The organism is Nocardioides speluncae (assembly GCF_003121585.1).
Taxonomy (GTDB): domain Bacteria; phylum Actinomycetota; class Actinomycetes; order Propionibacteriales; family Nocardioidaceae; genus Nocardioides; species Nocardioides speluncae.
Window position 1 is genome coordinate 56,131 of sequence record NZ_QEOO01000015.1, and the last position, 53,598, is coordinate 109,728.

Annotated in this window: 62 protein-coding genes and 4 tRNA genes (2 of these 66 cut by a window edge); 21 read left to right on the forward strand and 45 right to left on the reverse strand. The window is 69.4% G+C overall.

The features are described from left to right. From DDV73_RS06950 to DDV73_RS06965, 4 genes are all read right to left on the reverse strand, one after another. Positions 1-653: the 5' portion of a hypothetical protein gene (locus tag DDV73_RS06950; protein WP_109506523.1), read on the reverse strand. Its footprint begins 106 nt before the window's first position; 653 of the gene's 759 nt are visible here — the first part of the coding sequence; the start codon lies at positions 651-653; the stop codon falls past the left edge of the window. Between the two features lie 178 nt (positions 654-831). Beyond that, positions 832-2,124, reverse strand: coding sequence for an ATP-dependent Clp protease ATP-binding subunit ClpX (clpX, locus tag DDV73_RS06955; protein ID WP_109506524.1), 1,293 nt, complete (start codon positions 2,122-2,124; stop codon positions 832-834). A 116-nt stretch (positions 2,125-2,240) separates the two neighbouring features. Beyond that, positions 2,241-2,849, reverse strand: a complete 609-nt coding sequence (locus DDV73_RS06960) for an ATP-dependent Clp protease proteolytic subunit (RefSeq protein WP_109506525.1) — start codon at positions 2,847-2,849, stop codon at positions 2,241-2,243. A gap of 17 nt (positions 2,850-2,866) precedes the next feature. Next, the gene (locus DDV73_RS06965) at positions 2,867-3,469 is read right to left on the reverse strand and encodes an ATP-dependent Clp protease proteolytic subunit (RefSeq protein WP_109506526.1); all 603 of its coding nucleotides are present in this window, start codon (positions 3,467-3,469) and stop codon (positions 2,867-2,869) included. A gap of 471 nt (positions 3,470-3,940) precedes the next feature. On the opposite strand from DDV73_RS06965, the gene DDV73_RS06970 reads away from it, so the two are divergent. Continuing rightward, entirely contained in the window at positions 3,941-4,243 is a 303-nt protein-coding gene (locus DDV73_RS06970; RefSeq protein ID WP_109506527.1) for a hypothetical protein, read from the forward strand. Here the strand turns inward: DDV73_RS06970 and DDV73_RS06975 are convergent. Together DDV73_RS06975 and DDV73_RS06980 are read right to left on the reverse strand one after the other, a co-directional pair. Beyond that, a complete protein-coding gene (locus DDV73_RS06975) occupies positions 4,240-4,731 on the reverse strand; it encodes an SRPBCC family protein (RefSeq protein ID WP_109506528.1) in 492 nt (163 codons plus the stop codon). The two genes, DDV73_RS06970 and DDV73_RS06975, sit on opposite strands and share 4 nt — an antisense overlap. Positions 4,732-4,763: 32 nt before the next feature. Beyond that, positions 4,764-5,147 carry a MerR family transcriptional regulator gene (locus DDV73_RS06980; protein ID WP_240617162.1) on the reverse strand — a complete coding sequence of 128 codons (384 nt, stop codon included), beginning with the start codon at positions 5,145-5,147 and terminating at the stop codon, positions 4,764-4,766. 27 nt (positions 5,148-5,174) lie between these two features. Between DDV73_RS06980 and DDV73_RS06985 the strand changes: the two genes are divergently transcribed. Then, positions 5,175-6,068, forward strand: coding sequence for an NAD(P)-dependent oxidoreductase (locus DDV73_RS06985; RefSeq protein ID WP_206050755.1), 894 nt, complete (start codon positions 5,175-5,177; stop codon positions 6,066-6,068). A gap of 49 nt (positions 6,069-6,117) precedes the next feature. Here the strand turns inward: DDV73_RS06985 and tig are convergent, their stop codons facing one another. The 6 genes from tig to DDV73_RS07015 form a co-directional block, all read right to left on the reverse strand. Continuing rightward, positions 6,118-7,515 carry a trigger factor gene (tig, locus tag DDV73_RS06990; protein ID WP_161962308.1) on the reverse strand — a complete coding sequence of 466 codons (1,398 nt, stop codon included), beginning with the start codon at positions 7,513-7,515 and terminating at the stop codon, positions 6,118-6,120. Between the two features lie 70 nt (positions 7,516-7,585). Beyond that, positions 7,586-7,658: transfer RNA gene (locus DDV73_RS06995), tRNA-Pro, on the reverse strand. Positions 7,659-7,693: 35 nt separating this feature from the next. Beyond that, positions 7,694-7,767, reverse strand: a tRNA-Gly gene (locus DDV73_RS07000). A gap of 88 nt (positions 7,768-7,855) precedes the next feature. Next, positions 7,856-9,178 (reverse strand): O-antigen ligase family protein, encoded by a 1,323-nt coding sequence (locus tag DDV73_RS07005; RefSeq protein ID WP_154402642.1) that lies wholly within the window; start codon positions 9,176-9,178, stop codon positions 7,856-7,858. 133 nt (positions 9,179-9,311) lie between these two features. Then, entirely contained in the window at positions 9,312-9,779 is a 468-nt protein-coding gene (locus tag DDV73_RS07010) for an NUDIX hydrolase (RefSeq protein WP_109506606.1), read from the reverse strand. A 20-nt stretch (positions 9,780-9,799) separates the two neighbouring features. Beyond that, positions 9,800-10,573, reverse strand: a complete 774-nt coding sequence (locus DDV73_RS07015) for a helix-turn-helix domain-containing protein (RefSeq protein ID WP_109506531.1) — start codon at positions 10,571-10,573, stop codon at positions 9,800-9,802. A gap of 199 nt (positions 10,574-10,772) precedes the next feature. On the opposite strand from DDV73_RS07015, the gene DDV73_RS07020 reads away from it, so the two are divergent. Beyond that, positions 10,773-11,048: a hypothetical protein gene (locus tag DDV73_RS07020; RefSeq protein ID WP_240617171.1), complete on the forward strand. Its 276-nt coding sequence runs from the start codon at positions 10,773-10,775 to the stop codon at positions 11,046-11,048. A gap of 482 nt (positions 11,049-11,530) precedes the next feature. Here DDV73_RS07020 and DDV73_RS07030 read toward each other — a convergent pair whose 3' ends face one another. The 4 genes from DDV73_RS07030 to DDV73_RS07045 all read right to left on the reverse strand — a co-directional run bounded on the left by DDV73_RS07030 (position 11,531) and on the right by DDV73_RS07045 (position 14,969). Then, complete coding sequence (locus DDV73_RS07030; RefSeq protein WP_109506533.1) at positions 11,531-12,607, reverse strand: PP2C family protein-serine/threonine phosphatase; 1,077 nt, start codon at positions 12,605-12,607, stop codon at positions 11,531-11,533. A gap of 31 nt (positions 12,608-12,638) precedes the next feature. Beyond that, positions 12,639-13,478 carry an Fpg/Nei family DNA glycosylase gene (locus DDV73_RS07035; RefSeq protein ID WP_109506534.1) on the reverse strand — a complete coding sequence of 280 codons (840 nt, stop codon included), beginning with the start codon at positions 13,476-13,478 and terminating at the stop codon, positions 12,639-12,641. Beyond that, on the reverse strand, positions 13,471-13,983 hold the full coding sequence (locus DDV73_RS07040; RefSeq protein WP_109506608.1) for a ribose-5-phosphate isomerase: 513 nt from the start codon (positions 13,981-13,983) through the stop codon (positions 13,471-13,473). The genes DDV73_RS07035 and DDV73_RS07040 overlap by 8 nt, the downstream gene beginning before the upstream one ends. Before the next feature lie 77 nt (positions 13,984-14,060). Next, a complete protein-coding gene (locus DDV73_RS07045) occupies positions 14,061-14,969 on the reverse strand; it encodes an alpha/beta hydrolase (protein WP_109506535.1) in 909 nt (302 codons plus the stop codon). Between the two features lie 74 nt (positions 14,970-15,043). Here DDV73_RS07045 and DDV73_RS07050 point away from each other — a divergent pair, with 74 nt between their 5' ends. Then, the gene (locus tag DDV73_RS07050; protein WP_109506536.1) at positions 15,044-15,463 is read left to right on the forward strand and encodes a VOC family protein; all 420 of its coding nucleotides are present in this window, start codon (positions 15,044-15,046) and stop codon (positions 15,461-15,463) included. 3 nt (positions 15,464-15,466) lie between these two features. On the opposite strand, the gene DDV73_RS28375 is transcribed toward DDV73_RS07050, so the two are convergent. Further along, the gene (locus tag DDV73_RS28375; protein ID WP_154402643.1) at positions 15,467-15,613 is read right to left on the reverse strand and encodes a hypothetical protein; all 147 of its coding nucleotides are present in this window, start codon (positions 15,611-15,613) and stop codon (positions 15,467-15,469) included. A 230-nt stretch (positions 15,614-15,843) separates the two neighbouring features. Here DDV73_RS28375 and DDV73_RS07055 point away from each other — a divergent pair, with 230 nt between their 5' ends. Next, positions 15,844-16,224, forward strand: a complete 381-nt coding sequence (locus tag DDV73_RS07055; RefSeq protein ID WP_109506537.1) for a YrdB family protein — start codon at positions 15,844-15,846, stop codon at positions 16,222-16,224. Positions 16,225-16,315: 91 nt separating this feature from the next. After that, complete coding sequence (locus DDV73_RS07060; protein WP_109506538.1) at positions 16,316-16,606, forward strand: putative quinol monooxygenase; 291 nt, start codon at positions 16,316-16,318, stop codon at positions 16,604-16,606. A gap of 21 nt (positions 16,607-16,627) precedes the next feature. On the opposite strand, the gene DDV73_RS07065 is transcribed toward DDV73_RS07060, so the two are convergent. From DDV73_RS07065 to metG, 4 genes are read right to left on the reverse strand one after another with little or no spacing between them, the layout of a single operon-like run. Then, positions 16,628-17,479, reverse strand: a complete 852-nt coding sequence (locus DDV73_RS07065; RefSeq protein WP_109506539.1) for a hypothetical protein — start codon at positions 17,477-17,479, stop codon at positions 16,628-16,630. Positions 17,480-17,488: 9 nt separating this feature from the next. Beyond that, on the reverse strand, positions 17,489-18,163 hold the full coding sequence (locus DDV73_RS07070; protein WP_109506540.1) for a glutamine amidotransferase-related protein: 675 nt from the start codon (positions 18,161-18,163) through the stop codon (positions 17,489-17,491). Continuing rightward, entirely contained in the window at positions 18,160-18,912 is a 753-nt protein-coding gene (locus DDV73_RS07075) for a DUF3626 domain-containing protein (protein ID WP_109506541.1), read from the reverse strand. Before DDV73_RS07075 ends, DDV73_RS07070 begins: the two co-directional genes overlap by 4 nt. A 30-nt stretch (positions 18,913-18,942) precedes the next feature. Beyond that, the gene (metG, locus tag DDV73_RS07080) at positions 18,943-20,739 is read right to left on the reverse strand and encodes a methionine--tRNA ligase (protein WP_109506542.1); all 1,797 of its coding nucleotides are present in this window, start codon (positions 20,737-20,739) and stop codon (positions 18,943-18,945) included. A 56-nt stretch (positions 20,740-20,795) separates the two neighbouring features. Between metG and DDV73_RS07085 the strand changes: the two genes are divergently transcribed. Then, complete coding sequence (locus tag DDV73_RS07085) at positions 20,796-21,944, forward strand: serpin family protein (protein WP_206050756.1); 1,149 nt, start codon at positions 20,796-20,798, stop codon at positions 21,942-21,944. Here DDV73_RS07085 and DDV73_RS07090 read toward each other — a convergent pair. Then, entirely contained in the window at positions 21,937-22,536 is a 600-nt protein-coding gene (locus DDV73_RS07090; RefSeq protein WP_476703542.1) for a mycothiol-dependent nitroreductase Rv2466c family protein, read from the reverse strand. The two genes, DDV73_RS07085 and DDV73_RS07090, sit on opposite strands and share 8 nt — an antisense overlap. Further along, positions 22,533-23,702, reverse strand: coding sequence for a chromate efflux transporter (gene chrA, locus DDV73_RS07095; protein WP_240617163.1), 1,170 nt, complete (start codon positions 23,700-23,702; stop codon positions 22,533-22,535). The genes DDV73_RS07090 and chrA overlap by 4 nt, the downstream gene beginning before the upstream one ends. A 99-nt stretch (positions 23,703-23,801) precedes the next feature. Between chrA and pepN the strand changes: the two genes are divergently transcribed. Continuing rightward, on the forward strand, positions 23,802-26,348 hold the full coding sequence (pepN, locus tag DDV73_RS07100) for an aminopeptidase N (RefSeq protein ID WP_109506611.1): 2,547 nt from the start codon (positions 23,802-23,804) through the stop codon (positions 26,346-26,348). 122 nt (positions 26,349-26,470) lie between these two features. Here pepN and DDV73_RS07105 read toward each other — a convergent pair whose 3' ends face one another. Then, entirely contained in the window at positions 26,471-26,857 is a 387-nt protein-coding gene (locus tag DDV73_RS07105) for a DUF5130 family protein (RefSeq protein ID WP_206050757.1), read from the reverse strand. Next, a complete protein-coding gene (locus DDV73_RS28185; RefSeq protein WP_161962310.1) occupies positions 26,844-27,209 on the reverse strand; it encodes a hypothetical protein in 366 nt (121 codons plus the stop codon). Before DDV73_RS28185 ends, DDV73_RS07105 begins: the two co-directional genes overlap by 14 nt. Before the next feature lie 72 nt (positions 27,210-27,281). Here DDV73_RS28185 and DDV73_RS07115 point away from each other — a divergent pair, with 72 nt between their 5' ends. After that, the gene (locus DDV73_RS07115; RefSeq protein ID WP_240617164.1) at positions 27,282-28,319 is read left to right on the forward strand and encodes a mechanosensitive ion channel family protein; all 1,038 of its coding nucleotides are present in this window, start codon (positions 27,282-27,284) and stop codon (positions 28,317-28,319) included. A 1-nt stretch (position 28,320) separates the two neighbouring features. On the opposite strand, the gene DDV73_RS07120 is transcribed toward DDV73_RS07115, so the two are convergent. Beyond that, positions 28,321-28,755: an OsmC family protein gene (locus DDV73_RS07120; RefSeq protein ID WP_109506546.1), complete on the reverse strand. Its 435-nt coding sequence runs from the start codon at positions 28,753-28,755 to the stop codon at positions 28,321-28,323. Positions 28,756-28,844: 89 nt separating this feature from the next. Here DDV73_RS07120 and DDV73_RS07125 point away from each other — a divergent pair, with 89 nt between their 5' ends. Then, a complete protein-coding gene (locus DDV73_RS07125) occupies positions 28,845-29,228 on the forward strand; it encodes a globin (protein WP_109506613.1) in 384 nt (127 codons plus the stop codon). Positions 29,229-29,238: 10 nt separating this feature from the next. On the opposite strand, the gene DDV73_RS07130 is transcribed toward DDV73_RS07125, so the two are convergent. Beyond that, positions 29,239-30,105 (reverse strand): acyl-CoA thioesterase, encoded by an 867-nt coding sequence (locus DDV73_RS07130; protein ID WP_109506547.1) that lies wholly within the window; start codon positions 30,103-30,105, stop codon positions 29,239-29,241. Between the two features lie 54 nt (positions 30,106-30,159). Continuing rightward, positions 30,160-30,336: a hypothetical protein gene (locus DDV73_RS27790; RefSeq protein WP_154402644.1), complete on the reverse strand. Its 177-nt coding sequence runs from the start codon at positions 30,334-30,336 to the stop codon at positions 30,160-30,162. Between the two features lie 96 nt (positions 30,337-30,432). On the opposite strand from DDV73_RS27790, the gene DDV73_RS07135 reads away from it, so the two are divergent. Continuing rightward, complete coding sequence (locus tag DDV73_RS07135) at positions 30,433-31,035, forward strand: TetR/AcrR family transcriptional regulator (protein WP_154402645.1); 603 nt, start codon at positions 30,433-30,435, stop codon at positions 31,033-31,035. On the opposite strand, the gene DDV73_RS07140 is transcribed toward DDV73_RS07135, so the two are convergent. Then, positions 31,032-32,324, reverse strand: coding sequence for an MFS transporter (locus DDV73_RS07140; protein WP_109506549.1), 1,293 nt, complete (start codon positions 32,322-32,324; stop codon positions 31,032-31,034). The two genes, DDV73_RS07135 and DDV73_RS07140, sit on opposite strands and share 4 nt — an antisense overlap. Before the next feature lie 84 nt (positions 32,325-32,408). Between DDV73_RS07140 and DDV73_RS07145 the strand changes: the two genes are divergently transcribed. Beyond that, positions 32,409-33,623 (forward strand): acetyl-CoA C-acetyltransferase, encoded by a 1,215-nt coding sequence (locus DDV73_RS07145; protein WP_109506550.1) that lies wholly within the window; start codon positions 32,409-32,411, stop codon positions 33,621-33,623. 69 nt (positions 33,624-33,692) lie between these two features. Here the strand turns inward: DDV73_RS07145 and DDV73_RS07150 are convergent, their stop codons facing one another. Further along, positions 33,693-34,235 carry a YceI family protein gene (locus DDV73_RS07150; protein WP_109506551.1) on the reverse strand — a complete coding sequence of 181 codons (543 nt, stop codon included), beginning with the start codon at positions 34,233-34,235 and terminating at the stop codon, positions 33,693-33,695. 101 nt (positions 34,236-34,336) lie between these two features. Here DDV73_RS07150 and DDV73_RS07155 point away from each other — a divergent pair, with 101 nt between their 5' ends. Beyond that, positions 34,337-34,825 carry a MarR family winged helix-turn-helix transcriptional regulator gene (locus tag DDV73_RS07155; RefSeq protein ID WP_109506552.1) on the forward strand — a complete coding sequence of 163 codons (489 nt, stop codon included), beginning with the start codon at positions 34,337-34,339 and terminating at the stop codon, positions 34,823-34,825. 143 nt (positions 34,826-34,968) lie between these two features. Here DDV73_RS07155 and ettA read toward each other — a convergent pair whose 3' ends face one another. Further along, positions 34,969-36,651, reverse strand: a complete 1,683-nt coding sequence (gene ettA, locus DDV73_RS07160) for an energy-dependent translational throttle protein EttA (RefSeq protein ID WP_109506553.1) — start codon at positions 36,649-36,651, stop codon at positions 34,969-34,971. A 168-nt stretch (positions 36,652-36,819) separates the two neighbouring features. On the opposite strand from ettA, the gene DDV73_RS07165 reads away from it, so the two are divergent. Both DDV73_RS07165 and DDV73_RS07170 read left to right on the forward strand, forming a co-directional pair. Continuing rightward, positions 36,820-37,338 carry a SigE family RNA polymerase sigma factor gene (locus DDV73_RS07165; RefSeq protein WP_109506554.1) on the forward strand — a complete coding sequence of 173 codons (519 nt, stop codon included), beginning with the start codon at positions 36,820-36,822 and terminating at the stop codon, positions 37,336-37,338. Further along, positions 37,335-38,171: a hypothetical protein gene (locus tag DDV73_RS07170; protein WP_109506555.1), complete on the forward strand. Its 837-nt coding sequence runs from the start codon at positions 37,335-37,337 to the stop codon at positions 38,169-38,171. The genes DDV73_RS07165 and DDV73_RS07170 overlap by 4 nt, the downstream gene beginning before the upstream one ends. Positions 38,172-38,224: 53 nt before the next feature. Here DDV73_RS07170 and DDV73_RS07175 read toward each other — a convergent pair whose 3' ends face one another. The 4 genes from DDV73_RS07175 to DDV73_RS07190 all read right to left on the reverse strand — a co-directional run bounded on the left by DDV73_RS07175 (position 38,225) and on the right by DDV73_RS07190 (position 43,723). Then, positions 38,225-38,686 carry a single-stranded DNA-binding protein gene (locus DDV73_RS07175; protein ID WP_109506556.1) on the reverse strand — a complete coding sequence of 154 codons (462 nt, stop codon included), beginning with the start codon at positions 38,684-38,686 and terminating at the stop codon, positions 38,225-38,227. Between the two features lie 155 nt (positions 38,687-38,841). Then, positions 38,842-40,494 (reverse strand): GTPase, encoded by a 1,653-nt coding sequence (locus DDV73_RS07180; protein WP_240617165.1) that lies wholly within the window; start codon positions 40,492-40,494, stop codon positions 38,842-38,844. A 62-nt stretch (positions 40,495-40,556) separates the two neighbouring features. Further along, entirely contained in the window at positions 40,557-42,605 is a 2,049-nt protein-coding gene (locus DDV73_RS07185; protein WP_240617166.1) for a dynamin family protein, read from the reverse strand. Then, positions 42,602-43,723: a PrsW family intramembrane metalloprotease gene (locus DDV73_RS07190; RefSeq protein WP_109506558.1), complete on the reverse strand. Its 1,122-nt coding sequence runs from the start codon at positions 43,721-43,723 to the stop codon at positions 42,602-42,604. The genes DDV73_RS07185 and DDV73_RS07190 overlap by 4 nt, the downstream gene beginning before the upstream one ends. A gap of 61 nt (positions 43,724-43,784) precedes the next feature. Here DDV73_RS07190 and DDV73_RS07195 point away from each other — a divergent pair, with 61 nt between their 5' ends. Then, the gene (locus DDV73_RS07195; RefSeq protein WP_240617167.1) at positions 43,785-45,221 is read left to right on the forward strand and encodes an aminopeptidase P family protein; all 1,437 of its coding nucleotides are present in this window, start codon (positions 43,785-43,787) and stop codon (positions 45,219-45,221) included. Here DDV73_RS07195 and DDV73_RS07200 read toward each other — a convergent pair. Further along, positions 45,218-45,889 (reverse strand): SGNH/GDSL hydrolase family protein, encoded by a 672-nt coding sequence (locus DDV73_RS07200; protein WP_109506559.1) that lies wholly within the window; start codon positions 45,887-45,889, stop codon positions 45,218-45,220. The genes DDV73_RS07195 and DDV73_RS07200 overlap by 4 nt on opposite strands. A 120-nt stretch (positions 45,890-46,009) precedes the next feature. Here DDV73_RS07200 and DDV73_RS07205 point away from each other — a divergent pair. Beyond that, positions 46,010-46,083 (forward strand) — tRNA-Arg (locus tag DDV73_RS07205). Position 46,084: 1 nt separating this feature from the next. Here DDV73_RS07205 and DDV73_RS07210 read toward each other — a convergent pair. From DDV73_RS07210 to DDV73_RS07240, 7 genes are all read right to left on the reverse strand, one after another. Continuing rightward, positions 46,085-46,486, reverse strand: coding sequence for a RidA family protein (locus tag DDV73_RS07210; RefSeq protein ID WP_109506560.1), 402 nt, complete (start codon positions 46,484-46,486; stop codon positions 46,085-46,087). A gap of 37 nt (positions 46,487-46,523) precedes the next feature. Beyond that, complete coding sequence (locus DDV73_RS07215; RefSeq protein ID WP_109506561.1) at positions 46,524-47,093, reverse strand: Uma2 family endonuclease; 570 nt, start codon at positions 47,091-47,093, stop codon at positions 46,524-46,526. Between the two features lie 192 nt (positions 47,094-47,285). After that, positions 47,286-48,305, reverse strand: coding sequence for an adenosine deaminase (locus DDV73_RS07220; RefSeq protein WP_109506562.1), 1,020 nt, complete (start codon positions 48,303-48,305; stop codon positions 47,286-47,288). Between the two features lie 54 nt (positions 48,306-48,359). Next, positions 48,360-49,379, reverse strand: coding sequence for an L-glyceraldehyde 3-phosphate reductase (gene mgrA / locus DDV73_RS07225; protein ID WP_109506563.1), 1,020 nt, complete (start codon positions 49,377-49,379; stop codon positions 48,360-48,362). A gap of 183 nt (positions 49,380-49,562) precedes the next feature. Then, entirely contained in the window at positions 49,563-49,826 is a 264-nt protein-coding gene (locus DDV73_RS07230) for a hypothetical protein (RefSeq protein WP_109506564.1), read from the reverse strand. A 183-nt stretch (positions 49,827-50,009) separates the two neighbouring features. Beyond that, entirely contained in the window at positions 50,010-50,825 is an 816-nt protein-coding gene (locus DDV73_RS07235; RefSeq protein WP_109506565.1) for a DsbA family protein, read from the reverse strand. Then, complete coding sequence (locus DDV73_RS07240) at positions 50,806-51,309, reverse strand: DoxX family protein (protein ID WP_109506616.1); 504 nt, start codon at positions 51,307-51,309, stop codon at positions 50,806-50,808. Before DDV73_RS07240 ends, DDV73_RS07235 begins: the two co-directional genes overlap by 20 nt. Before the next feature lie 77 nt (positions 51,310-51,386). Between DDV73_RS07240 and orn the strand changes: the two genes are divergently transcribed. From orn to DDV73_RS07255, 4 genes are all read left to right on the forward strand, one after another. Beyond that, a complete protein-coding gene (gene orn / locus DDV73_RS07245) occupies positions 51,387-52,049 on the forward strand; it encodes an oligoribonuclease (RefSeq protein WP_109506566.1) in 663 nt (220 codons plus the stop codon). A gap of 45 nt (positions 52,050-52,094) precedes the next feature. Continuing rightward, a tRNA-His gene (locus tag DDV73_RS07250) sits at positions 52,095-52,170 on the forward strand. Between the two features lie 88 nt (positions 52,171-52,258). Continuing rightward, the gene (locus DDV73_RS27795) at positions 52,259-52,432 is read left to right on the forward strand and encodes a hypothetical protein (protein WP_154402646.1); all 174 of its coding nucleotides are present in this window, start codon (positions 52,259-52,261) and stop codon (positions 52,430-52,432) included. Between the two features lie 32 nt (positions 52,433-52,464). Continuing rightward, entirely contained in the window at positions 52,465-53,085 is a 621-nt protein-coding gene (locus DDV73_RS07255) for an endonuclease/exonuclease/phosphatase family protein (RefSeq protein WP_109506567.1), read from the forward strand. On the opposite strand, the gene DDV73_RS07260 is transcribed toward DDV73_RS07255, so the two are convergent. After that, positions 53,082-53,555 (reverse strand): SRPBCC family protein, encoded by a 474-nt coding sequence (locus DDV73_RS07260; protein ID WP_109506568.1) that lies wholly within the window; start codon positions 53,553-53,555, stop codon positions 53,082-53,084. The genes DDV73_RS07255 and DDV73_RS07260 overlap by 4 nt on opposite strands. Further along, a protein-coding gene (locus tag DDV73_RS07265; protein WP_109506569.1) for an RNA polymerase sigma factor crosses the window boundary here: on the reverse strand, positions 53,552-53,598 show its final stretch. Its footprint extends 475 nt past the window's final position; the window shows 47 of its 522 coding nt (coding positions 476-522); its start codon lies beyond the right edge, outside the window; it ends in the stop codon at positions 53,552-53,554. The genes DDV73_RS07260 and DDV73_RS07265 overlap by 4 nt, the downstream gene beginning before the upstream one ends.

The following is a 53,598-nucleotide window of genomic DNA, read 5'->3' on the forward strand; positions in this document are numbered from 1 at the left end:
GGGAAGCTCGGGTCGTCGCTCGGGCACGGGTCCTCGGTAGGCGTCGGGCTGGAGCTGTAGTCCGGGTCAGACGGTCGCTGCGCGTGCGGCTCATCGACGTCGGTCGTGTCGTCGGTGGACGGCGTCGGGCCGTCGGTCTCGGTCTCGCAGTCGCCCGGACGCCCGGGAGTCGGCCGGCCGGGACCCGCCGAGCCAGTGTCGCTCGGGTCGGTCGACGGCGAGCCGGAGTCGCTGCCGGGATCGCTCGGGTCGTCGCTCGGGTCGTCGCTCGGGTCGTCGCCGGGCCCGTCGCCGGGGTCGTCGGAGGACGGCGAGTCGGACGGGTCGTCGGAGGAGTCGTCATCCGGCGAGTTCGACTCGCCGGGGAAGCTCGGGTCATTGGGGCTGGGGTCCTGGGAGTTCGGCATCCCGTCCCCGTCGTTGTCCCCCGGCTTGCCGACGGGCAATCCGTCGGACGATTCGTCGTCCGACTCGCTACCGCCGCCGCTGGGATCCGGTACCGCCCCTGGGTTGGGGTTGACCACCTGGCCGTTGTTGGCCATCGACGTCTGGTCGTTGCCGGATCGGCCGAAGCCCGAGTTGCTGATGATCAGCCCACAAATGAGCGCGACCAGCAGGAACGCATAGAGCGGCCGCTTGTGGTCGGCAGACACGAAACTACTCCTCCGAGACAGTCAGGCACATGACATGAACACTGAAGTATTCTCCTGAGTCGATCATTCTGCCTCGGTGCCGCACATCAAATGGCCCGAACGAACTATCCCGTCGTGGTCCGTTCACGCAGAAGTCGGACAGATGGGCATCAAAGCCCTAGGCCTTCTCAGGCACCCTTCAGGCGGACTTCTTCTTCTTGGCCTCGGTCTCGCGCGGGATCAGCGTCGGCGCCACGTTGTCGGCGACGACCTCGCCGGTGACCACGACCTTGCCGATGTCGCCGCGGGACGGGACGTCGTACATCACGTGGAGGAGCACCTCCTCGATGATCGCCCGCAGCCCGCGGGCGCCGGTGCCCCGCTCCATCGCCTTGTCGGCGATCGCCTGCACGGCGTCCTTGGAGAACTCCAGCTCGACCCCGTCGAGCTCGAAGAGCTTCTGGTACTGCTTCACCAGCGCGTTGCGCGGCTCGGTGAGGATCTGCACCAGGCTGTCGTTGTCGAGCTTGTTCACGCTGGCGATCAGCGGCAGCCGGCCGATGAACTCCGGGATCAGGCCGAACTTGGTGAGGTCCTCGGGACGGACCTGGGCCAGCAGGTCCTCGGCCTCGCGCTCGGCGGCGCCGCGCACCTCGGCGGTGAAGCCCAGGGTCTTCTTGCCGACCCGCTGCTCCACGATGTGCTCGAGGCCGGCGAACGCGCCACCGACGATGAACAGGATGTTGGTGGTGTCGATCTGGATGAACTCCTGGTGCGGGTGCTTGCGGCCACCCTGCGGCGGGACCGAGGCGCTGGTCCCCTCCAGGATCTTCAGCAGCGCCTGCTGCACGCCCTCACCGGAGACATCGCGGGTGATCGACGGGTTCTCGGCCTTGCGGGCCACCTTGTCGATCTCGTCGATGTAGATGATGCCGGTCTCGGCCTTCTTGACGTCGTAGTCGGCCGCCTGGATCAGCTTGAGCAGGATGTTCTCGACGTCCTCGCCGACGTACCCGGCCTCGGTCAGCGCGGTGGCGTCGGCAATCGCGAACGGCACGTTCAGCATCCGGGCCAGCGTCTGCGCCAGGTAGGTCTTGCCGCAGCCGGTCGGGCCGATCACCAGGATGTTGGACTTGGCCACCTCGACCGCGTCCTCCTTGGCGTGCTTGCCGCTGCCACCGACGGTGGACTGCAGCCCGGCCTGGACCCGCTTGTAGTGGTTGTAGACCGCGACCGCGAGCGACTTCTTCGCCTGTTCCTGGCCGATCACGTACGAGTTGAGGAACTCGAAGATCTCCTTCGGCTTGGGCAGCTCGTCGAGGCTGACCTCGCTGCCTTCGCTGAGCTCCTCCTCGATGATCTCGTTGCAGAGATCGATGCACTCGTCGCAGATGTAGACACCGGGCCCGGCGATCAGCTTCTTGACCTGCTTCTGGCTCTTTCCACAGAAGGAGCACTTCAACAGGTCGCCTCCGTCACCAATGCGTGCCACGGGCGCCTCAGTCCTCTAGTCCGGCCGACGTCAGTTCGTCAGCGTACGTGCGTTGAAACCCTTCGACGGTACCCCGAGCCGGCCCCAAGTGGAGCCGGGACACGGGAACCGACATGTCAGACACCGGCCGGAACACCCTTGCGGGACTCCAGAACGGCGTCGATCAGGCCATACTCGACCGCCTGCTCGGCGGTCAGGATCTTGTCGCGCTCGATGTCGCGGCTGACTTCCTCGATGCCCTTGCCGCTGTGCTCGGAGATCATCTTCTCCAGCAACTCGCGCATCCGCAGGATCTCGTTCGCCTGGATCTCGATGTCCGAGGTCTGGCCGAAGGTGCCCTCGGTGTAGGGCTGGTGGATCAGGATCCGGCTGTTGGGCAGCGCCAGCCGCTTGCCGGAGGTACCGGCCGCCAGCAGGATCGCCGCGGCGGACGCCGCCTGGCCCAGGCACACGGTCTGCACGTCGGGCTTGATGAAGCGCATCGTGTCGTAGATCGCGGTCAGCGCGGTGAAGGAGCCGCCCGGCGAGTTGATGTAGATGTTGATGTCGCGGTCCGGGTCCATCGACTCCAGGCAGAGCAGCTGGGCCATGATCGCGTTGGCGACGTCGTCGCTGATCGGCGTACCGAGGAAGATGATGCGGTCCTCGAAGAGCTTGGCGTAGGGGTCGATCCGGCGGAAGCCGTACGACGTACGCTCCTCCCACTGCGGGATGTAGTAGTTCATCGTCAGTCCTTTTCGGATCAGTCGGAGGAGTGGGCCGGCCGGCCCTCGTCGGCGGCCTCGCGGGCGCTCTTGATCACCTGGTCGACCAGGCCGTACTCGAGCGCCTGGTCTGCGGTGAACCAGCGGTCGCGGTCGGCGTCGGCGATGATCTGCTCGAGGTCCTGGCCGGTGTGCTCGGCGATCAGCTGGAGCAGGACCTGCTTGATGTGCAGCGACTGCTGAGCCTGGATCTTGATGTCGGAAGCCGAGCCGCCCATGCCGGAGGACGGCTGGTGCATCATGATCCGCGCGTGCGGCAGCGCGTACCGCTTGCCCTTGGTGCCGGCGCAGAGCAGGAACTGACCCATCGACGCGGCCAGGCCCATGCCCACGGTCGCGACGTCGTTGGGGATGTAGTTCATCGTGTCGTAGATCGCCATCCCGGCGTCGACCGAGCCGCCCGGGGAGTTGATGTGCAGGAAGATGTCCGCCTCGGGGTCCTCCGCAGACAGCAGCAACAGCTGGGCGCAGATCGCGTTCGCGTTCTGGTCGCGGACCTCGGAACCGAGGAACACGATGCGCTCTTTGAGCAGCCGTTGGTAGATGTGGTCGTCGAGGCCGTACGACGGACCACCGTTCATTTGCGGGCCTGGTGGCGCAGACAGTGGCTCAGACAGGAGTGGGGTCACGAGGCGACCCTAGCCCGACCTGGGGGTAGTTCCACGAGCATTCGGCCGGTGTTCGCCAAGAGCAGATTTCGGGCGGCTGGCCACTACGCTCACCGCGTGAACTCAGCAGGTGCCTTGGTAGCCGCACTTCTCTCCGCCGCCTTGGCAGGGTGCGCGACGACGTCACCTGCGGGTCCGCCCGCCTCTTCCGGCTTGCCCGGTTCGTCGTCGATCGAGTCGTCGCCACACATGCCGCCCGCGGAGCTAACCCCCGCCCGGCTTCAGTCGCTGTGGTGGACCTGGGCGAGCTCATCACCTAGCGGGGAAGGGCCGGTCGAGGACACCACCGGAGCGCGATGCGCGGATCACCAGCCCGCAGAGGTGTGGCTGGTCGCAGGCACGTACGGCGGCTCTGTTCGTAGGCGTTGCCAGGTCCCGGCGGGAGTGCCACTGGCCGGGCCGGCCATCAACCTGGTCGCGCCGTCGGCCGACGACTGCGCGACGTTCATGGAGGAGGCCAAGGGAGCCGCCAGCATCGATGGCGAGCCTGTGCAGCTGGAGCGGTTGCCCGCGACCGACATCGACTTCGAGGACCGAGGTCGGACGACGACCGGGTTCGCCTGCGGTTTGTGGGCCCGGATCGAGCCGCTTTCTCCCGGCAAGCACGTGCTGATCCTGCACGGTGTCCGCGGGACCTTCGCGGTCGACGCGAGGTACGAGCTGACCGTCTCGCAAGCCTCAAGCTAGCTCTCGACGGCGGTCTTCAGCCGGTCGAGGGTGAGGTGCATGTGGCCCTCGAGCTCGTCGGCGTGGTGGTCGACGCCCCCGAGGAATGCCCCGGCGAACAGCCGCGCGGTGACCGGCACCCGCGACATCGGCCGCCGGAGTACGACGCGGGTGCTGGCGTCGGTGCTGCCGTCGGCCTCGGAGAGCTCGTAGACCCAGCTGGCGCCGCTGGTCTTGGTGTCCCAGGCGACCGCGCTGCCCGTCTCGACCGTGGTCACCACGTTGCGCGAGGGCCAGAACACCCACCGGTTCCGGTTCAGCCCGAGGTACCACTGCCCGTTCCGCAGCCCGCCCGGCTTGAGCGGCACCATCCGCAGCAGCTCGGGGCTCCAGTCGGGCATCTTGGAGAAGTCGGTCAGGACCTCCCACACCCGCTGCCGCGGGGCGTCGATCGTGATCTCGGCCCGCAGCTCGCTCATCGATCTGCTCGTCGGTGTGGTCTCACTCATGCGCCCATCCTTGGGCGAGTGGTACGGCGCGGTCAATCGGGTACGGCGCGCCGCTCGGTCAGCTCGATGTAGTCGGTCAGCGCCCTGCGCGAGACCTCCAGCGCCCGGATCCGCCGCTCCAGGTCGGAGCGCCGGCTGCGCAGGGTGTCCAGCAGCGGCCGGCACGGCTCCAGCTCGGGCGCCGGCCCGGTCAGGCACGGCTGGAGGTAGGCGATCTCCTCGGTCGACAGCCCCGCATCCAGCAGTCCCCTGATCTGGGCCACGGCGACCACCGTCTCGGCCGGGTATTGGCGGTAGCCGTTCGCCGTCCGCTCCGGGGTCAGCAGACCCTGGCTCTCGTAGTAGCGGAGCTGGTGGGGCGCGACGCCGGTCCGTCTGCTGAGCTCGCCGATCTGCATCGTGGGCTTGACCTTCATATCGGTGTGAACGTTGAGGCTGTCCACATGAGCATGCCTGACAACGCAAGGGCCGATGTGGCCGTACTGGGACTGGGAACGATGGGAGTCGCGATCGCGCGAGCCTTGCTCGCCGACAACCACCGCGCGGCGGTGTGGAACCGGACGCCGACCCGCGCCGACGAGCTGGCCGAGGCCGGCGCGCAGGCCGCCGACTCCGCGAGCGATGCGGTCGGCGCCAGCGAGCTGGTGCTGATCTGCGTCACCGACTACGACGCCGCCCGCGCCGTACTCGGGTCGGCCGAAGGCCGCCTCGCCGGCCGGGTGGTCGTCAACCTCACCTCCGGGTCGTCGGCGGAGGCACGCAGCCTGGCGGCATGGGTCGAGGACCGCGGCGCCCGCTACCTCGACGGCGCGATCCTGGCCGGGCCCGCCGACCTCGGCACGGCCGACAGCCTGATCCTGTTCAGCGGCTCGCAGGCGGCGTACGACGAGCACCGGCCGGTCCTGCAGGCCGTCGCCGGGCGCGCGACGCACCTCGGCACCGACGCCGGCCTCGCCTCGATCCACGACGTGGCCGTCCTGGCGATCATGTGGTCGCTGCTCAACGGCTTTCTGCACGGCGCGGCACTGCTGAAGCGTGCGGGCGTGCGGGCCGAGGCGTTCCTGCCGATCGCCCGCAGCGGCATCGGCACCACGGCCGGCTGGCTGGACGAGTACGCCGTGCAGGTCGACGCCGGCCGCCACCCCGGCGAGGACGCCACGCTGGCGACGCACGTCGCGGCCATGCAGCACCTGCTCGACGAGACCCACAGTGCTGGCGTCGACCCGGCCCTGCCGAGCGCGTTCAAGGCTCTCGGCGACCGCGCGCTGGAGGCCGGACTGGCCGACAGCGGCTACACCGCGATCGTGGACCTGCTCCTGGAGAAGCAAGAGCGCTGAGGACACGACAGCGCCCCGCACCCGGACGGGTGCGGGGCGCTGGAGGTGCTCAGGCCTTCGCGGGCTCCTCGGCGGGCTCCTCGGCCGCTGCCTCGGTCTCGCCCTCCGCGGCGGGCTCGCCGATGGTGCCGTCCGGGAGCAGGTTCTTCAGCTCAACGACGTTGCCGGACGCGTCCTTGACCACGGCCGACTCCACGATGGTGGCCAGCGCCTTGCCTCGCAGGATCTCCTGTACCAGCTCGGGCACGTGGTTGTGCTCGAACATGTGGTTGGCGAACTCCTGCGGGTCCTGCCCGGCCTGCTGCGCACGGCGTACCAGGTGCTGGGAGAGCTCGTTCTGGTCGACGCCGAACTGCTCCTTCTTCGCCACCTCGTCCAGCACGAACTGCGCGGCGATCGCGTCACGCACCCGGCGCTCGAGGTCGGCCTCGAACTCCTCGATGGTCTGGCTCTCGTTCTCGAGGTACTGCTCCATCGTCAGGCCGGCGTAGACCAGCTGCTGCTCGATGTTCTCGCGGCGGGCGTTGAGCTCCTCGGTGACCAGCGTCTCCGGCAGCGGGATCTCGACCTTGTCCAGCAGCCGCTCGAGGACCACGTCGCGGGCGGCGGACGCCTGCTCCAGCCGCTTGCCCCGGCCGAGCCGCTCGCGTACGTCGGCGGTCAGCTCCTCGGCGGTGTCGAACTCCGAGGCCATCTGGGCGAACTCGTCGTCGAACTCGGGGAGCTCCTGCTCCTGCACCTGGCTGACGGTGACCTGGACCTCGACGTCCTCGCCGACCAGGTCGCCACCGACCAGCTGGGAGGTGAACGTCTTGTCCTCGCCGGCGCTCATCCCGGTCAGCGCCTCGTCGAGCCCGTCGAGCATGCCGCCGCGGCCGACCTGGTACGACATGCCGGCGACCTCGGCGCCCTCGACCGGCTCGCCGCCCTGGGTGGCCCTGAGGTCGAGTACGACGAAGTCGCCGTCGGCGGCCGGGCGGTCGACGTCGCTGAGCGAGGCGAACCGCTCACGCAGCGCCTGCGACTGCTCCTCGACGTCGGCGTCGGTGACCGCGATGTCCTCGACCTCGGCCTCGATGCCGTCGTACGCCGGGAGCGTGATCTCGGGCTTCACGTCGACCTCGGCGGTGAACTCGAGCGCCTCGTTGTCGTCGAACTTGGTCACCTCGATCTCGGGCTGCGCGAGCGGCTCGAGGTTGTTCTCCTGCAGCGCCTCGACGTACTTCTTCGGCAGCACCTCGTTGATCGCCTCGTCGAGCACGGCACCGCGGCCGACCTGGCGGTCGATCACGGCCGGCGGAACCTTGCCCCGGCGGAAGCCCGGCACGTTGATCTGCTGGGCGATCTTCTTGTACGCCGCGTCGAGGCTCGGCTTGAGCTCATCGAAGGGCACCTCGACACTGAGCTTGGCCCGGGTCGGGCTCAAGGACTCGACGGCGCTCTTCACAGGTGTTCTCCTCGCGATCAAATGCTGCATGTAGGTGGGTATGGAGGGTGCACGCACGCAGCGTGCAGCGTCGGGGCGACAGGACTCGAACCTGCGATCTCCTGCTCCCAAAGCAGGCGCGCTAGCCACTACGCTACGCCCCGCCAAGCCACTCCTGAACGGGGTCCGGGAGCGGGCTTGGAGCGGATGACGGGAATCGAACCCGCGTAATCAGTTTGGAAGACTGAGGCTCTACCATTGAGCTACATCCGCACATCCGGGCGTGACCCGGACGAGCACGTTCGTGCGTGCACATGGTGCCATATCGGCCAGATCCGCTCCCAATCGGTTCAGGAGCGGTTCAGGAGCGCCGCACGCGAGTCCGACGAGCGGCCCGTCGGCCCTTGTGCCGGATCGCCGCCGGCAGCGGCGACGGCTCCCAGGACGTCTCGGCGAGGCCGAGCATCAGCCACATGACCAGCGAAATCGCCATCGAGTTGGCGGGGTGGTCGACCATGCTCACCACCGCGAACGACGCCAGACCACCGGCCAGCGCGGCCGCCATCTTCGACCCGGCCAGCGCGGCCCGGCCGACCCGGATCCCGACCAGGACCGTGATCACCACCACCGCCACGCCGCCGACCACACCGGTCTCGACCAGCCAGTTCAGCCACAGGTTGTGGACGTGCACGAACGCCTCGGTGCCGGGCACCCGCCCGGCGACCAGGTGGCCGCTCAGGCCGAGGCCGGTGCCGAGCGGGTTCTCCGCCGCGACCCGCAGCGCGGCCGACCAGACCTCGGTGCGCACGCCGACACCGCCGCGGACGACCATCAGGAACACCAGCAGCAGACCGCCCACCCCGGCGGCAACGCCGGCGACCGTCAGCCGCCGCCTGGTCGGCTTCAGGAGTACGACGAGGACCACGGCGCCGACGAACGCGGCCGCCATGCCGCCCCGGGAGAACGTCGCCAGGATCGCGATGTAGGAGCCCCCGATCACGGTGAACGCCAGCGCTCGCAGGGACCGGTCGGCGACGCCGAGCGCCCCGACCACCGCGAGCGGGACGAACATGACCAGGAAGGCCGCGAGCAGGTTCGGGTTGTAGAAGGTGCCGACCACCCGCACCATCGCGTCGTCGTTGCACACGTTGCTGAGCTCGCCGCCGAGACCGGAGCGGCAGAACCCGGTGCTGGTCTGGTTGGACGCCTGCCCGAGCGCGACGCCGGCCGGGACCGCGACGAACACCAGGGCGATCGTGGCCAGGGTGCCGAACGAGAGGGCGCCGCCGCGGCGGGCACCCACCGCGAGGTAGTAGGCCGCCACGCCGGCGAGCAGACCGCGCCACGCCGAGAACGACTGCGAGTGCACCAGGGTGGCGAAGCCTGCCGCCGCCAGCAGCACGAGGATCGGGACGTCGAGCCGGGTGCGCAGCGAGCGCACCATCACGCCGGCGAAGCAGATGCCGACCAGACCGAGGATGATCGCCAGCCGGACCGGCGTGACGTTGAACCGGATCGGGTCGTCAGGAAGGGCGTCGGCGACCGCCTCGGACAGGACCAGCACGATCGCGATCGTCGCGACGGCGGCGCCGACGGTACGGCGTACCGGAGGCTGCTCGGGGACCGCGGGGCCTGGTGCGTGCCGCATCGGGCGGTCGAGCACGCCGGCGTGACCACTAGCCATATCTCTGTTGTCCCGTAGGCGGGTGACCGATCGGTGATCGGCAGGGGCCTGGCAGGAGGCTAGATGAGCTACTCCAAGGGGTCGCGCATGTGAGCGGTGCGCAGCGCGCGAGCCCTTGGAGTAGCTCATCTGGTCAGCGGATCGCCGGAGTATCTCCGCTCAGGAAGTCCACGACGCGCAGCCGGATGGAGTCCACCATGGGCAGCTGCTCGATCTCGGCCGGGGTGCAGAAGGTGACGTCGTACGACTCGTCGCTGATGCTCAGCTCGCCGCCGGTCACGTGGGCCGCGAAGCAGACGGAGAACTCCTGGCGGACCTCGCCGTCGTCGTACGCGTAGACATGGAGGGGGTCGGAGTAGACGCCGACGATGCCGGTCACCTCGATGTCGAGGCCGGTCTCCTCTTTGACCTCGCGGACCGCGCACCCGGAGAGCGACTCTCCCAGCTCGAGTACGCCGCCGGGCAGGGCCCACAGGCCGTTGTCACGCCGGCGGTGCACCAGGATCCGGTCGCTGTCGTCGACCACGACGACAGAGGCCGCGGGCACTACGGAGTTCGGGGGCGGCGCGTCCGCGTCGTCGTAGAAGTCGCGTCGAACCATGCCGCCTCTCGTCTCTCGATTCAGCCGGCCGCCGGTGCCGGCCTTCGGCTTCGGGTCTGGGTGGCCGGGGTGGTGTCCGCCCATATTCCCTCGAAGTGGCTGGCGAACCGAGCGAACATGCCGTTGGGCCCGACCCGTCGCAGATGGAGCAGCGGCGCGGAGTGACCAGGAGTCGCGTACAGGTGTGGCGTCACGAACATCTCCTCGTCGAATCGGAATACCGAGTTGTAGAGGGGTGCGGCCTGAAAGCGCAACTCCGCGTTCGGGCTGACCAGTAGCGGCTCGTAGGCGCGCAGGCTGGTTTCGATCCGGGCGACGAGCGTGATCGGCTCCTGCTCCTCGTCGTCTCGCAGCCGGACCTGCTCGCACTCCGGGTCGGCGATGACCAGCCGGACCTGGCATCCCGCCTCACACTTCTCCAACAGTATGTCCACGAACTCCGGTACCAGTTGCGGGAGAAAGTATGCGGTGTACCCCAGGAGGTCGATCTGCTGCTTGCCCTGGTCGATCAGCCGCCGCCATTTGAGTGCGTCCACGCTGGCCCGGCGCGGGAACGCGGCGACGATCTCCGCGATGTCACCGGCGCGGTCGGCGGCGTTGCGCCGCGCGTTGGGCCAGAGGAACTCCTCGTGTTCGTCGACCAGCTGGGAGACGGCCCAGCGGTGTCGTGGGTGCGGTACTCGCCCGGCCAGCCACTTCTGGACCGTCTTCGGGTCGACACCGACCTGACGAGCAACTTGCTCGTTCGTCAGTGCCGCTCGGCCGAGCGCCGCTCTTAGCCTGTCGTTCGCCATCTGTCCCCCGGGACGTCTAGACGTGTATACGAAACGTTTTAAACGTCCCGCGTGCGTGGTTAAGAGGCCGCTGCTCCCGTGTCCAAATGCATGAACAGGACAAAACAGAACACCTCACTCTGGAAGGAAAATACGAAGTGCCCAACGACGCTGGGACGAAGAAGATCCGCCTCCATGACGGAGCGGGGTCGAGAGAGTCGTGATCGGAACTGCGGGGGCGGCGGTACGAGAAGTTCGCCACCAACCCGAGGAGGACGACTATCTCGGGCATCTAGATGTAATCAAGAGGCGCCGGGTCCGCGTGTGGTTCGGCGAGCACGTTGTCGAGGAGTACCAAGCAGAGGCCGCGACCGCCGATCGCTACGCCGACGCGATGGCACAGAGGTTCCGCGGCCTGCGGGTGACCGTCGACGATGTGACACCGGATGGTCTGCAGCCGTTGTCCCCCGAGCGGCTGTGGACCATCCGTCCATGAGCGCCCGCCGATTCGTTTTGATTCGGCACCGTGATCCCAGTGGAGTCAGTGGCACCGGCCAAATAGCGGAGGGGGTCGTCTGGAGTGACGGCGAGATCGCCCTCCGCTGGCGAGGCCCGTTGTTCACGACGACCATCTGGCCGCACAGCATCGATGCCTTGCTCGCTGTGCACGGACACGGAGGCGCAACTACTATCCGCTGGCTCGACCCTGAGCCAGTCTCTACTGGAGCACCGCCCAAGCACCTGGCCTCTGCGGCCGCGCGCTGACTGCAACGGGCGAATGGGCGGGTCTGCCAGCCCGCCCCTCGCACCGTATTCAGCGCGCCGAGCAGGCATTTCTCGTTGTCGAGCCAGACGAGAAGTGCCCGCTCGGCGCGAATGGACGCGGAACGCGATCGAAGCGAGCCTGTTACGCGTAACGGCTGATGAGCTCGCCGAAGGCGGCCCGAGCCGTTGTACGCCGAAGGCGTGTTTACGTGTTTAGTGCCGGTGGATCAGCAGCAGCGCACAGTCGTCGTTGGTGGAGCCCAGCTGGGCCACCAGCTTCTTCGCGGCGCCCTGGTGGAAGCCACCGCCACGGAGCAGCCGCTCACCGAGACCGAGCAGCTTGTCGATGCCGAGCGTGATGTCACGCGACGGGGTCTCGACCAGGCCGTCTGTGTAGAGGAGCACGGCGTCGCCGCTGCGGACGATGCCGTAGATCGGCACGAACTCCGCACCCTCGATCAGGCCGAGCAGTGGCCCCTCCGTCTCGTGGACCAGCCACCGGCCCGACCCCGAGAGCAGCTGTACGGCGGGCGGGTGGCCCGCCGTACGCAGCTCGAACTGGCCGGTGTCCAGGTCAAGGGAGAGATGTACGGCGGTCGCGAAGCCCTCGTCCCAGTCCTGCCGGATCAGGTACTCGTTGGCCGCGGGCAGGAACTCCTGCGGCTGCTGGGCGCTGAGCAAGCCGCTCAGGGCGCCGGAAAGCAGCAGTGCGCGGGTGCCGGCCATCTCGCCCTTGCCGGACACGTCGACGACCGCGACATCGAGGCGCTTGCCGTCGTCGGTGCGGGCAGCGACCACGAAGTCGCCGGCGAACAGGGTGCCGCCCGCGGACTTCAGCTCCCACTCGGCTTGCCACTCGCCCGACAGCCTCGGCAGCGACCCCTGGCTCAGGATCCGGTCGCGGAGGTCGATCAGCATCGACTCGCCGCGCGCGCCGGCCACACCGAGCCTGGTCCGCCGGAACGAGGTCAGCATGATGATGAAGCCGACCACGAACTGGACCGCTACCGAGATCACCACGCTCCCGCTCATGAGCGTCTCCTGGAACGGCAGGGTGGCCGCGAGCATCGCAAGCACGAACACCACGAACCACGGCAGCCGGCTCGGGCCGAGCAACAGGCTGCCCACCACCAGCGGGATCACGAACAGCGACGGCGGCCACAGCTCCGGCTCCACGCTGACCACCACCGCGACCACGAGCGTGAGCACGACGAGCCAGACCATGGTGGCTGGCTCGTCGGCGCCACCCCTGCGACGCAGGGTGAGCCAGAGAAGACGGAACCGTCTCATGAGACTGCATCCTGTGCGGCGATGTTGTTTCTCACTGTAGTGCTCGCGGGCGGTAGGGACGCTGACATCGCGAACACCAGAAGATATTGCGTTCCTTGAGTACGGCGGTGCGCACCGCAGTCCGACAGACCAGGCAGGGCTGGCCGGTCCGCCGGTAGACGTAGACCTCGCCGCCGTGGTCGTCCTTGCGCGGTGGCCGGCCCATCGCATCCGGGGTGTGCTCGGGCCGGACGGTGTCGATCCGGCCGGTTCGCACACCCTCGGCCATCAGCTCGACCAGGTCATCCCAGATCGCGCGCCACTGACCGGCCCGGAGGGTGCGGCCGGGACGAAGGGGGTGTAAACGTCCCCGAAAGAGCACTTCGGCGCGGTAGACGTTCCCAACGCCCGCTAACACACCCTGGTCCAGCAACAGGTCGCCGATCGGCCGGTGGCTGCGCGAGATCCGGCGCCAGGCGAGGTCCGGGTCGGCCTCCTTCCGCAGCGGGTCCGGACCGAGGCCGGCCAGCACGGTGTCGCGCCGGGCCAGCGTGACCAGGTCGCACTGGGTGGCGCCGCGCAGGTCGGCGTACGCGGGTGCCGGCCCGTTCGCCTCCAGCCGGAGCCGGACCACGCCGACCGGCGCCGGCGCCGGTCCGGGGAGCACGTCGAACTTGCCGATCAGGCCGAGATGGATGTGCAGGAACCGGTCGGCCGGGAACTCCACGAACAGGTGCTTCCCGGCCGAGTCCGCGCCGACCAGCCGCTGCCCGTCGAGGGTCGCGGCATCGGCGGCGAACCGTCCGGTCGGGCTGGACACCCGCACCGCACGGCCACCGAACGCCTGCCCGATCTCGTCAGCAAGCCGACGAAGGGTGTGGCCTTCAGGCATCGCCTGCCGAGCCTCGGAGAGCGGACTCCGGCAGTGGCGGGAGCTCGCGGGTGGTCTCGTAGTCGGCCAGCTGGCCGATCCGGCGGACGTGCCGCTCGTCGCCGCTGAACGGCTCGCCGAGGAAGACCTCGACGTACCGGGTCATCTCCTCCACGGTGTGCATCCGGCCGCCGACCGAGACCACGTTGGCGTCGTTGTGCTCGCGGGCCAGCGCCGCGGTCTGCTCCGACCAGGCCAGCGCACAGCGGATGCCCTGGACCTTGTTGGCCGCGATCTGCTCGCCGTTGCCGGAGCCGCCGATCACGACGCCGAGGCTGTCCTGGCCGTCGGCCCGCTCGTCCGCGACCGCCTCGGCGGCACGCAGGCAGAAGACCGGGTAGTCGTCGAGGGCGTCGTACACGAACGGGCCGTGGTCGACCGCCTCGAAGCCGTTGTCCGCCAGCCAGTCGAGCAGGTGCTCCTTGAGCTCGAGGCCGGCATGGTCGGATCCGAGGTGAACGCGCATGGGCAGCAGTGTGACAGAGCGCGCGGCCCGTGCTGCGGCGTTCCGCACAGTGTTATCTCGCCGTGTCCACTGTGACCTCAACCGTGCAGGTGGAGGCTGTGCAAGTGGAAGAAGGCGACAACCTGCCGCAGCAACGGCTCGGCCGCGTCGAAGACGGTGTCGTGCCGCCAGAAGCCGTGGATCAGCCCGAGGTAGCGGGTCGCGACCACCTCGACGCCGAGCTCGGCCAGCCGCGCCGCGAGGTCCTCGCCCTCGTCGCGCAGCGGGTCGTGCTCGGCGGTCACCACCAGCGTCGGCGGCAGCGTGTGCAGCTTCGTGGAGCGCAGTGGCGCGAGGTCGGGGTGCTCCAGGTCGGCCGGGCCGGCGGCGTACTGCTGCCAGTACCAGGCCGCCTCGCGGGCGTTGAAGCCCTCGGCGGCGGTCTCGTACGACGAGTACCCCGCGGCGGGGTCCAGGAACGGGTAGATCAGGGCCACGGCGGCGAACCGGCCCGGGTTCCGCAGCGCGGCCACCAGCGCGAGGTTGCCGCCGGCGCTGTCGCCGTGGACGTACGCCGGGCCCTCGATGCCGAGCGCCGCGCTCTCGCGGTCGAGCCAGCCGAGCACCGTGTCGACGTCGTCGGGCGCCGCCGGGAACCGGTGCTCCGGCGGCCGCCGGTAGTCGACGCTGAGCACCACCATGCCGGACCGGTTGGCCAGCCGCCGGGCGGCCGCGTCGTGGACGTCGATGTCGTTGAACACGAAGCCACCGCCGTGCAAGTGGACGATCACGCCACCCTCGGGACCGTCGTCCAGGATCGGCCGGTAGAGCCGGCACGGCACCCCGTCGGCGTCGAGGTCGCGAGCCTCCACGACCTGCTCGCGGGCCACGGCGGCGGCGATCTTGCGACCGTCGGCCCGGGCGGCCTCGATGTCGAAGCCCGGGTCGTAGACCTTCGGCTCGGCGTCGTACGCCGCGACGGCCTCGCGGGACTGCGGGTTCAGCATGGCGCCATTGCTACCAGACACCGCTCATCAGAAGGGCTTGACCCTCCGGTTACCGGATATCTCAGGCTGGCGTCATGATCACCGATATCTTCACCGTCGTTTGCAGTGACAACGTCGCAGCCAGCCGCGACTTCTACGTCGACCTGTTCGGCTTCGAGGTCATCTTCGAGGCCGACTGGTACGTCCAGCTTCAAGGTCAGGACCCGCACCGTCGCCAGCTCGGCATCGTCGCCCGCGAGCACGACAGCGTGCCCGAGCGGTTCCGCGAGCGGCCGGCCGGCTTCCTGGTCTCGGTCGAGGTGGACGACGTGGACGCCGTCCACGACCGCGCGGTCGCGGCCGGCCACCGGATGGAACTCACCCTGCGTGACGAGGATTGGGGCCAGCGCCACTTCATCACCGCCGATCCCGACGGAGCCGCCGTGGACGTGATTACGCGGATCGCGCCGAGCCCGGAGTTCGCCGCCCTGTACAGCGAGGGTGCCTCAGCCTGAGCCTCAGCGTGACATCAGGGCGTCGAGCGCCACCGCCATCGCGGCCGCGAAGCGGAAGTCGACGCTGGGGTTCGCGACGTCGACGGTGTACTTGTCGCGTCGCTGAACCGGCGCAGGATGGCGCGGCCACCGTCCTCCGATAGGGCTCACGGTGGGGGCGGTCCGACCTCAGCCGTCCGCGGGCGCTGCGGCGGCGCGTCGCGCGCACAGCCACCGCCGTTGGTTGCGCACCGCTAGCGCGCGCCGCGGCCAAGCCGCTTGACGCCGCCCGCGGACGCCCGAGGTCGAACCTCCGGCATCGTCGGCGAACCTCCCTGTCGCGCGGAGAAGCTGGACGTTTCCGGAAGAGCCGATGCTGTCGCCGGGCGATACTTCTCCCTGTGAAGACCTTCGGCTGGACCGTGCTGACCTTGGTATTCGTCGACGAGCTGCTGGCGATGGCGGCGTTCGGGGTGTGGGGGTACTCGCTCGGCGGGCCGGTCAGGCTGCTGCTCGCCGTCGTGCTGCCGATCGCGGTGATGGCGATCTGGTGGGCGTTCGCCTCGCCGAAGGCGCCGTACGGCGGGCCGGTGCTGCGTTACCTGGTGATCGGCTCGGTCTTCTGCCTGGCGTCGCTCGCGCTCTGGCACGCGGGGCACCCCGGCTGGGCGCTGGCGTTCTTCACGTTTTCGGCGGTGATCAACTGCCTGGCGCTGATCCCGCCCGTGCGCGCGCTCAACCCGACTCGGAGAGAGAATGGAGCTGTCGACGCGTCGAAGTAGGTCAATTCGTGACAACAGCACCAGACTCGGGCATCTTTAGCACCACTGGCAACAGTTGGTTGCCAGACCTGGAACGAGCCTAGGACAGGCCATGGTCATCGTCGCCGGACACATCGAGGTCTCCCCCATCGAGCGCGAGGCCTATCTGCTGGGCTGCACCGAGATCGTCGACCAGGCGCGCAACGCACCCGGCTGCCTTGACTTCTCGCTCGCCGCGGACCTGGTCGACCCGTCCCGGATCAACATCTACGAGCGCTGGGACAGCCAGGAGGCGGTCGAGGACTTCCGCGGCGGCGGGCCGTCGGCCGAGCAGACCGCGGCCATCGTGTCGGCCTCGGTCGCGGAGTACCGGGTCACCGACGCCCGGCTGATCACGTCCTGATCACCTTCTGATCACGCCTGATCACGTCTTGATCGGGCGACGCTCGAGCTTGTAGTGCAGCCGGACCGCGGTCGCGTTCCACATTCGCAGCTCGTGGTCGGTGCGCAGCACGCCCTCGGCGTCGACGTACAGCCGGAACGTCTCGCGCACCGGCGCCCGCGCGGCGTACGCCGCGCCGTCGTCCTCGACCACGACGTACGCGCCGTGACCGCCGAACCGCTCGCCGGGCGACTCCAGCCGCAGTGAGCCGTCCGCCTCGACGAACGGCTGCAGGAAGACCTGGACGTTGCCGTGCTCCAGCGGGAACGCGACGTGCACGCTCGGCCGGTCGGCGCCAGGCAACAGCCGGTGGCTGTAGCAGCCGCTGTAGACGTACTCCCCCGTCGAGCGCAGCGTGCGCAGCCAGCCGGCCGCGAGCTGGTGGCCCTCGCCGTCGCGGATCACCGAGACCCGGCTGTCCATGCCGCGCGCGACGTCCAGCGGGCGCATCGGCAGCGTGAGCTGCTTCACCCGGCGGCCGAAGAGCCGGGACACCAGCTCGCCGCCCGGCCAGAACATCGGCGACCACTCGGTCCAGACCTCCATCCGCCAGCGCGCGGTGTGCTCGTAGAAGTCGCGGATCTCCGGCGCCACGTCAGTGGCCGCGAAACCGGGCCCGTCGAGGATGGTGAGGTCGGGGATCAGCCCGCCGTCGGCGGCGTCGGGCTCGAGCGTGCCACCGAGCAGCCTCGCCTCCGCGGCCAGCCAGTCGTCGGCCACCCGGGAGCGGGTGCTTGTCGGTGCCCGCAGCCAGGCGTGCTCGCCGGCCAGGTCCACGGGCCGGCCGACCCGGCGCCAGAACCTCCGGGTCCCGAGATCGAGGAGGTGGGACATATCGCCGGCTCAGACCCGGGCCTGCACGGCGGCGACGAACGCTGCTACCAGCGGATGCACGGGTGCACCGGTGGACGCACCGATGTGCGGCTGGAACATCGAGACCATGAAGAACCTGTTGGCCGGCCACTCGAGCACCTCGACACCGGCGTCCTCGGCGGTCGCGCCCACGACCGCGCCGGCGGCCACCAGCTTCTCGACGACGTCCGGCGCCGCCAGGAAGCTGCAGTAGTGCATGCCGACGAACGGCTCGGCGACCAGCTCCGCGAAGCGCGATCCCGGTACCGGCGTGACCAGCCGCTCCTCGCCGTACAGGCTGCACGCCGCGGGGACCACGACGTTGCTGTCCGACTCGCCGTCGGACTCCGCGTGGTCGGCGCCGGTCAGGCCGAGGACCGTGCGGGCCAGCTCGATCACGGCGTACTGCATGCCGCCGCAGGTGCCGAGGAACGGGATGTCCCGCTGTCTGGCCAGGCCGATGGCCCGGTAGACCGCGGCGTCGTCGGCGTACGGCGAGCCCGGCACCAGCCAGATCCCGTCGTACGCCGTCAGGTCCGCGCCCGCGTCGGTCGGCACCCACTCCGACTCGACGCCCAGCTCGACCCGCAGACGCGGCCGCAGCGCGTTCAGCTCACGATGACTGATGTGACCGCTCTCGTCGCCGAGCAGCGCGATGACGCTCATTCGGATCCTTCCTTCGGTAGCCGGCCGAAGCGGGCCAGCAGATGCCAGACGCGCTTGACCGCCTGTGGGTCGTGGCGACCGGACCGGGCAGCAGCGGCGACCACGTCCGGAGTGAGGACCGCGCCCAGCGAGCGGGCGAGCTCGACGTACTCCGCACCTCGGTACGCCGGGTCCAGGTCCGCGGTCCTGACCTGGAAGCCGGGATGGAGCTCGACCGGGCAGCCGAGCCGGGCCGCCGCCTCCGCCACCGGACCGTCGGCGTGGCACGGGTCCAGCACCAGCGCCTCGACGTCGAACCGGACGCCGTCATGAACGTGCGCCTCGATGTAGTCGTCGAGCAGGTCGTGGCCGGCCGCCTCGCACAGCCCGACCAGCTCCTCCAGCAGCTCCGGCCCGCCGATCGCGTCGGGCTCGAAGACCGAGTCCGGGAAGCAGAACGTGGTGCGCTCCCGCACTCCGGGCTTGAGCCGTAGGTGGGCCGAGCCGAACCGGAACGAGCCGCCGTGAGGCCGGCCGCGGTGGTTCCACGAGCCGTAGACCGGTCGCGCGGCGGCGGCACCGTCGTCGTACCGACCCGCGAAGATCCGGCTCTCCCACCGCCAGCGGTCCCCGCCCGGGTGCGCGGTCAGGCCGCCGTTGGAGGTGCCGGTCTCGAACTGGGAGCGGTAGCTGCCGTCCCCCGCCATCGCCTCGATCACCAGCCCGTCCGCGAACGGCCAGTCCGGATGGAAGTGCAGCGTGACCGACACCCCCGATGTCACCTCAGCCCGGATCCGGGCTCAGCCCTCGAGCCGGGCGAGCTCTTCCTCGATGATCGCCGGGTCGAGCTTGGTGAAGACCGGCGTCGGCTTGGCGACAGGAGTACCGACCTTGATCGGCGCCCGCTGCCAGGCCGGAACCGCCCTGTAGTCGCCAGTGATGATCGGGTACGGCGCTCCCTCGTCGAGGTCGTCGACCTCCTCGATGCGTGGCATCGGCGCGATCTCACCCGCACCGCCGAGCGCCTTGTCGACCTCGTTGGCCGAGAACGGCAGGAACGGCGACAGGATCAGGTTGAGGTCGGCGACGCACTGGGCGACCACAAACAAAATGGTCCCGAGCCGCTCCCGGTCGGCTGGGTCCTTGGCGATCTTCCACGGCTCGGAGTCGCTGACGTACTTGTTGACCTCGGCGACCGCGCGCATCGCCTCGCCGATCGCGAGCTTCATCCGGTTGCGGCCGATCAGGTCGCCGACCGTGCCGAACGCGGCATCGACGGCGTCGAGCAGCGCCTGGTCCTCGGCTGTCAGCGGACCGGCAGCCGGGATCTCGCCGAAGTTCTTCGCGATCAGGTTGGCCGTGCGATTGACCAGGTTGCCCCAGCCGGCAACCAGCTCGTCATTGGTACGCCGTACGAACTCGGCCCAGGTGAAGTCGGAGTCCTGGTTCTCGGGTCCGGCCGCGGCGACGAAGTAGCGGAACGCGTCCGGCTGGTAGCGCGAGAGCAGGTCGCGGACGTAGATCACGACCTTCTTCGACGAGGAGAACTTCTTGCCCTCCATCGTGAGGAACTCGCTGGAGACCACCTCGGTCGGCAGGTTGAGTACGCCGTACTCCCGCGGCTTGCCGCCCTTCTCCCCCTTGCCCGCGTACGCAAGCAACTCGGCCGGCCAGATCTGGCTGTGGAAGGTGATGTTGTCCTTGCCCATGAAGTAGTAGGACAGCGCCTCCGGGTCGTTCCACCAGTCCCGCCACTTGTCGGGGTCGCCGGTGCGGCGGGCCCACTCGATGCTGGCGCTGAGGTAGCCGATCACCGCGTCGAACCAGACGTAGAGCTTCTTGGTCGGGTTGTCCCGCCAGCCGTCGAGCGGGACGGTGATGCCCCAGTCGATGTCGCGGGTGATCGAGCGCGGCCGGATCTCCTTGAGGATGTTCTGGCTGAACCGGATCACGTTGGGCCGCCAGGTCCCGGATGCCTCCCGCTCGTCGAGCCACTCGGCCAGGGCGTCGGCGAGCGCCGGCAGGTCGAGGAAGAAGTGCTGGGTCTCGATGAACTCGGGGGTCTCGCCGTTGATCTTGGACCGCGGGTTCTTCAGGTCCTGCGGGTCGAGCTGGTTGCCGCAGTTGTCGCACTGGTCGCCGCGCGCCCCGTCGTACCCGCAGATCGGGCAGATGCCCTCGATGTAGCGGTCCGGCAGCGTCCGGCCGGTCGACGGCGAGATCGCGCCGAACGTGGTCTGCTCCAGGAAGTAGCCGTTCTCGTAGACACCGAGGAACAGCTCCTGCACGACCGCGTGGTGGTTGCGGGTGGTGGTGCGGGTGTAGAGGTCGTAGGTGCAGCCGAGCGAGGCGAGGTCCTCGGCGATCAGCCGGTGGTTCTGATCGGCCAGCTCCTGCGGCGACATCCCGGCCTCGTCGGCGGCGATCAGGATCGGCGTGCCGTGCTCGTCGGAGCCGGACACCATGAGTACGTCGTGCCCCGCCATCCGCATGTACCGACTGAAGACGTCGGAGGGCACGCCGAAACCGGCCACGTGGCCGATATGGCGCGGGCCGTTTGCGTACGGCCAGGCGACAGCGGACAGAACTTTGCTCATGCGCGAATCCTAGTGACGAACCGCCAGTGGATTTTCGCCTGGCTACCCTTCGAGCCATGGACGACGCGATCGTGACCGCGATCCGGCGGCTGACGGCCGACTGGGTCACTGCGCTGGCGCCAACGGGGAGTACGGCGCTCTCGGCGGTCGGTGCCTGGCCGCTGCTGGCACTGCTGGCGCACACCGCCGACGGTCCCGCACGTGCCGAGCTGGCCGCGGCCGTCGGACTCGAACCGGAGCAGGCCGGTGCGGCCGCCGTGCGGCTGCTCGCCGAACTCGACGGCACCGACGACCTGAGTGCCGCGCTCGGGATCTGGACCGGCAAGCAGCTGGAGCTGCGGGACGAGTTCGCCGCGCTGGTGCCGAAGGCGCACCGCGGCGTGCTCGCCGGCGATCAGGAGACCGACCGGGCGGCACTAGACGCCTGGGCGCGCGAACGCACCCGCGGGCTCATCGAGCAGATGCCGGTCGGCATTAGCGACGATACCCGGCTGGTGTTGGCCACCGCGCTCGCGCTGACCACCGAATGGCAGCAGCCGTTCAACGAGGGAAGCCGCGATCTCGGCGGGAGCGGCCGGCCCTGGCTGAGCCGCACCGACACCGACCTCGACAGCGTCCGCGTGGTCGACGGCTCGCTGTCGCTGCTCCGGGTCGCCGGGACCGGGCCCGTCGACGTGCTGCTCGCGATCGGCGAGCCCGACGCCGCGCCGGCCGGCGTACTCCTCGCAGCGCTCGCCGCCGGCCCGGACAGCGGCATTCCCGGCTCGGCGCTCAACGCGGACGAGCCGGGTCCGGGGCTGCGGACCGTGCCCGGCCGCGCGTATGCTCCGCCGCTGCTCTTCGTCGGGCTGCCGGCTTACGAGGTCCGATCGACGCACGACCTCCTCGCGCACGACGACCTGTTCGGACTCACGAGTGCCCAGGACAGCTCGCGCGGCCACTTCCCCGGCATCAGCGCCGACCCGCTGGCGATCAGCCAGGCCGGCCAGGCGACGGTCGCCAGGTTCCACGCCACCGGCTTCGAGGCGGCGAGCGTGACCATGATGGCGATGGCGGTCAGCGGCATGCCCCCACCGCCGCAGCGAATACGCAACCTTCACCTCACCCTGGACCGGCCGTTCGGGTTCATCGCCGTGCAACGCGAGAGCGGGCTGCCGCTGTTCGCGGGCTGGTCGGCCGAGGACTCCTGGGTCCTCGTCAGCTGAAGTCGAGCTCGCCGGTGCGGCTGCGCTTGAGCTCGTAGAAGTACGGGTACGACGACAGCGCGACGCAGCCGTCCCAGACCCGGCCGGCGTCCTCGCCGCGCGGGATCCGCGACAGCACCGGGCCAAAGTAGGCCGAGCCCTCGAACGAGATCGTCGGCGTGCCGACGTCGTCACCGACCTGGTCCATGCCGAGGTGGTGCGACTTGCGCACCGCGTCGTCGTACTCGGTCGAGTCCATCGCGTCGGCGAGCTCGACCGGCAGGCCGGCCTTGGCCAGGGCGGCCTCGATCGTCTCCCGGGTGACGGGCAGCTTGTCGTGGTGGAAGCGGGTGCCGAGCGCGGTGTACAGCGGCAGGAGTACGTCGCTGCCGTGGGCCTGCTCGGCGGCGATGAGCACGCGCACCGGGCCCCAGGCGGGCTCGAGGAACTTCCGGTAGCCCTCGTCGATGTCCTTGTCCTCATTCAGGTAGGCCAAGCTCATCACGTGCCAGGTCACGGAGATGTCGCGCACCTGTTCCACCTCGAGGATCCAGCGCGAGCTGATCCAGGCGTACGGGCACATCGGGTCGAACCAGAAGTCAGCATTAGTCACATCATGAGCAAGCCCGAGGGCGCGAGCAGTATTCCGACAAATGCACCGGCCACGATCAGCCAGCCGCTGTTGAGCCTGGTCCACAGCAGCGCGACCAGGCCGGTTGCGAAGAGCGCAACCGTGATCGGGTCCACGACCGCGGTCCGGGCCAGCTGCCAGGAGACGCCGGCCATCAGCGCCAGCGCGGTCGCGTTCACGCCGTCGAGCAGCCAGGAGGTCCAGTCGTTGGCCCGCAGCCAGCCGGTGAGCCGGGTCAGCAGCCCGACGAAGACGAACGACGGCGCGAAGATGCCGACGGTGGCGACGAAGGCGCCGGCCGGTCCGGCGACCAGGTAGCCGATGAAGGTGGCGGTCGTGAACACCGGCCCCGGCGTCACCTGCCCGACCGAGATCGCGTCGCTCAGCTGCTGGTCGGTGATCCAGCCGAGCCGGTCCACGAAGTCGCCGTCGAGGAAGGCGAGCAGCACGTAACCGCTGCCGTAGAGGACCGAGCCGATCTTCAGCATCGTGAGGAACAGCGTCAGCAACCGGTCCTCCTCACCGCTCGCCCACACCAGGGGCAGGGCGACCGCGCCTGCGGCGCTGCGGCGCGGCGGATGGCGGACGAGATGGGCGAGCGCGCCGAGCGCCGCACCCGAGGTCAGGATGACCAGCTCGTGCACACCGAGGAAGTACGCCGCCAGCGCGGCGCCCGCGAGCGCCACCAGCCACCAGCGCGGCCGCGCATCCTTTCGGAAGCCGAGGACGGTGCGCAGCAGCCCGGTCAGCGCGTGCGCGATGATCGCGACCACCACCGGCACCACGCCGTACAGCACCGACTCGAAGGCCGGGGTCTCGCCGTACTCCACATAGGCCCAGGCCAGGCCGGTCACCATCAGCGCGGCCGGCACGATGAAGCAGACGCCCGCCCAGACCAGCCCGCGCCAGCCGGCCCGCTCGTGGCCGAGGTGGATGGCCAGCTCGGTGGAGTTCGGGCCCGGGATCAGGTTGGTCGCGCCCATCAGGTCCACGAACCGCTCGTCGGTGACCCACTCCCTGCGCCGGACCAGCTCCTCGCGCATCATCGCGGTGTGCGCGACCGGGCCGCCGAACGCGATCGTGCCGAGCCGCAGGAAGACGCCGACCACCTCGCGGACCGATCCGTGTGGTGCCGCAGGCGAGGTCACGCGGCACATCATGCCGGTTGGAATATCGCGCTTGATTCGTGACCGGACCGTAGTCGCGCGTTTGGGTTGGCCGACCACACGGGTGACATGATGGCGAGCATGCCTGGAACCAACCTCACTCGAGACGAGGCGCGCACCCGCGCTGAGCTCCTGGACGTGACGTCGTACTCCATCGACCTGGACCTCACGACGTCCACGACGACCTTCGCCAGCACCACCACGATCATCTTCACGTGCAGCGATCCGGGCGCTAGCACCTTCGCCGACCTGGTCGGCGCCACCGTCCACGAGATCACCCTCAACGGGCGCAGCATCGACCCCGCCACGGCGTACGCCGACAGCCGGATCCAGCTCGACGGCCTCGCCGCCGAGAACGAGCTGGTGGTCCGCGCGGACTGCACCTACAGCCGCACCGGCGAGGGCCTGCACCGGTTCGTGGACCCGGTGGACGAGCGGGTCTACCTCTACTCGCAGTTCGAGGTGCCGGACGCGCGCCGCGTCTACACCACGTTCGAGCAGCCCGACCTGAAGTCGGTGTTCACGTTCAACGTGACCGCGCCCGCCCACTGGACGGTCATCTCCAACTCGCCGGCCCCGGAGCCCGAGCCGCTCACCGACGGCAAGGCGATCTGGCGGTTCGAGACCACCAAGCGGATGTCGACGTACATCACCGCGCTGGTCGCCGGCGAGTACCACACCGTGATGGACGAGTACGTCGGCAAGCACGGCACCGTCGCCCTGGGCCACTACTGCCGCCAGTCGCTGAAGGACCACTTCGACACCGACGAGCTGAACGAGCTCACCAAGCAGGGCTTCGCGTTCTTCGAGGACGCCTTCGACTACCCGTACCCATTCGGCTCGTACGACCAGGCCTACGTGCCGGAGTACAACATGGGCGCGATGGAGAACGCCGGGTGCGTGACCTACCGCGACGAGTACCTCCCGCGCTCGCGCCAGGTGCACGCGTTCTACGAGCAGCGCGCCAACACGATCCTGCACGAGATGGCGCACATGTGGTTCGGCGACCTGGTCACCATGAAGTGGTGGGACGACCTGTGGCTCAACGAGTCGTTCGCCGAGTGGGCCTCCCACCACGCCCTGGTCGAGGCCACCAAGTACACCGAGGCCTGGACCGGCTTCACCAACGCCCGCAAGAACTGGGCGTACCGCCAGGACCAGCTGCCGTCGACGCACCCGATCGCGGCCGACAACTACGACCTCGAGGCCGTCGAGGTGAACTTCGACGGGATCACCTACGCCAAGGGCGCCTCGACGCTCAAGCAGCTTGTCGCCTGGGTGGGCATCGAGGGCTTCCTCGCCGGCCTGCGCGACTACTTCAAGACTCACGAGTTCGGCAACAGTGAGTTCACCGACCTGCTCGCCGCCCTCGAGAAGGCGTCCGGCCGTGAGCTCAGCAGCTGGGCCGAGGAGTGGCTGCAGACCTCGGGCGTCAACACGCTGGCGCCGGTGTTCGAGGTCTCCGAGTCCGGCGAGTTCACCTCGTTCCAGGTCCGGCAGACCGCGATGGCCGAGTTCCCGACCATCCGGCGGCATCGTCTCGGTATCGGCCTGTACGACGAGGTCGAGGGCCGCATCGTGCGTCGCCACTCGGTCGAGATCGACATCGACGGCGACCTGACCGACGTACCCCAGCTGGTCGGCCAGCAGCAGCCGGCGCTGGTGCTGCTCAACGACGGTGACCTCACCTACGCCAAGATTCGGCTCGACGAGCGGTCGCTGCAGACGGTGATCGCCGGCATCGACAAGGTCGACGACTCGCTGGCCCGCGCGCTGCTGTGGGGCGCCACGCTGGACATGTCGCGCGACGCCGAGATGACCGCCACCGAGTACGTCGAGCTGGTGCTGCGCGGGATCGGCACCGAGACCGACCTGACCGCCGTCAGCCGGCTTCCCGTCTACGCCCGCAGCGCGGTCAACTACTTCTCCGCCCCGGAGCGGCGTGACGAGCTCAAGGCGACCTGGGAGACCGGGCTGCGCTCGCTGCTGGAGGGCGCCGAGCCCGGCACCGACCACCAGCTGGCGTTCGCCCGGGCCTACGCCTCGGCCGCCCACACCGACTCCGCGTTGGAGTTTGTGGCCGGGCTGCTCGACGGCACTGTCACGCTCGACGGGCTGACGGTGGACACGGACCTGCGCTGGACCCTGCTGGCCTCGCTGGCCGCGGCCGGCCGGGCCGACCAGGCGCGGATCGAGGAGGAGCTGGCGCGCGACAACACCATCTCCGGCCAGGAGCACGCCGCGACCGCGCTCACCCTGCGCCCCACCGCCGAGGCCAAGGCCCAGGCGTGGCGGGACGCGATCGAGCGCGACGACGTACCTAACGAGACTCAGCGCAGCATCGCCTACGCCTTCCCGGCCGCCGGCCAGGAGGAGCTGCTCGCGCCGTATCTCGAGAAGTACCTCGCCGTCGCGGACACCATCTGGGACGAGAAGGGCGTGCAGCGCGCCTCCACCGCCCTGGAGTACATGTTCCCGATGCCGCTGGTGTCCGAGGAGTCCGTCGCCCGGATCGACGCCTGGCTCGAGTCCTCGTCCGCCAACCCCGCCGCCAAGCGCTACGTCAGCGAAGGCCGCTCCGAGATGGTCCGCGCCCTCGCCGCCCAGGCCAAGGACGCCAGTCGCTGACCGGGCACAACTGACGCTCTGGCGGTTTCACAAGGTCCCTTGTGAAACCGTCCCAGCCCGTCGGAAACTTCGCGTGGGGCGGGACAGTTTCACTAGGTCCCTTGTGAAACTGCCCGCGCCGCCTACTCCCCTGCGTGCAGGGTCTGCGGAGCGCGGCCGTGCTCGGCGAGCAGGTTGATGCCGCGGCGTAGGCCGCCGACCAGGTCGCCGGAGGCGAAGGCGGTCTTCATGTCGGCGGCGGCGAGTTCGACCTCGTTGTCGGTGAGCTTGCGGCGTACCCAGTCGCCGGTCACGATCTCCAGGGCGCGGGCGGTGGGGTCGACCAGGATCAGGATGCTGCGGCCGGGGGCGACCAGGGAGCGGTGCAGCTTGGTGGCGAACTGGCGTGGCTCGCCGTCGGCCTTGCCGACGAAGACCGAGAACTCGATCCGGCTGAGCTGCTCGGCCTTGCGGATCGTCTCGTCGATCGAGCCGCGCTCGTGGCTGTTGAAGTAGTCACCACCGGCCACTTGCACCACCGACCTCTGTGTCCGCCGCGTCGTCGCTGCTCGGCGCGGTGAGCTCGGCGGCGCCCTGCCGCGGGCCGCCGAACCACTCGTCCTCCGCACCGACCGCGCCGGGAGCGATCCGCTCACCCTTCACGAACGCCGGCACGTAGACGAAGAAGGCGATCAGCAGCGCGAGCCCGAGCGGGATCAGCCCGACCACCAGCAGTGCGTGGAAGTTGTTGACGGGGTCCGGCTCGCTCCAGCCGTTGGGCACATCGGCGGACGCCGGGGTCGCGAGCAGCGTGGCCCCCGCAACCAGACAGCTGGCGGCGGCGGTGACGATGAGACGCAGGAAGCGGCGAGAGTTGGTCACAGCGCAACGATATCGGCAACCCGCACTCCCCCGTCACCGCAGCCGCTGGTTGTGCGTCACATACTGGTCCCCATGCCTGTGTCGCCTGCGCCGTACCTGCTCCCCCTGGCCGATCCCTGCGACGCCGACCAGACGACCTGTCGGCTGATGTGGGACCTCACCAGCAACGAGACCGCCGCCCGGGCCGCCGACGTCGTGATCGGCCGGCCGCTGGCGGTGGTTGGGCTCGTGGTGCTCGGGCTGGTTGCCCGCTGGGTCCTGCACCGGCTGATCGACCGGCTGGTACGCCGCGCCGAGGACGGCGTACTCCCGGGCCGGATCAGCACCATCACCCTCGGCGGCAGCTCGGTCGGCGCCGCGCTCGGGGTCACCGAGGACCCGGCCACCAACCGGCGGGTGCAACGCGCACGGACCATGGGCTCGCTGCTGAAGAGCATCGTGACCGGCGTGATCTTCACGATTGTGGTGATCATGTCGATCTCGGAGATCGGCTACGACATCGGCCCGCTGATCGCGGGCGCGGGCATCCTCGGCGTGGCGCTCGGCTTCGGCGCGCAGAGCCTGGTCAAGGACTTCCTGTCCGGGATCTTCATGATCTTCGAGGACCAGTACGGCGTCGGCGACGTGATCGACGCCGGCGAGGCCAGCGGCACCGTCGAGGCGGTCGGGCTGCGCGTGACCCGGCTGCGCGACGTCAACGGCACGGTCTGGTACGTCCGCAACGGCGAGGTGCTGCGGATCGGCAACATGAGCCAGAACTGGGCGCGGACCGTGCTCGACATCGCCGTCTCCTACAACCAGGACCTGGCAAAGATCCGGCGCGTGCTCAAGGAGGTCGCCCACGACCTGTGGGAGGACGACGAGTTCAAGGGCAGGGTGATCGAGGAGCCCGAGGTCTGGGGCGTCGAGGCGCTCGGCCCGGACACGGTGACGGTCCGGGTCACCCTCAAGACCGCTCCGATGGAGCAGTGGGCAATCGCCCGCGAGCTCCGCGAGCGGATCAAGGCCCGCTTCGACTACGAGGGCATCGAGATCCCGGTCCCGCAGCGGATGGTCTGGCAGCAGCCCGAGGGGCCGGCAGCCGAACCACCCGCCACGGGCGGGGCGTGACTCAGGGCAGCAGGGTCGCTTCGAGGGTGATCGAGGGAACCGCCTTCAGCGCCTGGCTGACCGGACAGTTGGCCTTCGCGGTCTCGGCGGCGGCCTGGAAGTCCTCCTCGGACAGCCCGGGAACCTTGGCCTGCACGGTCAGCTTGATCCCGGTGATGCCCTCACCCGGCTGGAAGGTGACGTCGGCCTGGGTGTCCAGCGACTCGACCGTGTGGCCGGCGCCGGCCAGGCCGTGAGAGAACGCCATCGAGTAGCAGGCCGAGTGCGCGGCCGCGATCAGCTCCTCCGGCGAGGTCTTGCCGTTGGCCTCCTCGTCAGTTCGCGCCGGCCAGGACACGTCGTACGTGCCGAGACCCGACGACTTGAGCGTGACCTGCCCTGCTCCTTGGAGAAGGTTGCCCTCCCAGTGAGTCTGGGCGGTGCGGGTCGCTGCCATGGGTTGCTCCTTCGACTTTCGTGGTCTGGTCAAGGCGAGTCTTCCACGCCGATGTGCGGCCCGGTTGGACCGCTCGGCAGAATGGGGTGGTGAGTACCTTCTACGACGAGGTCGGCGGCTTCGAGACGTTCCGCAAGCTCGTCGACCGTTTCTACGCCGGCGTCGCGACCGATGAGGTGCTCCGCCCGATGTACCCGGAGGAGGACCTCGGTCCGGCGGCGGAGCGGTTCACGCTGTTCCTCGTGCAGTACTGGGGCGGCCCGACGACGTACTCCGAGCAGCGCGGCCACCCACGGCTGCGGATGCGGCATGCGCCGTTCGAGGTGACGCCACGGGCCCGCGACCACTGGCTGAAGCACTTCCGGGCCGCGATGGACGAGATCGGGCTGACGCCGGAGCAGGACGCAAAGCTGTGGGACTACGTCACCCACGCCGCGCAGTTCATGATCAACACGCTGGAGTCCCCCGCCTGACCGCGGCCGGTCACTCGACGAGGGCGGCCCGCAGCGCGTCGAGGTACACCGCTGGGGCCGGCGCGGCCCGCTGGGTCTCGGCGTCGAAGGTCACCAGCACCACCCGCGCCCGGGCGAACACCAAGTCACCGTCGGCGACCTCCTGCTCGAAGGTGAACGAGGTCTGGCCCACCCGCGAGACCCAGGTCCACACGTCGTACGGCTGCTGGCGGAACAGGATCGGCGCCCGGTAGTCGACGTCCATCTGCGCGATCACCATCGGAACTCGCGGCGTCCCGTCCGGCATCGCGCCGAACGCGCTGGTGATCGCCCCGATCCGGGCCTCCTGGAAGTACTCGAAGTACTTCACGTTGTTGACGTGGCGGTAGATGTCGACGTCGGAGAAGCGCACCCGGAGCTGGTACGGATCGGTGGCCTCGGCGGGCCGGCGGCGCACGGGCGGCCTCGGCGGCACACCCGACGGCTCGTGGTACGGCGCCAGCCGGGCCCGCTCGTCCTCGGTGAACCGGCGCGGCCGCTCCGCCTCGAAGACGTACGGCGCGAGCTTGGTCGCGGCCCGCACGTAGACCACGCGGTCGCCGTCCGGCAGTGCGTCGTACACCTCGTAGGCGATGGTGAACGAGGAGGCGCTGATGTCGGTGACCCAGCAGTCGATCAGCACCGGCTCCGGGCGGTAGGTCAGCGGCGCGACGTACGAGACGTCGCTGCGCGCGACCACCAGCGCCTCGGCCAGCTCGTCGTCGGCCCGCTCGCCGGCGACGGCGAGGAACATCGAGATCCGCGCCTCTTGCAGGTAGTCGACGTAGGTGACGTTGTTGACGTGCCCGAGCAGATCCATATCGGCCCAACGCATCGGGCACTCGTAGGTATGGCGCACGTCGTCGATCGTGTCAGACCGCGGCGTCGACTGGCGCCGCGGTCCAGGGCTGGCTCAGTGGCTGTGGACGAGCCGGCCGTAGTACGTCGGGATCGACTCCTGGCGGCGGACCCGGATCCGGTGGTTGCGGGTCACGAACTCAGCGATGACGCCGATGGCCAGAGCCGCACCGAGGCCGGCGATCACGAAGAAGCCGACGATCCAGGGGGTGATGGTGGGAAGCAGTTCCATGATGGCCAATCCTTTCTACGTTTGTAGAGTTTCTACATGTGTAGAAGATACGCCGATCCCACGGCCGGATCAAGTTCGCCGGTAGTGTCGTTCGTCATGGAGTCGGCCGCACCCCTCAGCCCGCGCATGAAGGTGCTGATGGACGCGTCGATCGCGGTGGTCGGCGCGCACGGCACCCGCGGCCTCACCCACCGCGCTGTCGACCGCGAGGTCGGCCTCCCTGAAGGCAGCTGCTCGGCCTACCTACGGACCCGGCAGGCACTGCTGGTCGCACTGACGAGGTACGTCGCCGCGCAGCTCTCGGCCGACGTCTCCGAGCTGGGCGAGGAGCTCGCCGGCTGTCCGGGCGACGACCCGCGTGCCGTCGAGGCTACGACCCGGCTGATCCTCAAGTGGCTCGACAGCCCCGGCCTGGTGGTCACCCGGCTGGAGCTGGCCACCGAGGCCTCCCGCAACCCGGAGCTCGCGGACCTGTTCGCCGACTGGCGCCGCGACCTGGTCACCCTGGTCGACGACATCGTGGCGGCCAGCGGCAAGGAGCACAGCGCCAGCCGCGCGGAGACGCTGGTGGCGGCGTACGACGGGACGCTGCTGGGCGCGCTGCTCAAGCCGCCCACCGAGCGGCCCGACTACGTCCGCGACCGGATCTCGATGCTGATGGGCTCGCTGGCCACGCCGCAGACCGTCCTGGAGTCCTAGCCTCCGACCACGGGCGCTGTCGGCAGGTCGCTCTTCTTGATGCCGTTGGCCTCGTCCGGCCGTCGTTCCAGCGCCAGCGCGAGTACGGCGATCAGCGCGCAACCCACCACCATCACGGCCACGAACACCGTCTCCAGCCCGTGCTGGAGGAGCAGGCCGGCCGCGACCGGGCCGGCGATCCCCGCGCCCTGGAAGGCAGCGGCGTTGATCGCGTTGTAGCGGCCGCGCAGGTGGTCGGGCGCCAGGTCGTTGGTAATCGCCGGGACGGTGGGCTGCAGCAGCGTCTCGCCGAACGCGAACACCGCGTGGAACGCGAACACGCCGAGCACCGCCGTGACGGTCCCGGGCACCAGTCCGGTGCTGCCGAGCAGGAGCCAGGAGACGACCCAGATCAGGCCCATCACCACCATCACCCGGGTACGCCGCCGACCGGAGATCCGCGACAGCACCGAGAACTGCAGCGCCACGATCACCGCGGTGTTGATCGCGAATGCGATGCCGACCGCGCGGGTCGACACCTCCGAGACCTGCCGCGCGAACGCCGGGAAGCCCCCCTCCATCTGGCCGTAGCCGACGAACATCGCCAGGAAGGTCAGACAGGTCAGCCAGAGCACCGTCGGCTGGCGCAGGATCGCGAGATAGGTGGCCGGAACGCCCTCGGCGTCGGCGAGCGGCTGTTCGGCGCGGCCGTGGAGGTGACGGAGCGGGCCCAGCAGCAGCCCGAGCGGCACCAGCATCGTCGCGGCGTCCACCAGGAAGATCGTGGTGAACGTCGCCGGCCGGTCGACGTCGACGAACAGCCCGCCGACCACGCCGCCCAGGCCGATCCCGAGGTTGACCAGCGCGAAGTTGACCCCGAAGTAGGTCTGCCGGACCTCGCCGGTCACCACGCTGGCGATGAGCGCGTTGAACGCCGGCCAGGAGATGCCGAAGTTGATGCCGATCAGGACGAAGGCGAGCGCCGCCACGGCCGGGGTGGTGGCGAATGCCAGCACGGTGTTGCCGACCATCATCGCGAGCGTGCCGATCAGCAGCATCCGGCGCGCGCCGTACCGGTCGGTCAGCGAGCCGCCTGGGCCGGTGACCAGGAGCGCCACCAGCGCAATGACGCCCATCAGCGTCCCGGAGAGGCCGAGCTCGAAGCCGCGCACCTCGTGCAGGTAGATGATCGTGAACGGCAGCGTCAGGCCGCGGCCGAGGGTCTGCACGGCGACGGTGGAGAGCAGCCAGCGGCCCTCGGTCGGGAGCTGGCCCCAGAACGAGCGCAGGCCGGCGCGTTGGGTGGGCATATCAGGGATCGTGCCGCACGCCACCGACAGTCTGCGAGGCATTATCGTGGCCAGCGACAAACCCCCAAAGGAAACGGAGTCCCCATGCCCGAGGCCGTGATCGTCTCTGCCGCCCGTACGCCGATCGGTCGTGCGTTCAAGGGCTCGCTGAAGGACCTCCGCCCCGACGACCTGGCGGCGTTCGCCATCCAGACCGCGCTGGACAAGATCCCGGCGCTGGACCCGCACACCATCGACGACGTCTACCTCGGCTGCGGACTGCCCGGCGGCGAGAGCGGCTTCAACATGGCCCGGATCGTCAACGTGCTGCTCGGCCTCGACGACGTCCCGGGCGCGACCCTGACCCGCTACTGCGCGTCATCGGTGCAGACCAGCCGGATGGCCTTCCACGCGATCAAGGCCGGCGAGGGCGACATCTTCGTCTCCGCCGGCGTCGAGACCGTCTCGCGGTTCGCGAAGGGCAACTCAGACAGCCACCCAGACACCAAGAACCCGCTCTTCGAGGACGCGGTCGCGCGAACCGAGAAGTTCGCGGCGGGGGGCCAGACCTGGCACGACCCGCGCGAGGACGACGTCATCCCCGACGCGTACATCGCGATGGGCCAGACCGCCGAGAACGTCGCCCAGCTCAAGGGCCTCACCCGCCAGGAGCTCGACGAGTTCGGCGTCCGCTCGCAGAACCTCGCCGAGAAGGCGATCGCCGACGGCTTCTGGGAGCGTGAGATCACCCCGGTCACCACCCCGGACGGCACCGTCGTATCGACCGACGACGGGCCGCGCGCGGGCGTGACCTACGAGGCCGTGTCCGGGCTGAAGCCGGTCTTCCGGCCCGACGGCGTGGTGACCGCCGGCAACTGCTGTCCACTCAACGACGGCGCGGCCGCGGTCGTGATCATGTCCGACACCAAGGCCGCCGAGCTCGGGCTCACCCCGCTGGCGCGGATCGTGGCCACCGGCGTCTCCGGGCTCTCCCCGGAGATCATGGGCCTCGGACCGGTCGAGGCGACCAAGCGCGCGCTGGCGCACGCCGGCATGTCGATCGGCGACATCGACCTGGTCGAGATCAACGAGGCGTTCGCCGCGCAGGTGGTGCCGTCGTACCAGGAGCTCGGCATCGACCTGGACCGGCTCAACATCAACGGCGGCGCGATCGCGGTCGGCCACCCGTTCGGCATGACCGGCGCCCGCCTGCAGAACACGATGCTCAACTCGCTGGACTGGCACGACAAGTCCACCGGCCTGATCACCATGTGCGTCGGCGGCGGCCAGGGCATGGCGCTGATCCTCGAGCGGCTGTAGCGGCACTCGCCCGGACGTAGTACGACGCGCCCGCCGGTCCGCCGGTGGGCGCGTCGTACTGCTTCTAGCTCAGGCGTCCTGGTCGAGCACGGCCTGGACCGACAGGGTGATCGAGACCTTGTCACCGATCACGAACCTGCCGCCGTCGAGCGGGATGTTGAAGTCGATGCCGAAGTCCTTGCGGTTGATCTCGGTGGTGGCCTCGAAGCCGATCCGCTGGCCGCCGTAGGCATCGGCGTCAAGTCCGAGGAACTCCACGTCCAGGGTCACCGGACGGGTGACGCCCTTGATGGTCAGGTCGCCGGTCGCCGTCGTACCGTCGAACGCGGTGCTGGTGAACGTCATCGGACCGGTCTTCTCGACGTCGAAGAAGTCGGAGGAGCGCAGGTGCCCGTCACGCTGGGCGTCGCGGGTGTTGATCGAGTTGAGGTCGATGCTGGCCTCGGCCTTGGTCTCGGCGACGGAGGTCCCGGTGACGACCTTGCCCTCGAAGGACTCGAACTGGCCACGGACCTTGGTCATCAAGTGACGAACGGTGAAGCCGACCTCGGAGTGGCTCGGGTCGATGGTCCAGGTGCCGGCGATCAGGTGGGACTCGGTGTTCACGGTCATGCTTGACTGCTCCTTAGGTAGTTGAACATTCAACCTAATGCTTCAGCGTACACGCTTATTCCCGCGGTCCAGAATGTGCCACTCTCGCTAAACTGCCCGACATGTCCGACGAGACCGAGACCCGGTGGCTGGACGCGACGCAACAACGCTCGTGGCGCGCGCTGGTGATAGGCACGACCCTGCTGATGGACCGGCTCGATGACGATCTCCGCAAGGGCTTCGGCCTATCGCTGACCGAATACGAGATCCTGGTCCGGCTGTCCGAGCGCGAAGGCAGGCAGATGCGGATGGCGGCGCTGGCCGACGCCCTTCGCCACAGCCGGAGCCGGGTGACCCACACCGTGGCGCGGATGGAGAGGGCGGGTCTCATCGAGCGCTGTACGGCGGCCGACGACGGCCGCGGCATCATCGCGACGATGACTGACGAAGGCTGGGACCTGCTCGTGCGAGCCGCGCCGCTGCACGTGACCAGCGTGCGCGACAACCTCGTCGACCTGTGCGACGAAGACGACTTCGCCGCCGTCGGCCGGGTCATGAACGCGGTTGCCGACCGACTTGTCGGCGACCACCCCGAGGTCGACATCCGGTGACCCGGCCCGTGTTGACGCTGTAAGGCGCCGACCCGGCCCGTGTTGACACAAACCATGTCAACACGGGCCGGGTCGGCGGTCTATCTCGTGAACACGGGCCGGGTCGGCGCTTGGACCCGTCAATACGGGCCGGGTCGCGGGTCTTAGTCGCGGGTGAGGCGGCGGTGGGTGACCCGGTGCGGGCGGGCGGCCTCGACGCCGAGCCGCTCGATCTTGTTCTCCTCGTACGACGCGAAGTTGCCCTCGAACCAGAACCACTTCGCCGGGTCCTCGTCGTCACCCTCCCAGGCCAGGATGTGGGTGGCGACGCGGTCGAGGAACCACCGGTCGTGGGAGGTGACCACGGCGCAGCCCGGGAAGTCGAGCAGCGCGTCCTCCAGTGAGGACAGCGTCTCCACGTCGAGGTCGTTGGTCGGCTCGTCGAGCAGCAGCATGTTGCCGCCCATCTTCAGGGTGAGCGCGAGGTTCAGCCGGTTCCGCTCACCGCCGGACAGCACGCCGGCCTTCTTCTGCTGGTCCGGGCCCTTGAAGCCGAACGACGCGACGTAGGCGCGGGAGTTCATCTCGAAGTTGGCGACCTTGATGAAGTCGAGGCCGTCGGAGACGACCTCCCAGACGTTCTTGTTGGGGTCGATGCCGCCGCGGCTCTGGTCGACGTAGGAGATCTTCACGGTCTGCCCGACGACGAGCTCGCCCTCGTCGGACTTCTCCTGGCCGGTGATCATCCGGAACAGCGTGGTCTTGCCGACGCCGTTCGGTCCGATCACGCCGACGATGCCGGCCCGCGGGAGCGTGAACGACAGGTCGTGCATCAGGGTCCGGTCCTCGAAGCCCTTGCCGAGCTTCTTGGCCTCGAGTACGACGTCGCCCAGGCGCGGGCCTGCCGGGATGTTGATCTCGGAGGTGTCGATCTTGCGCATCCGGTCGGCCTCGGCCGCCATCTCCTCGTAGCGCGCCAGACGGGACTTGCTCTTGGTCTGCCGGGCCTTGGCGTTGGACCGCACCCACTCCAGCTCGCGCTCGAGCATCTTGGCCCGCTTGGCGTCCTTCTGGCCCTCGATCTTGAGCCGGTCCTTCTTCGTCTCGAGGTACGTCGAGTAGTTGCCCTCGTAGCCGTGGATCTGACCGCGGTCGACCTCGGCGATCCACTCGGCGACGTTGTCGAGGAAGTACCGGTCGTGGGTCACGGCCAGGACGGCGCCCGGGTAGGACTTCAGGTGACCTTCCAGCCACTGCACCGACTCGGCGTCGAGGTGGTTGGTGGGCTCGTCGAGCAGCAGCAGGCTGGGCTGCTGGAGCAGCAGCTTGCACAGCGCAACCCGGCGCCGCTCGCCACCCGACAGGTTGTCCACCAGGACGTCCGGCGGCGGGCAGCGCAGCGCGTCCATGGCCTGGTCGAGCCGGCTGTCGAGATCCCAGGCGTTCGCGTGGTCGAGGTCGGTCTGCAGGTCGCCCATCTCGGCGAGCAGCTTGTCGAAGTCGGCGTCCGGGTTGGCCATCTCCTCGGAGATCGCGTTGTAGCGGTCGAGCTTGCCCTTGATCTCGCCGACCGCCTCCTCGACGTTCTCCAGGACGGTCTTACCCTCGCTCAGCGGCGGCTCCTGCTGGAGCATGCCGACCGTGCCCTCGGGGTCGAGGATCGCGTCGCCGTTGTTGGGCTGGTCGAGGCCGGCCATGATCTTCAGAAGCGACGACTTGCCGGCGCCGTTCGGACCGACGACGCCGATCTTGGCACCGTGCAGGAACGACAGCGTCACGTTGTCGAGGACGACCTTGTCGCCGTGCGCCTTACGCACGTTGCGCAGTGTGAAGACATATTCAGCCATGGTCCCGGAGCCTATCTGGCGACCCGGGGGTGTCTCCCAATCCGGGTGGGACCGGGGCCGGTCTGAGACCGGGCCGTGCCGCCACCGCGTCTGGTGGGGTGAGGGCCGCCAACGGGGAGGCCCGGACGGGACACGACATGATGAATACCAGACGACGGGAGGGCGCGCGTGAGCCAGCGTCAGAAGCTCGATGACGAGTTCGCGGCGTTCGTCGCGGCACAGTCGCACAGCTTGCTCCGCAAGGCCTGGCTGCTCACCACGTCGCGGCACCGGGCCGAGGACCTGGTGCAGTCGGCGCTGGCGAAGACGTACGCCGCGTGGTCACGAGTGCGGCGGGCCGACGACCCGGTCGCCTACACCCACGCGATCGTCACCAAGACGTTCCTCAGCGAACGCCGCCGGCGCAGCAGCAGTGAGCTGCCGGTCGCCGAGCCGATCGACACTGCGACCGCCGACGAGGCGGCCGACGTTACCGACCGGCTGCTGCTGATGGCGGCGCTGCGCCAGCTCGACCGGCTCGACCGGGCCGTGGTCGTCCTCCGCTACTGGGACGACCGCAGCGTGGCCGACACCGCACGCCAGCTCGACCTCACCGAGGCCGCGGTCAAGAACCGCAGCCTGCGCGCACTGCGCACCCTCCAGTCAGATCCTCACCTCTCAGACCTTGCAACGGGGAGCAACCCATGACCACTCCACATGACCTCGAAGACCAGGTGCGCAACCGCTTCGAGCGCACCATGTCCGACACCACCGCACCTGTCGACGCCTTCCGTACCGGCGCCGTCGCCCGCGGCCGCAGACTCCGGCGCCGTCGCCGGACGCTGATTACCGTCAGCGCGATCACCGCGATCGCGGTCACCGGCCTCGGCATCCAGCAGGCCAGCGGCGGCTCGACCGCCCGCGAGTCGACCGACTACGCCGGCAACGGCTTGCCGGACGTCAAGCAGGCGGCCACCCCGTCGGTCAGCTGGTGGGACCTGCCTGCGTCGGAGATGGTCGCCCGACTCGAGCCGTTGCTGTCCACCGGAGTCCGGATCGTCGATCCACTGATCCGCGAGCCGGGCGCGACCGAGGAGAACTTCGGCTTCCTGATCTCGGGGATCACCTCACCCACCAGCGGCGGAACCGGTGGGTTCAACATGATCTTCTACAGCCCCGAGCAGCCGGACGAGGCCGTTCGCGACGACGGCAATGACCCCGGAGATTCCATGACGATCATGGCGGAGGGGCCACGGTATGAGCAGCAGGTTGACTGCACCTGGCTCCTGTCGCAAAACAAGACAGGGGCGACATGCGACCAGCTCACCGGTCCGGGCGGGGAGCGCGCCATTCTCATGGAGGACGCGTACGACGGCATCGAGCTCATCGAGTTCCGGATGCTGCGCACCGACGGCTCGATGATGTACGTCTCCACGTCCAACTCCAGCCAGGACAAGTGGAACGAGCCGACCTCCTATGCGCTCGCGCTGACCCCCGCGCAGGTACGGGCGATCGGTGAGAGCGACGTCTGGTACGACTGATCGGCGCGGCGACCTCGGCCCGTCGGCAACCGCCCGGCGGGCCGAGCGCTGCTTCAGGCGGCCGCGGGCTGTACCAACTCTCCGTCGGAGTCCAGGCGCGGGCCGTCCTCGTCGTACGCGTGGATAGTCTGCTGGACGTCGTCGCCACCGTGCAGCCTGCGCGGGGCCTTGGTGAACTGCGCCGTACCGCGGGAGAGGTCGTGACCGACCGAGGTGGCGACCACGATGTAGCGGACCGAGGTCTCGGTCGGGCTCTTCTCCCAGACGTCGGCGACGAGCTTGCCGTGCACGATCACGGCCTCGCCGTTGCGAATCGACTGATGGACGTTCAGCGCCAGCGAACGCCAGCACTTCACGGTGAACCAGACGGTCTCGCCGTCGGCCCAGGCGCCGTCGCGGAAGTGTCGCGGGGTAGACCCGACCCGGAAGGACGCGACCTGGGCGCCGCCTCGGGTCTCGGAGAGGCTGACGTCGCTGCCGACCCAGCCCTCGAAGGTGACGTAGGTGTCGTTCATGGTTTCTGCTCCTAGCTGTCGTGTTCGATGAACGACAACCAGCGTCGCCAGCGCCACCGACAGCCAGCGCCCGAGCGGGCGCAGCCTGTGGAGAAATCCGCGGTGCAGAAATTGTGGACGGTTAGTGGGCCGCCGACAGCCAAAGGACGCAGAGGTCAGCTGAGGGCCTGGTTGAGCCCGTTCCGCAGCGCGTAGAAGGCCTGCAGCTCCTGGTCGATCGGCTTCACGATCATCTCCTCGGCCACCTTGTGTACGCCGCCACGCAGCCGCCGGTCCGCGACCCGGGCGCGGCTGCGCGCGGTGATGCTGACCAGCCACCGGCACACGAACGCCAGCAGCCAGCCGAGCAGTACGCCGCCCACCAGTAGCAGCGCCGGCACCGGAATCGGCCCGAGCGACGGCGTATCGGGCACCTCGTCGTCCATCTGCAGGTAGGAGAAGACGAACAGCGCCGTCAGCCACAGCAGGCCGCCGATCGCGGACAGGATCAGCATCCACTGGATGAAGCGGACCAGCCCAGCCCACACCGGCAGCTTGTCGACGCCGAGATCGGTATCGGCGACCGTGGTGTCGAGTCGGTCGGTGATATCGGTGAGGTTGGAGACCGATGCCTTGCGGACCGCCGTCGCCCACGGCTTGGCCAGCCCCTCGGACACGTCGTCCGCCACGCCGCGCACCGCCGCGTCGACCCGCGCCCGCTGTACCTGCGTGGCTTCCGGGACCGAGGTCCGAGCGGTGCTGGTCAGCTCCTTGACGGACGACCCGAAGCCGAGGTGCAGCCGTCGCAGCGGGTCCGGCTTCAGCTTGGTGAACCACGCGATCGCCGGCCAGCCGGTCGACCGGTTGGCGCGCAGCCGCGTCGACTTCTCGACCGCGTCGACCACCATGGGGATGCCGGCAGCATCGGACAGCGCGTCCTCGAGCTCGGCGACCCGCTCCTTGGACAGCTTGCGAGGCTCGGTGGCACCGGCCTCCTGCTGCAGCTGGGTCGCGGCCTGCTTCAGGTCGGCGTCGAGCCGGATCTTGGTCGCCTTCTTCTCGTGCGCCCGGCGCGCGATCTCGTTCTTCAGCGACTCCACGCCGATGCCGTGCCGGGCGCTGATCGGCACGATCGGTACCGAGTCCAGGCCGTCGTTGTCGAGCAGCCGGCGTACGTCGTCGACCATCGCGTCGCGCCGGTCCTCAGCCACCGTGTCGATGTGGTTGAGCACCACCATCATGACGTCCTTGTGGGAGGCCAGCGGCTTCAGGTAGCGGTCGTGGATCGCGGCGTCGGCGTACTTCTGCGGGTCCAGCACCCAGACCAGCACGTCGGCGAGCTTCACCAGCCGGTCGACCTCGAGATGGTGGGTGACCTCGGTCGAGTCGTGGTCGGGCAGGTCCAGGAGTACGACGCCCTGCAGCGCCTTGTCCTCGTGACCGGTGTCGAGCATCGAGTCCCGCGTGACCTGGTGCCGCTGAGGGATGCCGAGCCACTCGAGGAGCTCGGGAGCGCCCTCCGAGCCCCACACGCACGCCATCGCCCAGGACGTCGTGGGGCGTCGTACGCCGACCGCGGCCAGCTCCAGGCCGGACAGCGCGTTGAACGTCGACGACTTGCCGGAGCCGGTCGCTCCCGCGATCCCGACGACGGTGTGGTTGGCCGAGAGACGGAGCCTGCTGGAGGCGCGCCCGACCACCTCGGCGGCAGCATCCACCGAGGAGTCGTCAAGGCGGCCGCGGGCAGCCCGTACGGCAGCTTCGAGTCCAGCGACTCGAGTACCGATATCGGTGCCGCGGCTGACCAGCTTCTTGGCCCCGTCGAGCAAGGACGTCAATTTTCTCCCTCAGCGCAGTTGCAACTGACTATTTTGCCTGAGCAACCGCCACTCTATTCACCCGCGCGGTGTGTCTTCGCACGCTGGGCACCAGCAAAGCGCAGATCGTCGACTCGTCGTGCCGCCGTCCTCATCTGTTCGGCGACGTCCGGAGCAAGCTCCAACGAGTCGACGAGGCCGGTATAGCGCACCCGCTCGTCGTCCAGCAAGAGCCGGACCCTGCGGTCGAGATCTTTGCGTGCCCGCTCGGCGAGCGTCCGCACCGCCTGGTCGCCGAAGACGGCCTCCAGCAGCTTCTGGCCGAGAACGGCCGAACCGCCCGCGATGCCGACCTCGGTACCGGTCACGCCGGCGGTGTGAGCGAAGACCACGACCATCAGTGCGACCGACAGCCCGTTGACGCCGAACGCCAGGAACCGCGCGGTCTGTCGCTTGTCGGCACCTTCAGTGCGGACCATGTCGAGTACGTCGGACTGCCAGTCGCGTACGGCGCGCTCGGCCTTGCGCCGGAAGTCGCGGGAGGCGCGGCCCAGGTCCTGACCGGCGTCACCGAGCAGCTGCTGCCCGGCCGCGGTCGACTGCCACGAGACCTCGGCGCGCTCGGCGGCCGCCTCGGCATGCTCCAGGATCAGCGTCTCTAGGCCGGACTCGACGGCGACCGTGACCCGCTCGGCCTGCTGCGGCTTGCCCTTGAGCGTGTTGAAGAGCTTGTCCCGCAGCCGCCCGATCCGGGTCTCCAGGTTGCGCAGCAGCTCACCGGTGCCGACGAACTCCTGCCAGCGGGCCAGTACCTCACCGCGCAGCAGGGTCCCGTCGGCGGAGGCCTTGTCGATCGCGGCGATCGACTCGTCGTACGCCTTGTCGGCGTCATCGCGGAGCCGCCGGGCCGCCTCGACCTGGTCCCCGCTCGCGTCGGCCACGGCGTACGTGCGCCGCGAGACCGTGCGGATCGCGCCCTCGAGGGTCTGCTTCACCACCAGGGTCCGGGCGTCGGCGTCCTCGGCCAGGCTCGTGAGCCACTCGCTGATCTCGGCCACCGACTGCGGGGGCAGCAGCCCCTCCTCGTCGATGCCGCCCTCCAGCACCGTGAACAGCGGCGAGTCCTTCAGGCCGCGGCTGGCCAGCATCCGGGCCAGGTGGGTCGAGACCGTCTCCACGGCTTCGTCCGGGGTCCGGTCGAGCACGATCGCGACCGCCGTCGACCGCTCCGCCGCCTGCTTCAGGAAGCCCCACGGCACCTGGTCGGCGTACCGCGCCGCCGAGGTCACGAACATCCACAGGTCTGCGGCGGCGAGCAGCTGCGCGGCCAGCGTCCGGTTGCGCTCCTCGACCGAGTCAATGTCGGGCGCGTCCAGGATCGCCAGGCCGGGCGTCAGCGCGTCGGACGGCACCAGCTGGAGCGCCGTCGGGTCGGTGGTCGGCTTCTCGACCCGCTCCAGGTCGGGCAGGATCCGGTCCTGGCCGAACCACTTGGCGTCGTCGGGGTGGTGGACCAGCACCGGTGAGCGCGTGGTCGGCCGGAGTACGCCGGGCTCGGTCACCCGCTTGCCGACCAGGGAGCTGACCAGGGTCGACTTGCCGGCGCCGGTCGAGCCGCCCACCACCGTCAGCAGCGGAGCGTCGATCGTCATCAGCCTCGGGATGACGTAGTCCTCGAGCTGGTCGACCATCTCCCGCTGCGCGGTGCGCTGCTCTTCGACCTTCGGGACGTCCAGCGGGAACTTGGCGTCCTGGAGCCCGCTGCGCAGCCGCACCAGCGCGGTCAGCATCTGGGTCGCGTCGACCTCGATCGGCTCGGAAACGCCCTTGCCGTGCTTCTTGGGGGGCTGCTTGCCCTTCTGCTTGGGCGCGTCCTTGGCCTTCGGGCCCTGGTGCTTGGGCTGGGGACTGGTGGCCGTGGCCGGTGCCGTCACCGGGGTGGCCGGCTTCGCCAGACTTGGCTTCTCGGCTGCCTTCTCGGCCGGCTTCTCCGCCGGCTTTTGCGCAGCCTTCTTGGCGGGCTTCTCGGCCGGCTTCTCGGCCGGCTTCTCGGCCGGCTTCTCGGCCGGCTTCTCGGCCGGCTTCTCGGGCGGCGCGCCCTTGCCGGTGGGATTTTCGATCATCGCGTGGACACCGCCTGACCCGGAAAGCTGATCTGCGGGCGAAGCGCCTGGAGCTGGTTCACGAAGTCCTGTCCTCGGTCGGAGAAGTCGCGCGGTGCGGTGCCCCGCAGGAAGCGATGGTGCAAGAAGCCGAGCTCGATCGCTGCCTGCTGGTAGCCGGCCATCGCCCGCGCACCCGCCTTCCCGCCATTGCGTTGTGCGAACCGCCGACTCTCGCGCCGAGCTCGCAGGTCAACCATGTACGGAATGTCGCTCGCGGGGAAGAGGCCGCGTCTGGCTGCGTCCTGAAGTGCCGCGGTCAGCAGCCGGCGCTCGGAGCGGCTGACGAACACCGCGAGCGCTGCGACGGCCAGGAAACCGGGCACCATGACCACGAAGTAGACCATCGCGAAGCTGTCGAAGCCGCCGAGGGTCGAGGTGTTCCAGGTGGCGTGGGCGAGGACCGCGAGGATGTAGCCGGCGATCGGGGCGACGGTTCGCACCATCGGGCTCCGGCTGGAGACCGCGAGGCCGACACCGATACCGGTGAACGCGGTGAACAGGGGGTGCGCGAACGGGCTGAACAGGCAGCGCACCACGAAGGTCGCGGTCACCGCCTGGACGCCGCCGGGGCCGGTGGCGTCGGTGCCGTTGTACGCCGCGCCGAGGTAGAGGATGTTCTCGATGAAGGCGAAGCCGATGCCGACCATCCCGGCGTACACGATCCCGTCGAGTACGCCGTCCAGCTCGGCCCGCCGCCACCACAGCAGTAGTAATAGGAAGAAGCCCTTGCTGGCCTCCTCGGTCACCGGCGCCACGATCGACAGGCTCTGCTCGTCGGTGATGCCGACGACCAGGCCGCCGATGCCGCCGATCAGCAGGGCCGCGGCGGTGGCCACGAAGCCACCCCACAGCAGGCCCAGCGCGAGCAGCGACCTGGGCTCCGGCTCGTAGCGGTCCAGCCAGAGGTACGCCGCGACCAGCGGGCCGACCGGCACCGCCGCCAAGACGACCGCGACCACGGTCGTCGCACCGCCTCCGGAGAGGCCGATGATCGCTGCCATCGGCACCGCGCACAACGCCACCAGCACGGTGACGACCACCGTGAAGGCAGCGCTCTCGCGGCGACGTACACGCATGGGGCGCATGCTATCCCGAGCGTCTTCTTCGCCCTGTTACGTGCGGCGTACAGTGGCCGGTGTGAGCGACGAGACGACCCCAGAGACCCCTGCCCAGAGTGCCGTCGAGCCGAAGACCGAGTCCCATGATCCGGCCGTGCCGGAGGCCTATGCCGCGTTCATGCGCGAGGGCTGGGGGGACCGCGAGCTGGACCTGCTGCCGCACCCGATCACGTCGTACGCCGCGGCCCGGCGCACGACGCTGGCCGAGACCTTCCCCGGTGAGCGGCTGGTGATCCCGGCCGGCACCTTCAAGGTGCGCTCCAACGACACCGACTACCGGTTCCGCCCGGAGACCGCCCACACCTATCTATCCGGCAACCAGACCTCCGATGCGGTGCTGGTCGTCGAGGACGGCGAGGCGACGCTCTACGCGCGGCCGCGGTCGGCGCGCGACACCGACGAGTTCTTCCGGGACCGCCAGTACGGCGAGCTGTGGGTCGGCCGCCGCCCGTCGCTGCACGAGATGTCGTCCTCCCTCGGGATGCCGGTGAAGCACATCGACGACCTCCCGGCCGCGCTCGAGCCCACCGGCAAGACCCGCGTCCTGCGCGGCATCGACGCCAAGGTCGACGGCCTGGTCGCGCCCGACGAGTCGCTCGACTCCGATTTCGCGCGGGTGGTGTCGGAGCTGCGGCTGGTCAAGGACGACTGGGAGATCGCCGAGCTGCAGGAGGCGTGCGACATCACCACGCTCGGCTTCGAGGACAGCGTCCGCGAGTGGGAGCGGGTCCTGGAGTTCGGCGAGCGCTGGATCGACGGCACCTTCTACCGCCGGGCGCGGGCCATGGGCAACGAGCTCGGCTACGACTCGATCGTCGGCTCGGGCTCGCACGCCACGACGCTGCACTGGATCGACAACACCGGCGCGGTCACCCCGGGCGAGCTGCTGCTGCTCGACATGGGCGTGGAGGGCCGCAACCTCTACACCGCCGACGTCACCCGCACCCTGCCGGTCGACGGCACCTACACCAAGCTGCAGCGCGAGCTCTACGACCTGGTGTACGCCGCCCAGCAGGCCGGCATCGACGCCATCCGCCCCGGCGTACCCTTCCTAGCGGCGCACGACGCGGCGATGGAGGTACTCGCCCACGCGCTCGCCGACATGGGCCTGCTGCCGGTCTCGGCCGAGGAGGCGCTCGACAAGGACTCGAAGGTCTACGCCCGCTGGACGCTGCACGGCACCAGCCACATGCTCGGCATGGACGTCCACGACTGCGGCCAGGCCGCTCCGGAGAACTACCGCGACGGCGAGCTCGCCGAGGGCATGGTGCTGACCGTCGAGCCTGGCCTCTACTTCCAGATCGACGACCTGCTGGTCCCGGAGGAGCTGCGCGGCATCGGCATCCGGATCGAGGACGACATCCTGGTCACCGCCGACGGCTCCCGGAACCTCTCGGCCGGCCTCCCCCGCGAGGCGTCGGCCGTCGAGGAGTGGATGGCCTCGCTCAGGGGCTAGCTCACGCCCGTCAGCTCACGGAGGGCCGTCGCGTCCCGTTCACCGAAGTCGCGGTGGCCCTCCGGCGTGAGATGGAGGCGGTCCGGCAGGTAGTCGAGCTCCCAGCTCGCCGTACTGATGTAAGGGACGCCCGCCAGCGCGGCGAGCCGGGCCAGGACCGTGTCCACCCGGTAGGCCCCCGCCTGTCGAGCCGGTGCCGCGGCGGGTCCGACGAGTACGACGTCACGGCCGGCCAGCGTGCGCAGCAGGCGGCGGGCATCCGCCTCGACCTGCGCGGCGGGTACGTCGTAGTCGTTCAGCCCGCCCTGCACGACGATCATGCCCGGCCATCTCGCCAGGTCGCGCCGGGCGCGGTCGGCGTACGCCACGCCTCGGCACGGGCCGGCAGAACGGGAGAACCCGGACCCGGCGAAGCCGTCGACTCGGACCTGGCCGTCTAGGTACGCCGGCCAGGAGCGCGCGGGATCGTCGAGGTCGGAGCCCATCGCGTAGGAGTCGCCGATCACCAGCACCGGCGCCCCGGAGCCGGTCACCACCCGCGCCCGCTCCTCGGATCGCGCGGCGATGTCCGCACAGCGCTGCGCCGCATCGTCGGCGGCGGCGCTCCCGACGCAGGCCGCGGTCAGCAGCACCGCCAGCACCACACCGCGCCGTACCCCCCATCCCATCAGGATGGCGTCGCCAGCCGCCCGCTGTTCAGGAAATCGGCCAACTGGCCAGGCGGTCGATACGGGTTCGCGTCGACTCGGATCGATGGGTGACAATGTGACCGCTCAACCACTTTCCAGGCCCCCGTAGCTCAGCTGGATAGAGCAGCAGCCTTCTAATCTGCGGGTCACAGGTTCGAATCCTGTCGGGGGCGCCTAGGGCAGCGCCGCGACCGCGGACACCTCCACGAGGGCGCCGGGTACGCCAAGGCTGGAGACGAGCAAGGCGCTGACCAGCGGGGGCGTCGCCGCCGCGGCGAACGACGGAGCGGCAGCGGCGTACGCCGACTGCACGTCGACACCCTCCACGAGAACCACCGTGACGCTGACGAGGTTCTCGATGCCCGCCCCGGCAGCGGCCAGCGCCGTGGCCAGGTTCTCCATCACCTTCACGGTCTGCGCCGCTGCGTCGGTGCCGCCAACGAGCCGGCCCTGCTGGTCGACCGCGTTCTGCCCGCCGATGAAGACCATCGTGGCACCGGGCGGAACGACTGCGACGTGGCTGAATGCGGGGCTGTCGACCAGCCCCGCGGGACGAAGTAGCTGAATCTCGGTCATGTCTGCATGCTAGGAACCGATGCGGACAGCATCTGACCTAAAGCGCGGTGAGGGCGCCCAGATCGAGGTTGAAGACGACGCCGCAGGCGGTCAGCGACGACACGCCCTTGTGCTCCTCGGCCGTGCGGTAGCTCAGCCGGTCGAGGTGGAAGCTGGTCAGCGTGACCGGGTCGGCGAGGTCGATGATCCAGTAGTCGGGGATCCCGGCCTCGGCGTACTCGCTGCGCTTGGTGACCCGGTCGGTGCGGCGGCTGCCCTCCGACACGATCTCCACGGCGAGCCGGATGTCGGCGACTGCCAGCCGCGGCGGGTTCGCCTCGACGGCGGCCTTGGTGGTGACGACGACGTCGGGGGCGCGGACGGTCAGCGGCGACTCGGTGATGAGCACGTCGACCTCGGGCAGCGCTATCAGGTCGGGCGGGAGGTGCTTGCGGATCAGGTAGACGAGGTTGGTCATCGCCAGCTGATGGCGGGGGAACGGCTTGGGGGTCACCGAGAGAACACCCTCACTGCACTCAATATGGTGGGACTCATCGACTGGCATTTCTTCCCAGTCGGGCAGCGTGAACAGCCGGTGGGGCCAACCAGCGGTCAGGGCCTGCGCCATATGTCATCACCTCGCCTGGCCAGTGTCTCAGCCATTGTCGCAGCCGCCAAGCGGCCGACACGCGTGACGAATGCGACTGGTGGGGCTGCTGGTGGACTACAAATGGGAGTGGCCCCGCGGAGTATGCGCCTGCGGGGCCTTGTTCATGCCGCGGTTCATCCCGCAGTTCATCCCGCAGTTCATCCCGCACCGTCATCCCTGCGCGGCGGCGTACGTCGCGATCTCGGCCCGCAGCCCCGTCTTCACCTCGTCCGGCGCGAACGAGGCATCGACCGCGGCCACCGCGAGCGCCGCCACGCCGGCGGTGTCAAGGCCGAGCAGCTCGGCCGCGATCTCGTACTCCCGGTTGAGCGTGGTCCCGAACATCGGCGGGTCGTCGGAGTTGACCGTGACCACGACGCCGGCGTCGACGAAGGCGCGGATCGGGTGCTCTGCCAGCGTGGGTACGGCGCGGGTCGCGATGTTCGACGACGGGCACACCTCGAGGGCGATGCCGGTCTCGGCGAGGTGCGCGAGCAGGGCGGGGTCCTGTGCCGACGACGTACCGTGGCCGATCCGCTCCGCACCCAGTAGCCGCAGCGCGTGCCAGACCGTCTCCGGCCCGGTCGTCTCGCCGGCGTGCGGCACCGAGCGCAGCCCCGCCGCGCGGGCGGCGTCGAAGTGGGGTTGGAACTGCGGGCGGGGTACGCCGATCTCGGGACCGCCCAGCCCGAAGCCGACCAGGGCGTCCACCCGGTGGTTGAGCGCGGCGTCGAGGGTGGCGTCGGCCGCCGGGATGCCGCTCTCCCCCGGGATGTCGTAGATCCAGCGCAGCACCAGCCCGAAGTCGCGCTCGGCGGCCACCCGCGCGTCCTCGATGGCCTCGGTGTAGCCCTCGATCGCGATGCCCGCGAGCTGGGAGGTGTACGGCGTGCACGTCAGCTCGGCGTACCGGAGCTGCTGGCCGGCCATCTCGCGAGCGACCTCGTAGGTGAGCAGCCGGACGTCCTCGGGGGTCCGGATCAGGTTGACGACCGCCAGGTAGACCTCGATGAAGTGAGCGAAGTCGCGGAACTCGAAGAACTTCGTGAGCAGCTCCGGGTCGCTCGGCACCTCACCGGGATGCCGGGCCGCGAGCTCGCTGACGATCCGCGGCGAGGCGGACCCGACGTGGTGGACGTGCAGCTCGGCCTTGGGCAGGCCGGCGATGAACTCGGCGAGTCGTGCGGTCATCCAGTCATCCTCGCGGTCACGCTTTCGCGTTGGCAAATTGGGCGGAATGCGGTCTTAGGTGACCCACAGGTTGACGCCGGCCTCGACGGCGTCCCGGTCGATCTCGGCCATCTCGTCGTCGGACAGCGGCGGGAACGACAGCGCGTCGAGGTTGGTGTCCAGCTGCTCGACCGACGAGGCACCGATCACCGCCGAGGTGACCCGACGGTCCCGCAGCGCCCACTGGAGGGCGAGCTGGGCGAGCTTCTGGCCGCGGCCGGCGGCGATCTCGTTGAGCCGGCGGACGTGGCCGAGGGTCTTCTCGTCGAGGTGGCTCGAGTCGATGGTGGAGCTGTCGCGGGCGGCGCGGGAGTCGGCGGGCACGCCGCCGAGGTAGCGGTCGGTGAGCACGCCCTGGGCGAGCGCGGTGAACACGATGCAGCCCATGCGCTGCTCCTCCAGCTCGTCGAGCAGTGACTCCTCGATCCAGCGGTTGAGCATGCTGTACGACGGCTGGTGGATCAGCAGCGGCGTGCCGAGTCCCTTCGCGATCGCGGCCGCCTCGCGGGTCTGGTCCGCGGAGTACGACGAGATCCCGGCGTACAGCGCCTTGCCCTGTCGCACCGCGTGGTCCAGCGCCCCGATCGTCTCCTCGAGCGGGGTCTCCTCGTCGAAACGGTGGCTGTAGAAGATGTCGACGTAGTCCAGCCCAAGCCGGGTCAGCGACTGGTCGAGGGAGGACAGGACGTACTTGCGCGAGCCGCCGCCCTGGCCGTACGGTCCGGGCCACATGTCGTAGCCGGCCTTGGTGGAGATCACCAGCTCGTCGCGGTACGGCGCCAGGTCGGTCTTGAGGTACTTGCCGAAGTTCTCCTCGGCCCGGCCGTAGGGAGGACCGTAGTTGTTGGCGAGGTCGAAGTGGGTCACGCCGCGGTCGAAGGCGCGCCGGATGATCGCCCGCTGGGTCTCCTCGGGCCGGTCGTCGCCGAAGTTCTGCCACAGGCCGAGCGAGAGCGCCGGGAGCTTCAGCCCGCTCCGCCCGGTGAAGCGGTATTCCATCGTGTCGTAGCGGTCGTCCGCCGCGGTGTAGGCCATGGGGCCATCTTGCCGGGGCGGCCTAGGAGGGTGCCGAACGATCCGGGCGTCGCGGCGCGGCGTCCGGTGCGTGCGATGGCAAGGCGGCGGAGGGAGGCGGGCCGGTGGCCCGTCGACCGACGCCAACGCAGCCAGCGTGCGTGCCGGGCGTCGCGCCGCAGGTCGGATCGTTCGGCACCCTCCTTAGGCGTAGAGGAAGTACCAGCCGATCGCGGCCGGCAGCAGGCCGAGCAGCAGCCAGACCGAGGCCACGGACGCGCCGTGGATGACCCGGGCGCCGACCATCGCGAACAGCCCGACCAGCGCCGCGATCACCAGCAGGCCGGGCTTGGCGCCGCCGCTGTTGTCGACGGTGCCGGCCAGCACGCACAGCCCGCCGGCGAAGACCGCCGCGACGGTGAGCAGCAGCGCGGTCATGACCCACTTCTGGACCCGCTCGATCTCCACAGGCGCCAGCCTAGGGGTCTGCTGAACCAATCCCGTCGAAAGCGAGCGGTGTGAGACGCGTGCGCTGGCAAGGCGGACGAGGGAGGCGGGCCGGTGGCCCGTCGACCGAGGACAACGCAGCCAGCGTGCGGGTATCGCGCCGCGTAGCCGACGGGATGGGTTCAGCAGATCCCTCGAGGTGGCCTACTGGGCGTCGTCGATCGCGGCCATGAGCGCGTCGGCGTACGCGTCCCAGCTCGTTACCTCCCCAGGCTCGAACTTCTCGCCGTTGACCAGGACGTACGGCGTCCCGGTGGCGCCGGCCTTGGAGGCCTCGTCGTTGGCGTTCTGGCCCCACTGCTCGAAGGTCAGATCCTCGATGCCGGCGCGAACGTCGGCCTCCTTGGCGCCGGCTGCGACCGCCTTCTCGACGAGCCAGTCGTTGTCAGGGAACGGCCCGGACTCCGACGGCTGCTCGTCGTAGAGCAGGTCGTGAACCTTCAGGGCGGCCTGGGCGCCGGCCTTGTCCTGGACGACGGCGTACGTGTTGAGCGCCTGGGCGGTGTAGGGGCCGAACTGAGCGAGGAAGGCGACCGGCCGGTACACGAGGTACACCTTGCCGTCCTGCGCCGCCTGGCGCAGGTCTTCCTTGGATGCAGCTTCGAATGCCTTGCACACCGGGCAGAGGAAGTCCTCGTACACCTCGACCTTGACCGGTGCGTCCGGGTCGCCGACGCCGAGCCCGTAGGTGTCTGCCGGCGCGACCTGGAGCCGCCCGGTCCCGCTGCTCGGGCTGCTCGAGTCGCTCGTCGTCGGGGTCGGGTTGCCGGGGGTAGCGGCGTCGTCGCCGGTGGTGTCGCGCTGGGACTGGATGATCAGGCCGACGCCGATGATCAGCAGGAGGGCCAGCACGATCCCGCCGCCGACCAGGAGCTTGCGCCGGGACTCGGCACGCTGCTGCTCGGCGAGAGCGGCAGCGGCCCGCTCGGCACGCGACCGTTCACGGTTGGACTTCGACATCGTCAGACCTTTCAGAGCTTCTGGGAGGAGGGAAGAGCACGGCGTCGGCGGCGTACTTGGTCCGCGGTCGCCAGATCAACAGTCCGGAGAGGAGCAGTAGACCCACGTCGCGGGCGATCTCCATCGGGTACTCGTCGGCGGCGTTCTCCTTGAAGCCGCCGCCGCCGAAGCAGCCGCACTCGATCTGCAGACCGCGCGCCCATGCCGACGAGATGCCGATGATGAACGCCACGAACAGCACCGCCGAGACCACCGCCGACCAGCGCGTGAGCAGGCCCACGATCAGGCAGAGGCCGACCACGACCTCGACGATCGGGAGCAGGTAGCCGATCGTCGGGACGACCGCCTCCGGCAACAGGTCATAGGCGCGTACGGCGCGCACGCTCGCCGCGGGGTCGGGCAGCTTGAGGGCGCCCGCGACGACCCAGACGCCGCCGACGAGCAGCCTCGCCCCTAGCCCGATCCAGGGTCCGATCCGCTGCATCACGACCACGACCCTAGGACCGTTGGCTGAGCAACGGCTGAAACGACACCTAACGTCAGCAAGTAGGGTGCGTTGATGTGACCGAGCGACTCGTCTGGATCGACTGTGAGATGACCGGCCTCGACCTTGAGGCCGACGCCTTGATCGAGGTAGCGGCGCTGGTCACCGACTTCGACCTGAACGTGCTCGGCGAAGGGATCGACCTGATCGTGAAGCCGCCCGCCGAGGCGCTCGCCCAGATGGGTGACTTCGTGCGGACCATGCACACCTCCTCCGGACTCCTCGACGAGCTCGCGGACGGCCTGACCGCGGCCGATGCCGAGGCGCAGGTGCTCGCCTACATCAAGAAGCACTGCCCCTCCGGCAGCCGGCCACCCCTGGCCGGCAACACCGTCGCCACCGACCGCGCCTTCCTCCAGCGGGACATGCCGACCCTGGAGGCGTTCCTCCACTACCGGATCGTCGACGTCTCCTCGATCAAGGAGCTGTCGCGGCGCTGGTTCCCCCGCGCGTACTACGAGGCGCCCGTCAAGCGCGGCAACCACCGGGCGCTCGCGGACATCCAGGAGAGCATCGAGGAGCTGCGCTACTACCGCGAGGCGGTGTTCGTCCCGCAGCCCGGACCGAGCGGTGCCGCCGCCCGTGAGATCGCCTCCCGGCACGGTGGCTCACTGACCGGACTGACCGGTGATGAGGCCGCCCCAGAAGGTGGCGACGCCGATGTCAGCTCCACGCCTTAGAACTAGTACACTCTCCTCGGCCTTGGCTCATGCCGAGGTCTCATGGTGGGCGTAGCTCAGCTGGTAGAGCATCGCGTTGTGGTCGCGAGGGTCGCGGGTTCAAGCCCCGTCGCTCACCCCAGGTAAGGCCCCGGTAGCCGTCAGGCAGCCGGGGCCTTGCGCATTGTTGGCCGTATCCTTCCGGTTCACCCTCGGGAGAAGGAGAAGGCATGGCTCTCAGTGAGGACGACCTCGCGGAGATCAAGAAGGCCGTCAAGGAAGCGCTCGACGAGTACAAGATCGAGGCGCCCGGCGGTCCCGGCGTACCGAAGTGGTCGCTGAAGACCTACCTCCAGTCGCTGTACAAGCGAACCTCCCCAAAAGCCCGCAGCCAGCAGAGCTGACCTTCGCCACCCACAACTCCGCCCGCGGCGCGGTGCTGTGGAAGCCGATCGGCGAGATCATCTGCTGGCAGGAGTGCACCACACCCGCGGTCCGCGACGAGCTCCGCGCGGCGCTGCCCGGCTACGACCACGAGACCTTCGCCGACCGCAACCTCGGCCCTGGGATGAACACGATGTCCTGGCGCCGCGACACCCTCCGGCTCGTCTCCGCCGAGTTTCGCAAGGGCTCCGAGCCGAAGGAGGGCGTCAGCCCGACTCGCTACGTCAACTGGCTGGTGCTGGAGCACCTCGGCACCGGGCAGCAGCTCGCGGCCGTCAACTGCCACTTCGTGTCCAAGGCGTTCTGGGACCCGCCCGAGCCGGACGCCGAGTGGCGCAAGGAGCAGTGGCACAACAACATGCGCGTGCTCCGCGAGGTGATCACCGAGCTGCGCGCTGACGACCTTCCGGTCATGGTCGGCGGCGACTTCAACCGTGCCGTGTGGGACCTGATCGGCCCCGACCTGGTCGAGCCGCGGTACCGCGAGGGGCGCCCGACCGTCGACCGGGTCGCTGTCACCACCGACATCGAGGTGGTGTCGTCCCGCCTCGGCCTGCGGAGCGGCTCCAACCATCAGCCGGTCATCGCCGAGCTCGTCCTGCCAGTTGTCTAGGCGAGCATCTCCCCCAGCCGGTCGAGAGTACGGCGCGACTCCCGGCGCACCCCGACCGGAACGATCGCGGCCCGGCCCGGCACGCGGACGCCGCCGGTGAGCGCGACCCTGGTCCGGCCGTCGCCCTCTTCGGTCGCTGCCATCGCCATGATCAGGAACCGGCTCTGCAGCCAGCAGAAGCCGTCGCGCGCCACCCCACGCAGGCGGGCGCGCTGACCGAGGCGGCCCTTGGCGGCCACCTCGACCCGGTCGCCGGTGCGGTCGAGCACCCGCACCTCGGTCAGGTCGGCCTGCAGGTCCGCGAAGCTGCCTTCGAAGTCGACCAGCACGCCCCAGACGACATCGAGCGGCGCGTCGTACACCCGCTCGGTCACCGCCGCGCCCGACACCGCGCCGGCCAGCGCGCGCAGGCGGCGTACGGGGTCGACCTCGGCGGTCGGCCAGCCCTGCGGCTGCTCGGTGTCGCTCATGACTGCCATGCCTTTCTGAAGGACTCGCGGGCCCGGTGCAGCC

What these genes read in the sequence shown, in the direction of transcription:
- DDV73_RS06960 (WP_109506525.1), bottom strand. Translation starts at nt 2,849, where the DNA reads ATGAACTACTACATCCCGCAGTGGGAGGAGCGTACGTCGTACGGCTTC.
- DDV73_RS06965 (WP_109506526.1), bottom strand. Translation starts at nt 3,469, where the DNA reads ATGAACGGTGGTCCGTCGTACGGCCTCGACGACCACATCTACCAACGG.
- DDV73_RS06975 (WP_109506528.1), bottom strand. Translation starts at nt 4,731, where the DNA reads ATGAGTGAGACCACACCGACGAGCAGATCGATGAGCGAGCTGCGGGCC.
- DDV73_RS06980 (WP_240617162.1), bottom strand. Translation starts at nt 5,147, where the DNA reads ATGAAGGTCAAGCCCACGATGCAGATCGGCGAGCTCAGCAGACGGACC.
- DDV73_RS06985 (WP_206050755.1), top strand. Translation starts at nt 5,175, where the DNA reads ATGAGCATGCCTGACAACGCAAGGGCCGATGTGGCCGTACTGGGACTG.
- DDV73_RS07005 (WP_154402642.1), bottom strand. Translation starts at nt 9,178, where the DNA reads ATGGCTAGTGGTCACGCCGGCGTGCTCGACCGCCCGATGCGGCACGCA.
- DDV73_RS07010 (WP_109506606.1), bottom strand. Translation starts at nt 9,779, where the DNA reads ATGGTTCGACGCGACTTCTACGACGACGCGGACGCGCCGCCCCCGAAC.
- DDV73_RS07015 (WP_109506531.1), bottom strand. Translation starts at nt 10,573, where the DNA reads ATGGCGAACGACAGGCTAAGAGCGGCGCTCGGCCGAGCGGCACTGACG.
- DDV73_RS07030 (WP_109506533.1), bottom strand. Translation starts at nt 12,607, where the DNA reads ATGAGACGGTTCCGTCTTCTCTGGCTCACCCTGCGTCGCAGGGGTGGC.
- DDV73_RS07035 (WP_109506534.1), bottom strand. Translation starts at nt 13,478, where the DNA reads ATGCCTGAAGGCCACACCCTTCGTCGGCTTGCTGACGAGATCGGGCAG.
- DDV73_RS07040 (WP_109506608.1), bottom strand. Translation starts at nt 13,983, where the DNA reads ATGCGCGTTCACCTCGGATCCGACCATGCCGGCCTCGAGCTCAAGGAG.
- DDV73_RS07045 (WP_109506535.1), bottom strand. Translation starts at nt 14,969, where the DNA reads ATGCTGAACCCGCAGTCCCGCGAGGCCGTCGCGGCGTACGACGCCGAG.
- DDV73_RS07050 (WP_109506536.1), top strand. Translation starts at nt 15,044, where the DNA reads ATGATCACCGATATCTTCACCGTCGTTTGCAGTGACAACGTCGCAGCC.
- DDV73_RS07060 (WP_109506538.1), top strand. Translation starts at nt 16,316, where the DNA reads ATGGTCATCGTCGCCGGACACATCGAGGTCTCCCCCATCGAGCGCGAG.
- DDV73_RS07065 (WP_109506539.1), bottom strand. Translation starts at nt 17,479, where the DNA reads ATGTCCCACCTCCTCGATCTCGGGACCCGGAGGTTCTGGCGCCGGGTC.
- DDV73_RS07070 (WP_109506540.1), bottom strand. Translation starts at nt 18,163, where the DNA reads ATGAGCGTCATCGCGCTGCTCGGCGACGAGAGCGGTCACATCAGTCAT.
- metG (WP_109506542.1), bottom strand. Translation starts at nt 20,739, where the DNA reads ATGAGCAAAGTTCTGTCCGCTGTCGCCTGGCCGTACGCAAACGGCCCG.
- DDV73_RS07085 (WP_206050756.1), top strand. Translation starts at nt 20,796, where the DNA reads ATGGACGACGCGATCGTGACCGCGATCCGGCGGCTGACGGCCGACTGG.
- pepN (WP_109506611.1), top strand. Translation starts at nt 23,802, where the DNA reads ATGCCTGGAACCAACCTCACTCGAGACGAGGCGCGCACCCGCGCTGAG.
- DDV73_RS07115 (WP_240617164.1), top strand. Translation starts at nt 27,282, where the DNA reads ATGCCTGTGTCGCCTGCGCCGTACCTGCTCCCCCTGGCCGATCCCTGC.
- DDV73_RS07120 (WP_109506546.1), bottom strand. Translation starts at nt 28,755, where the DNA reads ATGGCAGCGACCCGCACCGCCCAGACTCACTGGGAGGGCAACCTTCTC.
- DDV73_RS27790 (WP_154402644.1), bottom strand. Translation starts at nt 30,336, where the DNA reads ATGGAACTGCTTCCCACCATCACCCCCTGGATCGTCGGCTTCTTCGTG.
- DDV73_RS07135 (WP_154402645.1), top strand. Translation starts at nt 30,433, where the DNA reads ATGGAGTCGGCCGCACCCCTCAGCCCGCGCATGAAGGTGCTGATGGAC.
- DDV73_RS07140 (WP_109506549.1), bottom strand. Translation starts at nt 32,324, where the DNA reads ATGCCCACCCAACGCGCCGGCCTGCGCTCGTTCTGGGGCCAGCTCCCG.
- DDV73_RS07145 (WP_109506550.1), top strand. Translation starts at nt 32,409, where the DNA reads ATGCCCGAGGCCGTGATCGTCTCTGCCGCCCGTACGCCGATCGGTCGT.
- DDV73_RS07150 (WP_109506551.1), bottom strand. Translation starts at nt 34,235, where the DNA reads ATGACCGTGAACACCGAGTCCCACCTGATCGCCGGCACCTGGACCATC.
- DDV73_RS07155 (WP_109506552.1), top strand. Translation starts at nt 34,337, where the DNA reads ATGTCCGACGAGACCGAGACCCGGTGGCTGGACGCGACGCAACAACGC.
- ettA (WP_109506553.1), bottom strand. Translation starts at nt 36,651, where the DNA reads ATGGCTGAATATGTCTTCACACTGCGCAACGTGCGTAAGGCGCACGGC.
- DDV73_RS07170 (WP_109506555.1), top strand. Translation starts at nt 37,335, where the DNA reads ATGACCACTCCACATGACCTCGAAGACCAGGTGCGCAACCGCTTCGAG.
- DDV73_RS07175 (WP_109506556.1), bottom strand. Translation starts at nt 38,686, where the DNA reads ATGAACGACACCTACGTCACCTTCGAGGGCTGGGTCGGCAGCGACGTC.
- DDV73_RS07185 (WP_240617166.1), bottom strand. Translation starts at nt 42,605, where the DNA reads ATGATCGAAAATCCCACCGGCAAGGGCGCGCCGCCCGAGAAGCCGGCC.
- DDV73_RS07190 (WP_109506558.1), bottom strand. Translation starts at nt 43,723, where the DNA reads ATGCGTGTACGTCGCCGCGAGAGCGCTGCCTTCACGGTGGTCGTCACC.
- DDV73_RS07200 (WP_109506559.1), bottom strand. Translation starts at nt 45,889, where the DNA reads ATGGGATGGGGGGTACGGCGCGGTGTGGTGCTGGCGGTGCTGCTGACC.
- DDV73_RS07210 (WP_109506560.1), bottom strand. Translation starts at nt 46,486, where the DNA reads ATGACCGAGATTCAGCTACTTCGTCCCGCGGGGCTGGTCGACAGCCCC.
- DDV73_RS07215 (WP_109506561.1), bottom strand. Translation starts at nt 47,093, where the DNA reads ATGGCGCAGGCCCTGACCGCTGGTTGGCCCCACCGGCTGTTCACGCTG.
- DDV73_RS07220 (WP_109506562.1), bottom strand. Translation starts at nt 48,305, where the DNA reads ATGACCGCACGACTCGCCGAGTTCATCGCCGGCCTGCCCAAGGCCGAG.
- mgrA (WP_109506563.1), bottom strand. Translation starts at nt 49,379, where the DNA reads ATGGCCTACACCGCGGCGGACGACCGCTACGACACGATGGAATACCGC.
- DDV73_RS07235 (WP_109506565.1), bottom strand. Translation starts at nt 50,825, where the DNA reads ATGTCGAAGTCCAACCGTGAACGGTCGCGTGCCGAGCGGGCCGCTGCC.
- DDV73_RS07240 (WP_109506616.1), bottom strand. Translation starts at nt 51,309, where the DNA reads ATGCAGCGGATCGGACCCTGGATCGGGCTAGGGGCGAGGCTGCTCGTC.
- DDV73_RS27795 (WP_154402646.1), top strand. Translation starts at nt 52,259, where the DNA reads ATGGCTCTCAGTGAGGACGACCTCGCGGAGATCAAGAAGGCCGTCAAG.
- DDV73_RS07260 (WP_109506568.1), bottom strand. Translation starts at nt 53,555, where the DNA reads ATGAGCGACACCGAGCAGCCGCAGGGCTGGCCGACCGCCGAGGTCGAC.